The organism is Mariniphaga anaerophila, assembly GCF_900129025.1.
Taxonomy (GTDB): domain Bacteria; phylum Bacteroidota; class Bacteroidia; order Bacteroidales; family Prolixibacteraceae; genus Mariniphaga; species Mariniphaga anaerophila.
In genome coordinates this window covers 115,344-173,014 of sequence record NZ_FQUM01000006.1, presented here as the reverse complement: position 1 = coordinate 173,014, position 57,671 = coordinate 115,344, and the positions used below count along the sequence as shown (strand labels likewise).

Genomic DNA, 57,671 nt, shown 5'->3' with positions numbered 1-57,671 from the left:
CGGGGAGGATGTTCGAAGTAGCGAGTCTTTTTACCAAAACGGCGCTCGAAGTTTGCGAAGGACAGCAGTACGACATGGATTTCGAACACAGGCTGGATGTAACTGAAGCAGAGTATCTGGAGATGATTAAGCTGAAAACGGCCGTGCTGCTTGGCTGCAGTTTGCAGGCGGGAGCATTGTTGGCAAATGCCGAAGACGAAACCGCACAGCAATTGTACGATTTTGGGATTAATCTTGGAATGGCCTTCCAGCTTCAGGACGACTGGCTTGATACTTTTGGCGATCAAAAGAAGTTTGGGAAAAAAATTGGTGGCGATATTGTAACCAACAAAAAAACATACCTGCTTATAACTGCTCTTGAAAAAGCATCCGAAGAGAATAAAAAAATATTGGATAATTGGCTGAACTCCACTGATTTTGATGCGGTGGAGAAGGTTGCTTCTGTTACTGGTATTTATAATCAGTTGGGAATTAAAGAATTGGTTGAATCAAAAATCGAATCTTATTTTTCTGAGGCAGAAAAAATACTTGCCCACTTGCCCGTAAATGAACTTAATAAAAAGTTTCTTATCGAATTGATGGAGAGTATGTTGGGGCGTAGGTCGTGACAAATAAAGCTTTAAAAGTATTTTTTTGTTGAATGAACTTAAACCTTTTGTAACTTTGTGGCGCTAAAAAAGAAGCGGTACCTTTTATCGCTATTCAAATGAATAAAAACAGATGAATCAAAGCAAAGGAAAAATTATTCAGGTAATCGGTCCTGTAGTTGACATTAGTTTTGAGAAAGAAGGCGGAGAATTGCCAACCATTTACGATGCCCTTGAGGTTGTCAGAGAAGGAAAAGATAACCTTGTGGTTGAGTGTCAGCAGCACATTGGTGAAGATACCATCCGTTGTATTGCAATGGATTCAACCGACGGGCTAAAACGTGGCATGGATGTTATTCCCACCGGCAAACCTATTATTATGCCACAGGGAAAAGAAGCCCTGGGTAGGTTGCTGAACGTGACGGGCGATGCCGTTGACGGGTTGGAGCAACTTCCTAAAGACGGGTTTACGATTCATAACGAACCGCCGAAATACGAAGATTTGCTTACCGAAACAGAAGTTTTGTACACCGGAATCAAGGTTATTGACCTGATTGAACCTTATGCAAAAGGTGGAAAAATCGGATTGTTTGGTGGGGCTGGAGTAGGAAAAACCGTGTTGATTCAGGAGTTGATTAATAATATCGCTTTGGCTCATAGTGGTTTGTCTGTTTTTGCCGGTGTTGGCGAACGAACACGTGAAGGGAACGACCTGTTGCGTGAGATGATTGAAGCAGGTATTGTTGATTACGGAGATGCATTCCGCGAATCCATGGAAATGGGCGGTTGGGATCTTTCTAAAGTAGATGAGGAGAGCCTGAAAAAATCGAAGCTGGCCATGGTGTTCGGACAGATGAATGAACCACCGGGAGCACGTGCGCGTGTTGCCCTGTCGGGGCTTGCCATTGCCGAAAATCTTCGCGATAGCGGAACCGAAACCGGAGCCGGACGGGATATCCTGTTTTTTATTGACAATGTTTTCCGGTTTACCCAGGCAGGTTCCGAAGTATCTGCGCTTTTGGGGAGGATGCCTTCCGCAGTGGGGTATCAGCCTACTTTAGCAACGGAAATGGGAATTATGCAGGAACGTATTACTTCTACAAAACACGGGTCAATTACATCTGTTCAGGCCGTTTATGTGCCGGCTGATGACCTTACCGACCCGGCGCCTGCAACAACTTTTGCTCACCTGGATGCTACAACAGTGCTTAGTCGTAAAATTGTGGAGCTGGGTATTTATCCTGCGGTAGATCCGTTGGATTCCTCGTCGCGTATTCTTACTCCTGAAATTGTGGGAGATGAACATTATGATTGCGCACAGAAAGTAATTAATTTGTTGCAGCGCTATAAAGAATTGCAGGACATTATTGCAATTTTGGGAATGGATGAACTTTCCGAAGAAGACAAATTGGTCGTGCACCGTGCACGTCGTGCGCAGCGTTTCCTGTCTCAGCCATTCTTTGTGGCGTCTCAGTTTACCGGGCTCGAAGGAAAGCTGGTGTCCATAGAAGATACGGTGAAAGGTTTTAATATGATTTTGAACGGCGAAGTCGACAAATATCCTGAAAGCGCTTTTAACCTGGTGGGAACCATTGAGGAAGCCATCGAAAAAGGAGAACGTTTGCTGGCTGGCAAGTAATTAAAAATCAGAGCATGTTTCTTGAAATCATCACACCCGACAAAAAAATATTCCAGGGAGAAGTAAAGCGAGTCAGGCTGCCCGGAAGCAAAGGGTTATTCGAAATTTTGAATAGCCACGCGCCTATTATTTCTACTCTGGGTAGAGGTGAAGTCAGGGTTATCGATAACGATGACCAAAAGCTTACCTGGGAAATTGAAGGGGGAATTGTGGAGAATAAAGACAACAAAATAATTGTTTTACTGGAATCAGTTTGAAAATCAAATTCCTGGTCATACGACTAAGCTCCATCGGAGATATTGTGCTTACATCGCCTGTGGTGCGTTGTTTAAAAAAGCAGGTTGAAGGCGCAGAGGTGCATTTTGTGACCAAGAAAAAGTACGAATCCCTGGTCTCGCCAAATCCATACATCGATAGAGTTCACACTTTTTCAGATAGTTTATCCGGGTTAATTCATCAACTGCGGCAAGAAAAATTCGATTATATAATTGATCTGCATCAAAATTTAAGGAGCAACCGGATAAAAAGCAGCCTGGGCGTTCCTTCGTTTTCATTTCAGAAACTTAATATTCAGAAATTTTTGCTGGTTGGTTTAAAAATCAATTTGCTTCCTGAAAATCATATCGTTGACAGAAATCTGGAAACTCTTTCTGCTTTTGATGTGAAGAATGATGAGGATGGGTTGGACTTTTTTATTCCTGAAAATGAAAAGTTTAATGTTGCCGAGCTTCCGGAGAAGCATCAGAAAGGTTACGTTGCTTTTGTGATTGGAGGAACCTGGGCAACCAAAAAACTACCTGTTGAAAAGGTGATTGAAATTTGCAATGGAATTTCGTTCCCGGTTGTTCTATTGGGTGGTCCTGACGAAACGGGGGAAGCTGAAGTCATTGTGAGGGAGACCGGCAATAATGTTTTCAACCTGACCGGAAAAATAAGTCTTCATCAGTCGGCCAGTTTGTTGCCTGGTGCTCGGGTGGTGTTGGCCAACGATACTGGGTTGATGCATATTGCTGCTGCTTTTAAAAAGAAAATCCTTTCGTTCTGGGGAAATACTGTCCCTGCATTTGGAATGTATCCTTACCAGGCAGACCCGGCATCAGAAATGCTTGAGGTAAGTGGAGTGAAATGTCGTCCCTGTTCGAAGCTGGGGTACCGCAAATGTCCCCGAAAACATTTTCGGTGCATGAAAGAACAAGATGCAGCAAAGGCAATAGCCTGGATTGAGAAGAATTTTGGTGATTAAATTTTTTCCTGCTTTTATGTCGTTTCGAGTGTGTAGGGGGCGAAACAAATAGCGGTTAATTGTTAAAAGCCTTTGCCAGTCGCTCCAACCCTTCTTTTAGAACGCTTTGCGGGCATCCGATATTTAGTCGCAGCCAACCATCGCCGCCGGTTCCAAAACGTCCGCCGTTATTCAGTCCTACTCTAGCTTTTTCTATAGTAAATTTCATTAGTTCTTCGTCGTTCATTCCAAATTTCCTGAAGTCCAGCCAAACCAAATAGGTGGCTTCCGGTTTCATAACTTTTACTTTCGGCAGGTGTTTCTTTATAAAGTTTTCGAGGAAAATGTAATTGTTCCAAAGGTAATCCAGCAGTTGGTCGAGCCAGTTGTCGCCGTTGCTGTATGCGGCCTCCAAAGCAACCGAGCCAAAAATATTTCCCATGCCCAGGTGTCCGACGCTTAATGCTCGTTCGTAACGCGCCATTTTTATTTTGCTGGGAATAATAATGAGAGAAGACGCAAGTCCTGCAACATTAAATGTTTTACTGGGAGCCATGCAAACAATTGAATTATTTGCCGCTTGTTCAGAAAGGGAAGCAAAAGGAATGTGGTGATTTTGATGGTAGGTCAAATCGGAGTGAATTTCATCTGAGATTACCATTATATCGTTTTCAAAACAAATGCTTGCCAGTTCCTCCAGCTCTTCTCTGGTCCACACCATTCCTCCGGGGTTTTGCGGGTTGCAAAGCAATAGCAGTTTTGTGTTTTTGTCGATTTTGGATTTCAAATCATCGAAATCGAATGTATAACGTCCGTTTTGAAGTTTCAACGGATTTTCAATCATTTTGCGTTTTGTGCCTTTTACGCTGTCGAAGAAAGGGAAGTAAACAGGAGGCTGAACAACAACCCCGTCTCCGGGTTTGGAGAATGTTTCTATGGCCAGGGTGAGGCCGGCAACAACGCCCGGACTAAAAGAGATCCATTCCTTTTTTATTTCCCAGTTGTGGCGGCGTTTCATCCAGCCAATAACAGCTTCGAAATAAGATTCGGGTTTAAAAGTGTAGCCGAAAATTTCGTGTTCAGCCCTTTTTCTTATGGCTTCGGTAATAAAATCGGGAGTTCTGAAATCGGTGTCGGCCACCCAAAGAGGCAGCACGTCGTTGGTTTTAAAAATCCATTCCCGGCCATCGTATTTAATACAGTTGGTTCCTTCTCTGGGAACTATTTCGTCGAAGTTATATTTTTTTGTCATTTTGTTGTTTGTTGCTTTAGTGGTTTGTTTGCGGCAAAACTGTTATTTTATTAAGGTAACTGTAGTTGTTTTCGTGTTCGACTTTGAGTACAAAGTTAAATTTGTTTAGCTCAAGGCAAAGGTTGAAATCTTCTTTAGGAGCCCATTCTTGTTTTTCAGGTTCGAAAAAACGTTTTCCGGATCCTTCCCATATGGTTTTTTTCATGTTATCGAAATTGTTGGGCTGCCCGAGTAAAGCGTTTCTTATGTATTCTGCGCAAAGGGTGTCTTCGTCGGTCGGAAATTCGCAGGCATAACCCATGCAAACCAGCGATACGTTTTTCGGGTTTTTGGATTTTATATAATTAATAATAGCGCCTGCGTTTACAAAACTTCCGGTAATAATTTCGGAAGCGCCTTTGGCACCAGCGATGCCCTGTGTGCCAGAGCTGGTTGTGTGAACAATTGTTTTTCCTTTTAAGTCAGTATTTTGCAATTGTGTGGGTGAGTTGCCGTAGTCGAACCGTGGTGGTTTCTTTTCATTCCTTTCGCCCATCAATATAAAATCGGGGTGTTTCTCTTTTAAAGAGTAGGCTTTTTCGATGTCTCCTACCGGAATAATTTTTTCAGCTCCTTTTTCTGTAACGTAGCAGGCGGTAGAAAATGCTCTGAATACGTCAATTACTACAGTGAGGCCTGTAGCTGCTCTTGCTCCTTCGAGCAATTGTAGTATCTGAATGTTCATTTTTTTGTTCTTTTTGCGAAAATAAGTAAAAATAACTTAACATATCATTTTAAAAATAGGCATGATAATTGTAATGCAAACGTTTGATTTTTGTAAAAATCTTATAATTAGCAAGATAAATTCAATATTACATTTAGTTAACGCAGACTTTATTAAGTTTACATTTATTTGACAAACTTTTAACGCATGTTTTACAGCATAATATTCAAAAACGTCCTATGTTTGCATCGTCATTCTTGGTAAAAGGAATGAGAAAGTCGAAAGAATTAAAAAGCAGCCGAAAGTGGCTGGACATAGAAAAGACTTGAAAACAATTAAACAATTAAAATTGAAAGACATGAAAACAATTAAATTAGCACTTACTGTAGCAGCGTTGGCATTTGCGACAATAACAAATGCAGTTGAGAAGCCAAAAATGAATGTAATACCCCTTAATTCAGAAAGGGCAATCGTTGCTGTAACAAACGAGAATCCGGCAATTTTTGAGGTAAGCATTGAAACAGAAAACGGCGAATTGGTATACTACAAACAAACCAATGAAGCTGTTACCGATTTTAAACAGGTGTATGATTTTAAAGACTTGGCCGCCGGGAATTACGTATTAAACATGAAAGTTAATGACACAAAGTTGATTAACGACTTTGAAGTTTCAGGCAACGGAATTGAAGTTGGCGAATCAAAAGTGCGTTTCGCTCCTTACTTCGATTATGAAAATGGTGAGTTGAAGCTTTCTTACCTGAACTTCGACAAAGAAAACTTGAAATTGTATTTCTACAACAACGAAGGGTTGGTTTACCAAACAAGGTTGGGACGCGAGTTTAACATTACTACCGGATACGATTTGTCTAAACTTGACAAAGGATCTTACCGTGTGGTTTTGGCTTCAAACGACGAAGAATTTACTTACAATTTGGTGAAATAGATTGGTTAATGGATGAAAAGGGAGAGGGTCCTGCTTAGCAGGGCCTTTTTTTTGCTTTATGCCAAATGGCTTTGTACGCAGCATACTTTTTCGATGTATGTTGCGTTTTTGTTTGTGGTTCAGGAGTTAACAGAGGCTTAATGTAAATGTTAAAATTTATGCTGTAAAACATGTTTGAAAAATAATTCATACTTTTGCAGCAGACATGTTAGTCTTTTTTTTAATGAAAATTGAAAACTATGGAAACAAAAGTGAATCAAAATCAGATAGTTATTACAACAGGATCTGGTGATGTGAAACAAAAACTGCCGGTGAATCTTATCTTGACCCTGGCAGCAGGAGCAATTGCGGGAGTTGCAATTATTTTCGGTATTTTTTGGGGTGCCGATATGCTTTTCAGCCTTTGATGTAAGGTAGAATCTATTATTAAGACGATATAAAGCGGCTCTGTCAGATTTGGCAGGGCCGCTTTTTTTGCATGCAGAAGTGGTTTGAAGGCGGGTTCTTCCAAATAACTCTTAAAAATTGACGGCTTTTTTCGTGATTTTTCGCATTTTTGCGCTCGGAAAAATTTGAAGCTAATTGGCTTTCTTAAAAAGCCGTTGAGATGTAAAATTTCTTTTCATCCTTTCGTTGGCTGTTCAGCGTATATTTAATTTATTAAGAAAATGGAAATAAGAGTTTTGGGCAACAACCATTCTGTGTTCGACCAGTACCTGGCGGAAATTAGAGACGTGTCCATTCAAAAAGACCCATTGCGGTTTCGTGAAAATCTTTATCGTCTTGGCGAATTGTTCGCATACGAAATCAGCAAAAACCTGAAGTACGAAGTAACCGATGTAACCACTCCGTTGGGAATTGCCAAAGTACCATTGTTGGAAAAGCAACCGGTGCTTGCAACTATTTTGAGAGCCGGGCTTGCCATGCACAATGGCTTGCTGAAAATATTGGACAGGGCAGAAAACTGTTTTATCTCTGCATTCAGGAAATACAACGAAAGTGGTGATTTTGAGATTGAGTTTGAATACATGGCGTCGCCCTCGCTGGATGATAAAGTGGTAATTCTTTCAGACCCGATGCTTGCATCTGGCCGTTCCATGGAAATTGGTTACCATGCACTCTTCAGCAAAGGAACTCCGAAACATGTGCATTTGGTTTCAATTATTGCCAGCCAGCAGGGGGTTGATTACATTACCGAAACCATTAAGGCCGAAAATGTAACGCTTTGGCTTGGCGCAATTGATCCGGAAATGACGCCGAAATCGTACATCGTTCCCGGACTTGGAGATGCCGGAGACCTTGCTTACGGAGAAAAAATTGATTCAAAATAGAGAAAATTACCTGCTTGACCTAGAACAAAAAGTTCTGCCATTTTTCGGTAATTTTCTGCGGATTGTTTATCAGAAATACACTTCGACGTTTACATCATCGCGGCTGAACCCTTTTTCCTTCAGGATTTCCATGGCGTCAAAAATCATGTCGCTGTTGCCACATAAATAGAAACACGAATTTTTATCGAATTCAGCTTCTTTTAAATAGGCGGTTAATCTTCCGTGGAAATCGCTGTCGGTGTCGCGAGACGTGCATAAAAAGTATTTGCCGTTTTCATATTCCTCCCGCTCATAGGCTTCGTTGGTGTGTCTTACGCCGTGAATAACCTGGTAGTCGAGGCCGGGATTGCTTTTTACCATACTGTGGAAAGGCGCAATTCCTGTTCCGCTGGCTATGAAAATGTGTTTGTGTGAATCGCGTTTTTGCGCGTCGAGTGAAAAGCGGCCGAAAGGCCCGTGCACTTCAACCATATCACCTTCTTTAAGGTGTTTCAGTTTAGGCGAAAAATACCCCCCATCCACTTCTTTTACCAACACTTCAAGGTGCTCGTCATCTTCAGCACTGTAAATTGAGTATTCCCGACTTTGATAATCGCCCGAAATGGAGAGCGAAATATGTTGTCCTGATTCAAACTTGAACCTGCTTTTCGGGAGTTGTAAAACAAAAGTACTCTCTGTTAAATTTTTAATGTTTTGTACTTTGTAGTAATTCGTATTAAGTTGAACTTCTGGTTTCATTTCTATTGTCATTGCTAATCTAAAATTATAAGGAATTGCAAAAATAGTATCAAAAATAAATAAAAGACTTTTTGGTATTTTATTTCACCGATTAATTTAGAGAATTAACCGATTATTAACACAATTGTTCGAAAGGAATTGGATAATTTTCAAACAAATTCCAGGGAAACAAAATTTTTTAAAGCCAGAAAAAAACAATAAAACATGAAAACATTAATCGTTTATGCTACGAATCATGGCTGTACCGAAAAAATAGCGGAACAGATGAAAGATTATCTCGGAGGAGATGTTACACTGAAAAATTTGAAAAAGGAATCTGTGCCTTCTCCAGAGTTGTACAGCCGCGTAATTGTGGGAGGTTCTATTCATGCAGGGCAGGTTCAGAAAAAAGTGAAAGAGTTCTGCCGTGCCAATTCTGCTCTTCTACTGCAAAAAGAACTCGGGTTGTTTATTTGTTGTATGGAAGAGGGAGAAGTTGCGCAAAAACAGTTGGAAAATGCCTACCCGGAAGAGCTGCTGGAAAATGCAAAAGCTTCTGCATTTTTTGGTGGAGCATTTGACTTTGACAGAATGAATTTTTTGGAAAAAATGGTTGTGAAAAAAGTTGCTCAGGTAAGGCAGAGCACGTCAAAAGTCGATTCGGAGGAGGTTCGAAAATTTTCGAAACGGATGGATCGTGTTTTTAATCCTTTCCTTTTTCTGGTTTAGAAATTCAGATAAAAATCGCGGGTCAGCGTTTTGTATTCTTCTGTAAAACCGTTGCTCTTATCAGTGTGAATGTTGAGGGTGGTTACTGCTGTGGTGCATTCCTCCCGAATAAATTCCATCAGATACCGGTTGGTGGGTTTCAGATTGTTGGGGCGCACTTTGGTCAATCGGCACAAACTCAGTCCTTCGGCCTTGCATTTTTTAATAAGTTCTTTTGCCTGAACAACAGGAAGGATAACTGCGAATGTTCCAGTGCGTGATAACAACTTTTCTGCGCCTTCCACAAGATCGGAAAGAGGCAGGAGGTGGTTGTGCTTGGCAATGGCGAGCAGTTTACTTTTCGATTTTTGGCTGTTGGTAAAAAAGGGCGGGTTGGAAACAATCAGGTCGAATTGTTCGGTGCATGTTTCCGAAAAAGCCTGAAAAGTTGTATGCAGGATGGAAATGCGATTGTTCCAAGGCGAGTTTCCGGCATTCTCAGCAGCTTCGTTTGCTGCATTTTCTTCAATTTCTATCCCGATAACCGTGGCGCACGAGCGTTGCGCTGCCATAATTGAAATAACGCCGGTGCCGGCACCAATATCTAAAATAGAACTTGCCTTCGAAACGTTTACCCAGGCCCCCAGCAAAACGCCGTCGGTTCCTACTTTCATGGCAGAATGCTCCTGGGTTATTCTGAACTGCTTAAACTGAAAATAGTTGTTTCGTCCCATGTTAAAATTTCTCGAAAATTCCCAGTCCGAAAAGTGCAAAATCGTATTTCACCGGGTCTGCAGCATCAAATTTACGAAGTGTTGAAGTAACTTCTTCCACCGCTTTCCAGTCGTTTTGTTTCCGGGATAATATATTTAGTTTTCGTGCAACATTTCCGGTGTGCACATCAAGCGGCAGCATAAGGGCCGATGCCGGAATGCCGTTCCACAGCCCGAAATCCACTCCGCGGTTATCGTTACGGACAAGCCATCTTAAAAACATGTTAAGCCGTTTGGCAGAAGCGCCGCGTTCTACGTTGGCAACGTGTTTTCGTGTGCGTTCGCCCGGAATTTCGAAAAATACCCGGAAAAAGTACTGCAATGCTGACTTTACCGAACTCTCTATTTGAAAACCTGTTTCAAACACCTGCTGAAGCCCCCCGTGGTTTTCGTAAATGTTTTTTAAAGAACGTACAAAATAGATTAAATCCTGCCCGTTAAATGTGCGATGAACAAACGGTTCCAGATGTGTCTTGAGTTCATTCGCTGAGGCCTGGGTGATGAATTCGTAAGGGCGGTTGTCCAGCAGTTGCATTAAACGCATGGCATTTTTTATGATTGCCGGCCTGCTTCCCCACGAAATGGTAGCGGCTAAAAAAGCTGCAATTTCTATGTTTTCTTTTTGGCTGAATTGTTTGGGAATTTGAACGGGATCGGTTTCGATAAAAGCCGGGCGGTTATATTTTTCTACCTTCTCGTCTAAAAACGATTTAAGATCAGTTTCTTTCATAACTTCTCTACTCCGGAAATTTGAAATTCATTGGGATTTTTGTTTAGCCCATTGCTTCGTCAATCAGGCCGTCTTTTATGCCAATGATTTTGTCAGAACGTTCTGCAAAATGATCGTCGTGGGTTACAATTACAAACGTTTGTCCGAAGTCGTCGCGAAGCTGAAAAAGCAGGTCGTGAAGGTCGTCGCGGTTTGCCGAGTCGAGGTTCCCTGACGGTTCATCGGCCAGTACTACCGACGGCTTATTGATTAATGCTCTGGCCACGGCAACACGTTGTTTTTCTCCTCCTGAAAGCTCCGATGGTTTATGGTTTACTCTGCCTTTTAATCCCAGGTAATCGAGCAGCCGAAGCGCTTCTTTTTCTGCTTCATTTTTCTGGCGCCGTGCAATAAATGCCGGAATACAAACATTTTCCAGCGCCGTAAATTCAGGCAAAAGATGGTGAAACTGAAAAACAAATCCGATTTCGCTGTTGCGGAAAGCTGCCAAATCTTTTTCCGAAAGTGAAGAAATATTTTTGTCGTTGTAGAAAATTGTGCCGCTGTCGGGTTTGCTCAGCGTTCCGATAATCTGGAGAAGAGTGGTTTTGCCTGCTCCACTGGCTCCTACAATGGAATAAATTTTCCCGAACGGAATTTCGAGATGGATGCCTTTTAATACCTGAAGGGATCCGAACGATTTTTTTATGTTCTCGGCTTTAATCAAACTGTTTGGGCTTTGCTAATCTTCTGGATGATCTTCGATTACTTTTTTTGTTTCCTCGCTTTCGTCAGCAGGATTTGTAGCATCGTCGAAGTCTCTTTTTATCTTTTCAGTTTCGCGGTCAACCGTAGAAGAAACGTCGTCCAGACTGTGTTTAATATTATCTGTTTCCCGGTTGACAGCCGATTTTACTTCGCTTATATCTCTTTTTATATCGGAAGTCTGTTCGTCAAACTCACGTTTTATTTCGTTGGTCGCTTTTCTGAATTCACGCATGCCTTTTCCCAGGGTTTTTGCAATGTCGGGGATGGCTTTTGCTCCAAAAAAGAGCAATGCCAGCAACATAACCAAAACCAGTTCTCCTCCGCTTATGAATAGTATGTAATTCATTCTTGAATAATTTTAGCCACAAATATACAAATTGGCACCATCAAATAAACAGTATATTTCAATAAAAAAGCAATAGCGCTGCAACTTGCAATGCGGTTGACTATCCTGCATTTTAAAACGATATGATTTGTGTTTTGCTGCTGCTTTTCCGGACGGAGGCAACTGAGTTGGAAATCTAATGGAATAAAAAAATCCTGACAGATTTTGAAACCTGTCAGGATTTACTTTTTATTTCGGTTGCCCTATTTTTTTGCGATTTTTTTTGTCAGATTTTTCTGGAACTCGTAAGCAATAGGAGTAGCTACAAAAATAGATGAATAAGTACCTACTACAACCCCTACTAACAGAGCAAATGTAAAGCCCTGGATAGTGGCTCCGCCAAACAGGAAGATAGCGAGCAATACAACAAACGTAGAGAGTGAAGTACTGAAAGTACGACGCAGCGTTCCGTTGATTGCTTCGTCCACGTTTTGTTCGCGTTTCCTTTTCGGGTAAAGTTTCAGGTATTCCCTGATTCTATCGAATACAACCACGGTATCGTTAATGGAATATCCCAACACGGTAAGGATTGCTGCAATAAATGCCTGGTCAATCTCCAAAGAGAATGGAAGGACATTGTAGAGCAGTGAGAAAATTCCAAGTACAATTAACGAGTCGTGCGCCAAAGCAGCAATGGCACCCAGCCCGAATTGCCAGTTTGTAAAACGAACCAATATGTAAAGGAAAATAATAATCAATGCAAAACTGATTGCAATTACAGAGTCTTTACGAATGTCGTCTGAAATAGTCGGCCCTACTTTTTGAGAACTTAGCTGGTAGTCCGAAGTGAACTCTTCGAGAGAAACATCTTTGTCCAACAGGTTAGCGTCTTTAAGACCCTGCATCAGCAGTGCTTCCACTTCGTTGTCCACGTTTTCGCTGTCGTCTTCAATTTTGTAAGTGGTAGTAATACGAACCTGGTTGTTGTCACCAAATGTTTTTACCTCAGGAGCCGAGCCAAATGGTGCTTCCAGCGCCTGCTGAACATCACCAACCTCTACGTCTTTGTCCAAACGAACAACATAAGTACGGCCGCCTCTGAAGTCGATGCCGTAGTTCAATCCGCGGATGGCAAGCGAGCCAATGGACAAAACAATTAAAGTTCCGGAAATAATGTAAGCAATTTTCCTTTTTTCCAGGAATTTGATAGAGGTGTGACGCAGCCAGCCTTCTGTAAGTTTTGAAGAGAACAGGATGTTTTTACTGTGTTTCAGTTTCCATTCAAAAATAAGGCGGGTAATAAATATGGCGCTGAACAGTGAGGTTGCAATACCAATAATTAATGTTGTCGCAAAACCTTTAATCGGGCCAGAACCAAATGCGTAAAGTACAATGCCGGTAAGCAGTGTGGTAACCTGTCCGTCAATAATTGCTGAATATGCGTTTTTATAACCGTCAGAAACAGCAAGTTTCAATCCTTTTCCTGCACGCAGTTCCTCCTGCACCCTTTCGTAAATAAGCACGTTGGCATCAACCGACATACCTATGGTAAGCACAATACCTGCGATACCGGGAAGGGTTAATGTTGCACCCAAAGATGCCAGAATGCCAATAATAAAGAACATGTTGGCAATAAGCGCAACGTTGGCAGAAAGCCCTGCGTTTTTGCTGTAGAAGAAAAGCATGTAAATAAGAACCAGCGCAAATGCAATCAGGAATGAATACATACCGCTGTTGATGGCTTCTTTACCAAGAGAAGGCCCTACAATTTCTTCCTGGATAATGCGTGCAGGAGCAGGCATCTTTCCTGATTTCAGAATGTTTGCAAGGTCTTTTGCTTCTTCAATGCTTTCCAGGCCAGTAATACTGGAACGGCCTCCGGAAATTTCGTTCTGAACGGTTGGGAACGAACGTACATAACCATCGAGCACAATGGCAATAGATTTCCCGATGTTTTCTTTGGTAAGACGCTGCCAGGTTTTTGAACCTTCGCTGTTCATTGTCATTGAAACTTCAGGATTGGAACCTAGTTGGTCGAAATCCTGACGTGCATCAGTAATTACGTCTCCGTCAAGCGGTGCGCGTCCGTCGCGGGTGTTTGCTTTTAATGCAATTAACCGGTAAAAGTTTCCGGCTTTATCTACTGAGTTGGCAGTCCAGCGGAACATCATGTCACGCGGGAAAATGCTTTTTATCTGTTCCCTGTTAAGGAACTCATTTACTTTTGATGTGTCTCTTGATTGTGCAACACCTACCACCGGTCCGGGAAACAACTGTCCTTGTTGGTCGGTGCTTGGATTAAGTACTGCAAAAAGCGGAAATTCTTTGCGGAAGTTTTCCAGGTTGTCGAGCCCGGTTCCTGTAGAGTCACTTCCTGCTTCCAGCTCAGAAAGCAGTGAACTTTCTTCTGTGGTGTCTTTTTCTGTAGTAGCTTCAGCATCTTGTGTTTCAGTTTCCGGAGCTGCTGTTTCAGTTGTTGCGGCGTTGGCAGACTGCATCTCTTTCAGTCTTTCGTTGGCCTGCAACAGGTACGGATAAACTTCCTGGTTTTCGTATGTTTCCCAGAACTCGAGCATGGCAGTTCCCTGCAACAGGTTACGTACCCTGTTTTGGTCCTTCACGCCCGGAAGTTCAACTAAAATACGGCCTTTGGTTTGCAACTGCTGAATGTTTGGCTGGGCAACACCAAAGCGGTCAATACGAGTACGAATGATGTTAAATGCGTTGTCAATAGCAGCATCAGTTTCTTTTCTGATGACGTTGAGCACTTCTGCATTGGTAGTGTTGATGTTGATTTTGTCGCGCAATTCCAACGTCAGAAAAATCGAAGCTAAACGAGCATTCGGGTCAATTTCCTGAAATGCCTGTCCGAATAACGTTACAAAATCTTCCTGGCTTCCGCGCTGCATTTCTTTTGCACGCAGCAGTGCTGAATTAAAGGTTGGGTCGTTGTTGTAATTTGATAACGCCCTGATAAGGTCGTCAACGGCAACCTCGAGAGTTACGTTCATACCGCCTTTAAGGTCAAGACCAAGGTTTATTTCCAGTTCTTTCACTTCTTTGTAAGTGAATTTTTTCAAGCCTAAAAAGTTGTAAACAACCTCTCCTGAAATAGAATCGAGGTAGTTAAACTCCCTGACTGCGTCGCCCTGGGCATATTCCACGGCGTCTTTTTCTATCTGTTTGGCTTTAAATGTAAAAGAAAGCTGGTACAGACAGACTGCAGCAAGCAGGATAGCAAATGTTAAAATTGCACCTTTGTTTTGCATCTGATTTTAATTTTTAAATTGTTATGTTTTGTTCAATAAATTCTTGTGGAATTTCTTCCGAGTTGTCTCTTTCTGAATGGAATAGAGCCATTCAGAGCAATTCTGTCAAACGATTTGTTAAACAGAAAAATTAGGAAATTGCCGGGACTTCGTCGGGATGGGAGAAGTAGTAATGCCTGAAAATTAGGTGATGGTAAGAAAGGAATAACGGCTTTTTTAAAGCGTCGGGTTCCGATTTTAGAATCTGGCAATCACGCAATTGATGGCATTTCTGAAGAAATTTGTTGTGGTGTTGTTCGTATATCTTCCTCTCGTTTATTTTCTGAACGGGTGATTTTGCGTTGAGGTTAACCGATTGTGAAAACAAGCAAATTGTACCGTGGTCTGTGGTTTTGCTTTCGTTTTCAGATTTCAGTTCTTTTAGTGCATCGGGGTGTTCTTCAAAATATTTATCAAAAATAAATGCCACGCCTGTTAATGCTATAAAAAGCAGAAACTGCAAAAGCCTTTTTTTCGATATTTTCAGTTTGAACTTCACCTAGTTACAATTTTTGCGGGGCAAATATACCGAAATAGTTCAGGATTGCAAAGCACGGATTCGGTAAAATCAAGCGTTTGGAGTTTGTAGTACCATAATCTTTTTTTTGTAATCGATAACGGCTTTGTGGTGCATCAGAAAGTCGCCACCCAGCAAGCCGCAAATTTTCAGGCTTGTAACTTTTGAATAGAGTTTGTTGATGTGGCTCAGGTCGAGGAGGGCTGCTTTTAAGTGTTTCACTTTTAGTTTGCCGAGTGAAAACGGGAGCAAATAAGCGATGGTAGTTTCAATGGGTTTGTCGCCTATTCCGGCGGTGTGCAATTGATCCGAACCACTTTCTTCCGATTCGTAAAAGCTGTGGAGGTTTTTGTCGAATACAGTTTTCGACGCGCCGGTATCTACCACCCAGAACCCGCTGGTGCCATCGGCAAAAAACGAATTTACTACCAAATGAAAGTTGTCGTCTTCCAGTTCAACAACCTGTAGTGGAACTTTTATCTTCATGTGCCAAAGTAAAACAAAAAAGCTGATTCCGTAGAACCAGCTCTTTTAACTATAATAATATTTTGGTCTTTTCCTTACTTCAGAATGTTACAAAATGTTCATTCCGTCAAGTACGCCCATTACACTTTTAACAGCGTTTGCCGATTCGTGCAACAGTTTTTTCTCGTCATCATTCAGTGCTACTTCAATAACTTGTTCAACACCGTTTTTTCCGAGTTTTACCGGAGAACCAACGAACATATCGTTCAGTCCGAATTCGCCTTCCAGTTTTACACAACATGGGAAAATACGTTTCTGGTCCATAACAATTGCTTCAACCATTTGAGCAGCAGCTGAACCCGGAGCATACCATGCAGAAGTTCCCATCAGATTAACCAATTCGCCACCGCCTTTTTTTGTGCGTTCTACAATGGCGTTCAGTTTTTCTTCGTCAATAAGTTCAGTAACCGGAATTCCGGAAACAGTTGTATAACGTGGTAGCGGAACCATACTGTCACCGTGTCCACCCATCAGCAATGCCTGAATGTCGCGCGGGGAAACATCGAGGGCTTCTGCCAGAAAAGCGCGGTAGCGGGCAGTGTCCAGAATTCCGGCCATTCCCATTACTTCGTTTTTCGGTTTCTTGGCTGTAACGTAAGCAGCGTAAGTCATTACGTCAAGCGGATTGGAAACAATAATAATTTTTGCTTTTGGGGAATATTTTACCACATTTTCGGTAACGTTTTTTACAATTCCGGCATTAATAGAAATGAGGTCGTCGCGGCTCATTCCGGGTTTACGTGGCACACCCGAAGTAATTACCACAACTTCGGAATCAGCAGTTTTTGAATAATCGTTGGTTGAGCCAACCAAACGTGTGTCGTAATAATTTACCGGGGCAGTTTGCCATAAATCCAGTGCTTTTCCTTCAGAAATTCCTTCTTTAATATCAAGAAGTACCACTTCTTTTACAATGTTTTTCTGGGCAACAATCTGTGCGCAGGTTGCTCCAACATTGCCAGCTCCAACTACAGTAACTTTCATTTTGAATATGAGTTTATTACGTTTATAATAAATACGAATTGTTTTGAGTGGTGCAAATATAGCTGAAATAATTGATGTTGAAAATTTAAACCCGGTCTTGTAAATGGTTTAACGTTTTGATAAAAATGCTTTTAGCTCTGGTTAACATGGAGTTGGAAGTGCCAGAATTTCACATAAAAAATCTATCGGTTTATTTCCCGAAAAACAGAAAAAAAGTGCAGCGTTTTTTTCTTCTTTTTGGGGCAGATACTTTTTTGTAAAATTAGTTTAGCCAGTAGGTGAGTTTCAGAACCAGCGCCCTGTTTCTGGAATTCCAGCTTCCGGGGAGGTAATTGTCGGTGTACACAACGAAAAAGTCGGAAACCGGCGCGTATCTCCATTGTAACCGCATGTTAATGTTCATGTTGTCGATTTGCTCGTTGTATTGCACAAACGTTGTCCAGAACAGTTTGTCGGTAAATGTTACGTCCATTTTAGGACCAACCAACCACATTTTAGTGTGTTCAAAGGGCTGTCCCAATTTCATATCTGTATAGTTGAAATTTACTGACAGATTAACATAGGGTTGGTACCGGTACCCCAGTTCGCCGGTTATGTATTGAATATTTCCGGTGTAGAATGTGCCTTTTGCAATTTCTGCATTCCAGTTAAACAGGGTTTTGCGTGTTGATGTGTAATTGATAAATGCACCTCCGAAGTTGTACTTTGACCCTGCCGGCAAAAAGCTTTCGCTTTTGTGTGTCGGGTCGAAATCCTGTTGCAATTCAACAAAATGATCCTGATACCCAAATACCAGACTGGATCTGTTTTGAAACTCGAACTGGTAGCTGATGTTATTTTCGTGGTCTATCTTATGAAAATCAGGATCGAAATAGTACCTAAAATCCACTACAATACCGTGGCTCACCACCTTTTTGTTGGGAACAAACAGGTAAGTTACCTCCGGGCTAATGTAGTTGTAACCGGTGCGCGGCACGTATCCGGCCTCTGCTCTGTAGTTTTCGCCCACCGAGCGTTGCATAATTTCCAGTTGCAGGTTTTTGGTATTGTATGTCAGTCCAAATCCCTGGGCAAATTGTTTGTCGGGGTTTCCGGGTTGAAACGACTGGTGGTAGAAAAATTTGCCGTTCCAGATGTTGTCTTTACTGGCCAGGTTGTAATCGAATCCGGCTACTCGGTTGTACATCGTTGTATCCGAAGGCTGATCAATGTATTCTTTATTTACCAGAATGAACCCGAAGTTGGAGCGGGCAAATACTTTTTTCTGAATGGAGGCAACGGTAAAATTTCGGGCCAGAAAATCGTTGGTTTCTTTGGTGGCCATGTTCATAAACCCTACTCTCCAGTTGTTGCCTACTTTTCCGCTTAGTCGGGCACCGGCCAGTACCGGTGCATCCAAACCAATCCTCCGCGAAAAGAACGGGTTGATGTTGTTGTCTCCAAAACCTGAAAAGAGATCGCTGTTTTCGAGAAAGAACTGGCGTTTTTCCGGGAAGAACAGTTCAAACCTGTCGATGTTGGTTACCTGCTGGTCGACCTCAACCTGTGCAAAATCCGGATTGTAGGTTAAGTCCAGGTTCATGGAAGAAGAGAAACCAACTTTGGCGTCGAAGCCGAAATCTTTTTTCCATACGTTGCCGGTTCCGTGTTCAAAATCGTTTGAGTAACCTCCAAAAACGTATGGGATGAGCGAAAACATCATTTTTGATTTGGGAAGCGGTTCTTCAAAATTCATTACTCCGGTGTATGCGAGCGAAGCAGTTGGGAACTGCCTCGGAACCGGAGCCCAGCTCGATTTTTCGTTGGCTTTTAAATCCAGCCGGCTAAAATTGGTGTACCATTTTCGGCTGCCCGACGGGTATCTGATGGACTTAAATGGAATCCGCATTTCGGTTACCCAGCGGTCGTCGTAATGTTTGGTTTTCGATTCCCACTTACAATCCCAGTCGAGGTTAACCGCAGAGCCGTCGCTCATGGTTCCGTCCCATTTTGCGCCCGATGCAGAAACGCCAAACGAAAACCCGTTGGTTTGATCGAGAAACGTGTCAAAAAACACCAGCAGGTTGTCGTTGTTGCCAAACGAAAAGTCGCGGCGGTACGATTCCATCACTCTTTTCCCGGGAATGGTATCGTAAAATATCTGCGCCATGTAAAGCGCTTTGTCATCATAAGTGATGAGAATTTCGGAAGGTTGAGTTGCGAATCCCGTGTCAACGGGCAATACTTTGTAAAAGTTGTCTGCTTTTTCTGCTGCCAGCCAGTCGGGTTCATCAATCTGCCCGTCGATGGTAATTTCGGCGTGCATTTTTTTTACGTGGTAAACAAAGTCTTTGTTGAAGGGGGCTGAAATGGTGTCGTTTTTTAATTTTTGAAACGGGAGAGCTACCGCGTTTGTTCCAATGAAGGCAGCTAACAGCAACAGGAAAGTAAGCTTCATCTGTGAAAGGTTTTATCAATTGGTTTAAGTCTGTAAATATATCTAATCTGAGGATAATGAAAGTCCAATTGCAGAGGATTTTTTGTTATTCAACCTTTTTGCTGCGAATTTTTGGTGTCAACCGGATTTTGTTGTTAAAACGAAAAAGATAATTATTGGTGCAATGACGTTTTTTGCGGAAGTCGTAATCAGGTTGATTAATCATTCTCTGCCCGGGTTTTTTAAGGTTTTCTTTCCCTCTTTATTGGATTCGGTTTTGTTTTTCGCAATTTACAAAATCGGCAGAACAATCTGAGTGTTAGTTGAAAAAGCTTGCTGATGTTGTTGAACCATGTTTGGGCAGTACTGTTTAATATTTTACAACAAAACAATGGAATAATGGAAACACAAGAAAAAACAAAATGGGTACTTGACCCTGCGCACAGCGAGATTCTTTTCAAGGTAAAGCATTTGATGATTACCAATGTAAAAGGAGAATTCAGAACGTTTAGTGCTGAAGCCTTTGCCGATGGTACTGACTTTAGCTCAGCTGATGTAAATGTTACCATTGATGCATTGTCGGTTTTTACCAATAACGACGACCGCGATGCCCATTTGCGCAGTGCTGATTTTTTTGATGTGGAGAATAACAAAACAATCACATTCAAATCGCTTGCCCTGAACAGGGTTGACGACGGTGAATTCGAACTTACCGGGCTGCTTACCATCAGAGGAATTGCCAAAAAAGTTACCCTCGATGTTGAGTTTGGCGGAATTAACAAAGATCCGTGGGGCAACAAAAAGGCCGGGTTTTCATTGGAAGGAAAAATTAGCCGCAAAGACTGGAATCTGAACTGGAACGCTGCGCTGGAGGCCGGTGGCGTGCTGGTTGGCGACGAGGTAAAAATCAGTGCCGAAGTACAATTTACGCAGCAGGCCTGAATTTATTCCCTGTAATCCGGGTTGTTTGGAACAATTTCCAAACTTCCCAGAAAATCCATGCACGCCGCTCTGATGTTGTAATTCCTGTCGTCCATTTCGCGAACTTTCCAAATGGTTTCAACAAACGGCTCTTTGTTTTGAATGTAGAGCAAAGCGTAAACTGCCATGAGTGAAACATCCGGATTTTTGCTCGCACAGAATTTTTTGAGATTAATTTCTGCTTTTTTGTTGCCAAACATTTCATGCGCTATTGCCGAAGCAATTACTGCAACCGGCAGGTAGTTATCGTCCATTGCACTTAAAATGTTGGCGGAAAATGGCATCAATGTTTCTGCGCTCTGGCTTCGCAATCCCAGCACGCTCCAGTAGCGGATTACCGGATTCGGGTTGGTGAGCAAATCAACCTGTTTTTTTGCAATTTCTGTTCCCCTGAAACCGGCCAGCGAAGCAGCTTCGTAAATTTTTTCTACCGGGTAATTTTTTTCATTCATTCTAAACTCGTACGCAGTAGTAGTGTCCGAAAGCAGGTTCACCTCGTATTCTGGGAGAAACATTACATCGCGCGATGCAATTACCTCTTTTTTTAGAAGTTCTCTCATTTTTTCGAGCACCGGTTTAAATTCCGGATTATTTGCCAGGTTTTGGGTTTCCCACAGGTCGTTTTCAATGTCGAAAAGGAATTCTGCCGGACGTGGTTCAAACAGGCTTTTTTGCAGCGGGTTCAGCTTATTCTCTGCTAAATCTTTTCGCATTTGCTGTTTGATTTCGCCAATCTCCATGTAACGAATGTAGCGCGCCTCGTTGATGTACGGCATGAAATTCCGGGAATATACAAACCGGCCGTCGGTAACAGTGCGTACCATATCAATACCGTTGTCTGAACGGTCGGAGGAAAGATTCAGGTGAGAAACCGGCTTTTCCCGCTTTTCTCCCAGAAAAGGCCTGCCTTCCAGATGCTCCGGTATTTCTCCTCCGGCAATGCTGATGAGGGTGGGAGCGAGGTCGGTAAAATCAATCAGTTCGTCTGTTGCTACACCTGCAGTTCCCCAGGGCGATAAGTGTTTGTACATTTCGGGGAACCAGACAATAAACGGCACCCGGTAGCCGTAGTTTATTCCGTTTGTTTTTCCGCGCGGCATGCCCTCGCCGTGGTCGGCATAAAAAAATATGATGGTGCTGTCTTTCAGGTTGTCGGCTTCCAGGCGGGCAAGTAATTCCCCAATTTTGTTGTCGGTAAGTTTTATGGAGTTGTAAACCCTTGCAAACTGTTTTCGCATTTCCGGGCTGTCGAGGTAAAAAGGCGGCATTTCGAACTCATTTTCCCCAATCCGCTCTTCCGGGGCAAGTTGTTCCAGCACGTTTTTTTTGTACCAGTCGTAGGTTTCTGTCATGGTTCGCGACTGGTGGGAGTCCACGTAGTTAAACACCGCGAAGAACGGCTGTCCAGGATTCCGGTTCCACCAGCCTGCTTTATTGGAACTTTCGTCCCACGCTTCGGCAATGAATGCCTTTTCCTGAGCTACGTTGTAATCGGTTTTTACATTATTGGAAGTGTAATATCCCTGTTGTTGTAGATAGTAAGGAAATCCTTTAATGAACCCGGGAATCGGGTATTTGCTGCGATGATTGCCGGTGCCGGTTTTATATGTTTTAACCCCGGTAATAATTGCAGTGCGGCTTGGCGAGCAAACTGTTCCGGTGGAAAAAGCGTTGGTAAACCGCACGCCTTCTTCTGCCAGTTTGTCGATAGCCGGAGTTTGTGCCGTTTTATTTCCGTAACACCCGATAAATTGAGGCGAAGTATCTTCGATGGTTATCCAGAGGATGTTTGGTTGCGAAAGCTCATTTTTTTGATGAGGCTGCCCGCACTGAATAAACAGCAGAGGGATAGCAAACAGGCTTAAGATGATTTTTTTTGCTTTCATGAAATGAGCATGGCTAAAATTCCACTGAAATTTTTTTCGAATTTTTTTCTTCGCGCGACTTTACCCCTGAAATTTCTTTTTGGTTGCCGTTTTCTCCGATGGTAATTTTAAAAATGCCTGCATCGTACAGTTTTGGTTGCACTGAGTTTCCTTTTATGCGATAGATTTGCTCCAGCTTACCTGTCTTTTCATCTCGGATTTGAATCAGTTGGTTGGGTTTATTAATCGTTATTTCGGGCAACATATTGTTGGCACCAAAGCCGAGGTTGTCAAACTGAGAGATTTTGAGCGGCCATCCCGGAAACTGGTCGCGCACCGGGTTGGGGTTTTCTACATCGGCTTTAAACCGCCAGGCATCCATCAGAATAGTTCGTTCAGTCTGGTCGAATGTTATCATTCCAAAACCGGAAGAACGGATTTGTGCATGGTTATAACGGCTTTCGCGATCTACTGTGTTTTTGCCCGGGTTGCCAATGGCATAAACAAAATTTTTATTGCCAAAAGCGTCCTGATACATTCCGGTGTTGGGATAGCCGTGCTCCGGGCGTTCAACCACCGGAGTTCCCAGCTCGTCGGGTAAAAACCAGCGCAGGTACATGGTTGCAATGGCCGGAGTGCAAAAACTCCATCCTCCGTCGCGGTAATTTTCCAATCCGTATTGAACCAGCGAAGGCAGGTGCTGATCGCCGTTAATGTTGAGAACCGCACCTTTCCGCATTAAACGGATGAGCTTGTCGCGGCCAGCTTTGGGCCAGCCGCCCGAATCGAGGTCGCCGTACAAATAACCTTCCAGCGCTCCGTGATGTGTTGCCACATTGGCAAAAACCGTTTGCGAAAGCAGAACCTTCATGTCGGTGTTTTTCCAGTCGGTTATCCAGTCGTTCAGAAATTTGGTTTGCCGTTCTCCAATCATTTCCACGCCCGGTTTGTCTAAAAACGATAAATCCTTGCGTGGTTCTTTCATGTGGTCGTGCCTGCCTTCCCAGTCTGAAACAGCCTCCGGGCCTGTTTTGTACACGCGGTCGCTAATGATTGCAAAACTAATTCGTCCGTAATTTACATCGGTGTACCACACGCTCATTTCCTGCTCAATGGGCGTTGGGTCGTAAGGATCGGGAAGCTGCCCGCACTGAGTACGGTTTACAACATTCACCATTTCAACAGACTGAATGAATCCCCGCGTGTCTGAACTCCCGGCTCCTCCCGGCTTGGGAATCCCGCTTTCGCCCCATAAATTCCCGTGAAAAACATCGTGGTCGTCGGGGGTGCAAATGGTAGGAACGTTGCGCATCAAATCGCCGAAAGCCCAGCCAAACATGTAGTATTTTCCGAGGTAGCTCAAAATTGAAGCATCAACCGGGCTCCTCTTGATGGGATATCCTCCGTTGCCTTCGTAAATCTGGTCGCCCGAGAAGTAAAGAATATCAGGAGCGAGTTTGGTTAAATTCTGAACCAGCGGAGTGTATGGAAACCCGAAATGAAACTGGCAGGTCAGGCCGCCAAGTTTTAAGGGGCGGTCAACCGGATCCTTCTTTATTGTCCCTTCAAAATAGTCCGGGGTTGCTGTTCCGTCTTTTCCTTTTTCAATGTATTCAACCCTGTAATTTGCGTCTGCTGTGGAGTCCCAGTTGTTCAGCTTAAAAACTGCTGTGCGCGATTGTGGCTCAATTTGTTCGGTTGCCACGGTTTCCCATTTCCCGTTTTTGTTTAGCTGAAGGCTTACTTCCTGGTTATCCTGTTCACCAACGGGCGGTAGCAACGCCATCAGTTTTACGGTGTTTTTGCTGAGGGTGTGCATGGCCCAGAGCACCGGGCCAAATGCGTTTTCCGGCTGTTTGGCCACTTTCGAACCGGAAAGCGCCAGGTTGTCGAAACTAAAATGAGAATTGCCCGGTTTTTTGTTGTCCCCCAGAACCATGTTGTTGGCAACGGCAATCAATCCCCGGATGCCTTCCACATTGCAGGAAAGCTCTTCGGGGCCGATTCCGTTTTTGTCGGCCACCTTCATTTTTAGCTGGTGGTTGTTTCCGAAAACGGTTAGTGTTACTTCCGAGAAATCGAAATTTTCAGGCAACTCTGCTCTTTCATCTTTTAAGAAGGCAAACCCCTGCAGGCTCACTCCGGCGTTGATTCCTTTTCCAAAATAACAGGCCGCCCTTACGTCGGGGTCTTCCTCATCGTACAACCCAAGAAGCAGTCCGGCCGAACCGGGCACATCGCCTTTTTGGGTAAGGCTTATTTTTACCGAAGCCTTAAAATTTCCGTCGCCGGGTTGCAGTACTTGCGTGAGCAGGTTTACCCTTGAGCGGGGAACGCTGCCTGTGCAATGCAGCTTGCCGTTTTCTACTTTCCAGTCTTCCAGCGGAACAGACCAAAAGTTTTTCCCCACCCAGACGCGGTCGTTGGTATTGTCGAAGTCAGCCAGAAACCCGGGGTGTTTTGTGCAGGAAATGAATGCGAGCAAAAAAAACGAAATCGCCAGAGTTGAAGCCTTCATGGTGTGGTTTTATTTCAGTTCCAGTTGTTCTATTTTTTTATAGCCGTCGCCGCGGAGTTTTTCAAAGAGATCTACCATTTCTTTGAGTTTTTCAGGATTTTCTGCAGCCACGTTTTTTTGCTGGCCTAAATCATCATTCAGATTATACAGTTGGAATTCGGAAGAATTGCCAAGTTCGATGTTGACCATTTTGTTGACAGCCGGGCCATTGTATGGAGGAATCATTGCCCAGTTCCCTTTTCTTAATGCGGTTCGCGAGGTTGCTTCCAGTACTATTTCGTCTCTGCCTTCCTGGCTTTTTCCTAAAAATACATCCAGCAGATCTTCGCTGTCCGGACCTCTTTTATCGCTGTCGACCAATTTTGCAAAAGAAGAAAAAAGGTCTAGCTGTGAAACCATTGCATCCGAAACGGCAGGCTGAATTTTGCCTTTCCAGTAGGTAATAAACGGAACCCTTGTTCCTGCTTCAAAAAGGCTGTATTTACCACCACGCAGCGGACCCCAGGGAGTGTGTTTTCCCAGTTTTTCAACAGAGTCGTCGTAATATCCGTCGTTAACAACCGGGCCGTTATCGCTTGAAAAAATAACCAGTGTATTATCAAGTAACCCTTCCTCCTCGAGTGTTTTTATGAATTCACCAACGCACCAGTCGGCTTCGATAATTACATCGCCACGCGGCCCCATTCCCGAAGTACCGACAAAACGAGCATTCGGTGTTCTTGGTACGTGTGGCTGCTGTAGAGCGTAGTAGAGGAAAAAAGGTTCGTTTTTGTGTTCCTTCACGTAGTTTTTAGCTTTTGTGAGGAAATCGTCGGCCATATCTTCATCAACCCACATGGCAGATTTTCCGCCTTTTTGAAACCCAATGCGTGGAATTCCGTTGTGGATGGAGTTGTTGTGCCCGTTGAACCACCTCATTTTCATGAGTCCAGGGTTGTCAAGTCCTGTCGGTTCACCTTCGAAGTTTTTTTGGTAATTAACATACAACGGGTCATCGGGGCTGAGCCCAACGACGTATCCGTTTTCGAGAAAAACAGTAGGAGTGCGGTCTTGTGTTGCTGCCATAATAAAAGAGTAATCGAATCCGACTTCGTTGGGGCCGGGTGCAACTCTTTCGTTCCAGTTTACATTTCCGGAACCAAGTCCCAGGTGCCACTTGCCAACAATTCCGGTGTGGTAGCCCTGCTCTTTCAGCATTTTTGGGATTGTTATTTTTGCCGTATCGATGATAAGCGGAGCGGATCCGGGTAGAATTTTCGCATTTTGGTTGCGCCACGGATATTCCCCAGTAAGTAGCGCATACCGGCTGGGAGTGCAGGTTGCAGAAGATGCATAGCCTGTTGTAAACCGTACTCCTCCCTCTGCAAGTTTATCGAAATTTGGGGTTTTTATTTCTGTTGCTCCGTAGGCACTCACATCGCCATAACCAAGGTCATCCAGATAAATGACAACGATGTTGGGTTTTTGGGGTTCCTCTTGTTTTTGTTGATTTCCGCATGCTGAAAAAAGCATGAGAAAAGCGGCAAGAATAAAAGTTATTTTGTACATGATTTTTAATTGTTTATAAATGAATTGACCGTCAAAAGTAGTGTCATTATTTTAATCTCCCAATTGTTTTATTTTAAAACGTTGATTTTCTGCGGGTGTGTGTTGCTGATTAAAAATGGCCTCTATTTTTTGAACTGTTTCGGGGTGAAGAGCGGCAACATCGTTTTGTTCCCTGATGTCGTCCTTCAGATTATACAGATGAATTTGCATGCTGTCTTTTAAAATGTTGCTTCTGAGTCCTTTCCAGTCGCCGAAACGTACAGCCTGTTGGCCGCTTGATGAGGGAAACTCCCAATACAGAAACTCGTGTTTTTTCTGATTTTTTTTACCCAACAGCGTGGGCGCAAAAGAAATACCGTCTATGCTGCCTTGCGGCGTAATATTCAGAATTTCTGCAATGGTAGGTAACACATCGTAGTGGGAGGAGATTAATTCCGTTGTTTGTCCCGGTTCTATTTTTCCCGGCCATTGCACAATCATCGGAATTCGTATGCCGCCTTCCCGCAGATTGGCCTTGCCCCAGCCGCGTTCGCTTTTAAACGGACGGGCACTGTCGAACCACGGAGAGTCTGTTCCGCCGTTGAATGTTGGTCCGTTGTCGGAAGAAAACATGATGATGGTATTTTCGTACAGCCCAAGCTCTTTTAATGCGGAAACAATTTCTCCAACCTGTTCATCGAAATAAGAAACCATTGCGGCGTAACATGCCCGCGGGTAGCGTTGTGGAAAGTACCCCTGATCTCCGGTGTACGGTTTTTCGTCGCCAAATTTTTTAACGTAATAATCCACCCAGTTTTTTGGCGCCTGCAAAGGCACATGCGGAATTGGAGTGGCATAATACATGAAGAAAGGGTGGGCTTTATTTTCTTTAATGAATTGGATAACTTCTTTTTGCATGAGGTCAGGCGCGTAATCTGTCAGCCAGAAATCGCTGTAGGAATCCGGATTTTGCGGGTCGGCACCTTGTGAAAGTTTTGTGTGCGGAGCAACCATTTTGTTGTTGAGCTGTACTTTTTCGGTGTTTTTCCACAGGTGTTGCGGAAAATAGGTGTGAGCCTGGCGCTGGCAGTTGTACCCGTAGAAAAAATCGAATCCCTGTTTGTTGGGAATCCCTTCGGTAAGCGGGCCTCCAAGTCCCCACTTTCCCACAACCGCCGTTTTGTACCCTGCCTGCTGCAGCAGTGTTCCGATGGTTTGTGTGCCGGGTTTCAACGGGCGTTGTCCTTCAAGGTTAGGGTCGTTGTTCATGGCTTCAAAATTCCACACATCGCCACGGTCGGCCCACTCGTCGTTACCTCTGATTTGTGCATGCCCCGAGTGCATTCCGGTAAGCAACATGCAGCGCGCAGGAGCGCACACCGGAGAACTGGTGTAGTGTTGTGTGAATTTAATACCACGGGTTGCCAGTGCGTCTATGTTCGGAGTTTCTATTTTGTTTTGCCCGTAACATCCAAGTTCGGCGTATCCTAAATCATCGGCTAAAATGTAAATGATGTTGGGTCTTTTCTGTTCTGCCTGTTTGGGTTGATTTTGGCAGGCCAGGCAAATAGTGCAAGAAAAGGTAGTAAAAAGGTTTTTTTAATCATCGTGTCAGTTTTTATTTTGGTTTTTGATGTACGTAATTTTCATCTTCCTGTCAGCTTGTGCTTCAGGGGTGTTCGTTTTGCATTTTCGGAGGAGTCTGCTGAATTTTGAAACAAGGAAAAATGAACAAGAAAGTTTGTTGTAAAATGAGCTTCCCTCGCCTCTCTTTTGGTTTCAAATATAGCCATTTTTACAGCGAACGAACGAATTTTTGACGACGGAATAATTCTTTCTATCGTAACTTTTTTTCTGTGGATTGGTGGGTTAATTTTTTATTTTCAATGGGTTATAAACTGTGGATAGATGTACCAAAAATGCGAAGTAATTCGTAAGTTTGAATATATTGTTCACCTATAGACTCAACAACATGAGAAAGTTTTTTCTGCTATTCGTAATTACTGCATTGTTTTTTTCCGCCGGAGCACAAAATAAACGTCCGAAAGTGGGTTTGGTTTTGAGCGGAGGAGGAGCAAAAGGAATTGCACATATTGGAGTTTTAAAAGCGATGGAAGAAGCCGGGCTTACACCCGATTATATTACCGGAACCAGCATGGGGAGCATTATCGGGGGCTTGTATTCTATCGGTTATTCGGCCGACGAGCTGAGCGAGTTGGTTACCACTATAAACTGGGATCAGGTTTTAACCAATAAAATACCACTGGATAAAATAACTTTTGAAGAGAAGCCTTACTACGGGCGGTATCTGCTGGATTTTTATCTGGAAAACAAGGAAATCAGGTATCCTTCGGGCGTGATTGAAGGGCAGACGCTTATGGACATTTTTTCTGATTTGACCCGTCCCGTGCATAACATTAATAGCTTCAGTAATTTCCCGATACCGTTTGCTTGTGTTGCCACTAACATTGCCACCGGCGAGGCTGTGGTTTTAAACAAGGGATCGCTGGCAACTGCCATGCGGGCGAGTATGGCTATTCCTACTGTTTTTACCCCAATAACAATTGACGGCAACCTGTTGGTTGATGGTGGGTTGGTTCGTAACATGCCTGTTTCTGAAGTGATTGATATGGGCGCAGATATTATTATCGGTGTTTTTGTGAGCAGCGACCTTGATTCAAAACCTGAATTAAATTCGTTTGTCTCCATTTTGGCACAGTCGGCGTTAATAGGCAGCGTTATCGACTCAAAGGAACAGGTGAAAAAGTGCAATGTGCTTGTTAAGCCCAATCTGGAGGGCTTTTCTACCGGTAGTTTTAATTCGGCCGAAGGAATTTTGGAAAGAGGTATGGAAGCCGGAGAGCAATATGTTGATGTGTTTCGCCACCTGGCTGATTCATTGAAAAAGATAGGACCACTGCATGAAGTAAAAAAGCCGGAGATTAAAACAAATTACGTGTTCCAAAATATTGAAATAGATGGGAATAAATTTGTTACTGATGATTTTATTATCGGGAAAATGGATTTTGAGCCGGGGCAGTTGGTTTCTGTAGATGAAATAAGGAACCATATCAATTTAATGTTTGGTACGCAGTATTTTGAAAAGATACAATACGAAATACTTGGAGATGAGGGAGATTATACGTTAAAAGTTATAGTGGTTGAAAGGCCCCGAACTCATTTTCGCTTCTCCTATTTATACGATTCGGAAAACAAAGGCGGAATTCTGATAAACACAACTTTTAGAAACCTTTTTTTGAAGAGCAGCCGGTTGATGGTTGAAGGTGACTTTTCTGCATACCCGGTGGTGTTGCTCGACTATTTTAAGTATGTGGGGAAAAGGCAAAATGTAGCATTGGGAGTAAGCGGAACCTTTGTAAATTCGGATTTGCCGTTGTACGAAGAGACCGGTGTTGTTAACAGCATTTTTGGAAGTAATTATTCCGATGCGGCATTTAAAATACAGTCGACCGCTCTGAGAAACAGTACGTACGGGTTGAAATTTAACTGGTCGTTAATGAATCTGCATTCGAAGGTAGCCAACGAAAGCCTGCGCGAAATATCTAAAGTAAGTTACAACAGTACGCGTTTCAGCCTGTTTTATGAGTACAACAGCTGGGATGATCACTATTTCCCGAAAAAAGGGTTGACCGGCAGTGTTCAGTTTTCTGCAACCGCAAGTACAAACGGGCAGATTAGAATTTCGGATGTTGATTACGATATAAAAGATTTTGACGGATTGATAGAAACCAATACTATTAAAGCTTTGAGGGCTCAGATAGAACCAATTATTCCGGTTAGTCCGAAGGTAGTGTTGTTAACCAAGGCAAAACTCATGCTTTCGAACGTTCCTGCCAATACGTTAAACCTGAATGAATACGATTTTGTGGGAGGATTTACTCCTGATTTGGTAAATGCCACAGAGTATCCGGGTTCCGGGATAAAAGAATTTGTGCTGGCCAATTATTTTTACGGGCGGATGGGGGCTCAGTACGAACCCATGCGTAATTTGTTTTTGCAGTTGCATGTAAATTACCTTTCTACCAAATTCCCGATTAGCTGGATTTACCCCAATGCAGAAAGCGCACAACTGGGCTTGTGGAACGACAGGTACAGCATTTCGGGTAGAATTGGCTTTAAATCGCCTCTGGGGCCAATTTCGCTGGCGGTTGCAAAAGATAACCATGCGCAAAAGCTGAAAGCTTCGTTGGTGCTTGGGTTTACCTATTAAAGAATGCACCGAGTTGCAGCGGCAGGGTGTCTTTTTGGTCTGTCGAAATGTCTTACAATCTTTTGTTTGTGTGCCAATATATCACTTGTTCGTTCGTGTGCCGAAATGCCATTTTTTTGTAAAATGCACTTGTTTCAGATAATCAATATTTTATAGAATATGCATTCCCGCCCCTCCTTTGTCTGGCATACGGTTTGAAAATAAAGCAGTGAAAATCAAAAATGTCTAATTAAAAGATGGAGGGTTAAATTATGACACTGGCTAGATTATCAAACAGTTGGTTACCTGCATTTCCTTCATGGCTTGACAATTTTTTTGAAGGAAATTTGGCAGACTGGAACAATTCAAATTTTGCAGGAGAAAATTCAACATTACCTGCTGTTAATGTCAAAGAAACCGAAAATGATTTTCAACTCGAGGTTGCTGCCCCAGGTTTGAAAAAAGACGATTTCAAAATTAATTACAACAATGGCAGATTAACTATTTCTTCTGAAAAAGAAGCTAAACACGAAGAAAAGGATGGTAAAGTAAATCGCAGAGAATTTTGTTATCAGTCATTTCAGCGTTCTTTCTACGTGCCCGAAAAGGCAATAGACGCCGATAAAATTGAAGCAAAATACAACGACGGAATACTTCATGTAAAACTTCCTAAAAGAGAAGAGTTAAAACCCAAACCGCCAAAAGAAATTAAAATATCATAAATGTAAAGGGGCAGGAATTGGCTTGCCCCTTTATTTTTTTCTGAGATTCAGGGTGATGAAAGCACCAATTAAATTTCCGCTCTTTTGTAAAATGCATGTCCTTGTCTGGTAAATCCGGATACCACACGCTTGTTTGCAGAAAAAACGAACAGTAATTTGGCGACCCGAATGCTTGGGATGATGAAATTAACATAGAATCGGAAATTCGGTTTGCAAAGAAGAATATCCATCTATTCAATAAAAAAGGAGTGGTGAATTTTCTGATTGAAGTGTAGCAAGAAAGAACGAATGAGGCGCAACAACCTCCCCAAAAAATATAATAGTATGAGATTACCGGTTGAACGTAAAAACACAATAATTGCTCCGGATAACAGGCGTGTAATCGCTCGTTTTTTTTACAATGGCGACGAGCGGGCAAAAAAACTGATTGAGAACCTTCTGGAACTTCCTGAAAGCACAGTTGAGATGCTGGTACACCAAACACTGCGGGAGTTTTCGAAAAGACACCGGAGCATCACTGGAATTTTTAAGCGGAATTTCAGGCATGTTGCCCATATCGTTACAGAAGTCGGAAAAGGAAAGCACATTACGGAATGGAGAAAGCTGCTGATTGGATCGTATTTTACCATGGAATATGCATTGGAATCTGCCGCGCTTTTTAATCCTTCTGTTGTGGAGGATTTCGACCAGAGTGGGTTGCACCGCGGAGAAAAACGAGTAATTATCAGTTTCAGGGCAACCGGCGAAGGACACATCTCTTCGTTGGTTTTCCGGCGTGCCGTTATAGATGAGAACAACCAAATAACAATGCTTGAGTCGGGCGATCAGATTGGAGAAGCCGAACTCATAAAAAACCACAATTATCATAAAGAGTCGTTTTTAAAAGCGTTGCGGCATATGGGAATCGATGCTGATTTTTCTGAAAAGATTCTGTCACATTTTCCCGAGAAATTTACCTACGATCAGGTTCGGGATTGTGTTGATGAATTAAAGAAACAAAACGAGGATTACACTTTTGAACAGAAAAAAGTAATTAACGAAATTCTTTGGCTGGCAGATTCTCACACCGAAATTCGGTTTTCTTTGGACACAGACCTGTCGGAACGTGTTATTTTCCCTATTTCCAAATTCGAAAAAAATGGAGTTGAAGATGCACGGTTTGCCCGGTTCGTAGACGATAACGGGAAAGCAACTTACTATGCCACTTATACTGCCTACGACGGTTATTCCATTTTGCCGAAGCTGATTGAAACCCGGGATTTTCTGTCGTTTAAAATTTTTCCGCTGAACGGGAAATACGCCATTGACAAAAATCTGGCGCTCTTCCCAAAAAAAATAAACGGGAAATATGCCATGATTAGCCGGATTGACGGCATAAACAATTACATCATGTTTTCCGATAATCTGTATCGGTGGAACGACGCGCAGATTTTATCAAAGCCAACGCATCCGTGGGAGTTTGTGCAAATGGGAAACGGCGGCTCTCCCATTGAAACAGAAAAAGGCTGGCTGCTGATTACCCACGGAGTGGGCCCGGTGCGGAAATATTGCCTGGGGGCTTGCTTGCTCGATTTGAATGACCCGACCAAAATTATTGGAAGGTTGAACGAACCGCTTTTGCTGCCCGACGAAAATGAACGCTCCGGATATGTGCCGAATGTAGTGTACACTTGCGGCGCTATTGTGCACAACGACGAGCTGATAATTCCATACGCCATGAGCGACTACGCATCATCTTTTGCAAGTATCAAACTCAACGATTTACTTGCTGAGCTGGAGAAAAATAAATTGTAAACAGATAAATGTCAGATTTGAATTTTTAATTTATCGGAAAATTAAAACTTATACAGATGAAAGGAAATTTCAATTCAATAGTTCAGTCCGGGATGCCGGTGTTGGTCGATTTTTTTGCAGAATGGTGTGGCCCATGCAAAGCTCAGTCGCCCATTTTGGCAGAAGTTGCCCGCGAATTAACCGGAAAACTGAAAGTCATAAAAATTGATGTTGATAAGAATGCCGAAGTGGCCGGCCGGTTTGGCATTCGAAGTGTGCCAACGCTGGCTTTGTTTAAAAACGGGCAAATACTGTGGCGACAATCGGGGGTAGCAGACAAAGCAAATCTGATGCGTATTTTGGCGGGCTATCTGTAGGCGCGTTGCCTTTTTGGTTTTGATTATTGCCCTGTTTGGAAACCGGACAATGATGTAACTAAAAAAGAGAATGGACAGAAACGAATTATTCTGCCCATTCTCTTTTTTTTGCCGGTAAAAATGTTCTGAATGTGGTATGTTTGGAGGCTCCCGATGCTTATTCTGTTTAACTATTGCCCAATATTTTCTGGTACACTTTAATATAATCTTCGGTCATTTTTTCCTTGCTGAAGTTTTGCTCTGCCCAGGTGCGGCAATATTCACGATTAATTTGTGGGATGTCTTTTATGCGTTCAACTGCCTCGTCGATAGAATGCACCAAATAGCCGGTTTTCCCGTTAACAATCAATTCTCTCATCGAACCTTTTTCGAATGCAATTACAGGAGTGCCGCAAAACATGGCTTCTGCAACGCTTAGTCCGAAGGGTTCTTTAAAATTGATGGGGTGCAACAGTGCAAAGGCGTTTTGCAGCAATTCATCTCTTTTTTCCGGGCCCGAGCTTCCAACGTAAATAATGTCGTCGTTATTCAAATAGGGCGAAACCTTTTCGTCAAAGTAGGACTCGTCTTGTATGATGCCTGAAATGATCAGTTTCATTTTGGCTTTTTTGGCAATCTGAATGGCTTCCCAGGTTCCTTTGTCGTGATGAATTCTTCCAAAAAACAGCAGGTAGTCGCCCTTTTTTTTGTTGAGGGTAAACAGGTTTTTGTTAATCCCGTTGTAAACTGTAGCTGTATATTTCAGCTTTTCACTCCGGTCTGCATTACTTATTGATACGTAGTGGTTGTTTGCGTTGTATTCCTGAAAAACAGGAATTATTTTCGGCGATGAAAATCCGTGAATGGTAGTTATCATCGGCGTTTTAATCAGACGCGAATAGCTTAGCGGCAGAAAATCGAAATTGTTGTGAATGATGTCGAACTCAGAGGCATGTTCCATTAAATGAGCGATGTGTAAACATTCCACAGCTTTGGGTTCTACTGATTTGTCTTCTTCGTATCCTTGGTCAATCACCGCTTCGAGCTTGCCGGATGTTAATGAATCTTTTGTGGCAAAAAGGGTAACGTCAAGTCCTTTTTCGACTAACCCTTCTGTAATATTTGATGCTACCTGTTCCCATGGTCCGTAATGCCTTGGCGGGGTACGCCAGGCAACGGGAGATAATACTGCAACTTTCATTGTTATAGTGGTTTTCTTGAATTGTTTAAACATAAATCGATCAAATCGCTGATGTTGGCGGTTCCTGCGCACATTACCGAGTCGGCTCCTCCCCAATACAGTTTTAAAGTACCGTTGTTTTCTGCTACGGCGCCACACGTAAAAACCACATTGTGAACATAGCCTGTAATTTCGTACGGCTCTTCCGGTTGCAGAATCCAGTTGTCGCCAACCCCCAGAATTTTGGACGGGTCATTCAAATCGTGCAAAGCTACGCCCAGCCGATAAACACTGCCATCCATCGTAGGAAATACTCCGTGGTAAATGTTCAGCCAGCCTTTTTCTGTTTTAATGGGAGGCGCTCCCGGCCCGATTTTCATTTCGTCCCAGTGGTAGGTTTCCGGTTTCATAATCAGTTTTGATTTTCCCCAGTATTTCAGGTCGGGAGAGTAACTAATCCACATCGACCAGGGGCTGATTTCGGAATGCGGCCTGTCTAACCGGGCGTACAATCCATTGAATTTTTCCGGGAAAATAACCACATTACGGTAATCGGCTTCGGTAATCAGCGATACTCTTTCAACTGTTTGCCAGTCTTTGGTTTTTGCGAGGCCTATTCGTACGCCATGTTTTGAGTAGGCCGAGTAGGTTATTAAATATTCGCCTTCAATAAATGTTATTCGCGGGTCTTCCACCCCAAAGGCTTCGTACTCTGCAAATTCTCCGCGGGTGGCAGGTTCCAGAAATGGTTTTTCTTCAACTTTAAAATGATACCCGTCGGTACTGCGAGCCAGCCCTAGAATGCTCCGCCCGTTAAGTTTATGCGAGCGGAAAAGCATAATGTATTGGTTATTGTATTTTGTAACGCCGGCATTGTGCACGGTTGCTACTTCATACGGAACATCGTTTTTTGTTAATATGGGATTGTTGGCATATCGTTTTACTAAAGGCATAATTTAACTGATTTTTAGATTGTTCTCTGAAGCGGCAGCAGGTTGTTCGCTCATGTAGATGTGCTCTTTTTCCTGTGCCGACAAAATAGTTACGTGAGATATCCAGTATGCCAGAGTGCTTTCTGCGCCCTGGTTGCGGTTTACTCCGTTGGTTTCCAGCCCGTCGCAACACCCCTGCGTTTCGTGGTCGAAAAGCGGAAGACGCAGTGAATTTTCACCCAAAAACCACAGGTAGCACAGAAACATTTTTTCGATGTAACTGCGTTTTTTGCTCACCAGAAACATCTGGTTGTAAAGCAGAATCATGGCCATTACATCAATGGATTGCTGGTCGAAGTCAGCCGGTTTTTCTCCTTTTTTCAGCCATCCTTTATTTCCGATAGGCCTGAAATAGTCTTTTTTCATTGTTTGTGATTCCAGAAATTCTGCAGCTTCCATAGCTATGGCAAATACTTTTTCGTTGCCGGTTATTTCGTAAGCAGAGAACAAAGCGAGGGGAATAATGGCATTGTCGTAGCTCATTTGTTTTTCAAACCATTTCCAGTCGTCGGTTTTGTTTTGTTCGTAATTTGAAGTAATAATTCCTACCAGCCTGTTCATCTCCTGAACCATTCCTTCGTCGTTCTGAACTTCTTTTAAATAGTAACTTATTCCGATAATGGTATTGGCCGCGCCCCGGATCGATTTAATTTCTTTGAAGTGTTGTGTCGAGTGGAAAAAAATGTCTCTTCCGATTTGCCGGAATGAATCGTTGGGGGCAAAGTGGAGCAAATATCCCAGTGCCCAGATTGTTCTCCCAAAAGAATCTTCGGAGCCGTATTCGTCGAGAAACTGGCGGCTAAAGCTCAGAAAGTTTCTGAAATCGCCATTCTCGCGCTGCATGTAGTGAATAAAGCTGAGGTAAACCGGCATAAGACGAAGTGCATCTTTGTCTTTGTTCTGGCGATAAGCCATAAGCGCCATGAGTAGTGCCCTTGAGTTATCGTCTACACAATAGCCTTCTTTTAAGTTTGGAATACCATATTTGGCGTGTTGTACAATTCCGGTATCGTCGGTTAAGCGCTTAACATGTTCGAGGTTGTAAGCCGGCAGCAAACTAATATCAATCGGTTGCCCGTTTGCATCATCTTCCTGTCGTTTTTCCCAGTTGTCGGAAACGTAATTGGCCAGGTTGAGGTATTGTTTGCCGATTTTGGGCCACCTTATTTTTTTGCCGTAGGTAAATGCATTTTTTCGAAGCAGGGCAAGCTGGTCTTCATCGTCAAGTAAGTGGTTAAGTATTTGCGCCAGTTGTTCAGAGTTTTTAAAATCAAATAGCCGTCCGCGGTCGTCGGCAAGTAATTCCTGGGCGTGCCAGTAAGGTGTTGAAACAACAGCGCAACCGGCACCAACAGCGTAAGACAGCGTGCCACTTGTTATTTGAGCTTCGCTGAGATAGGGAGTCAGGTAAATGTCGCTGGCATTCAGGTATTCAAAAAGTTTGGTTTCGGAAACAAATTCGTTGTTGAAATGGACATTCTTTTCGAGTCCCAGTTTCTTAACCAGCCTTTTCAAATAGTCGCGGTATTCATCTCCTGTTTGTTTTAATACATTGGGATGAGTGGCTCCCAAAACGATGTACAATAAATCGGGGTGTTTTTCAACAACCCGGGGTAAGGCATTAATTGCAGTTTCTATGCCTTTGTTTCTGCTTAGTAATCCGAAAGTGAGCAGTATTTTTCGACCGGTTAATCCGTGTTTTTGTTTGGCCTGTTTGTGCGATATTTTTTCAAACTCCGGAACGCCGTGTTCTATCAGCGCAATTTTTTCTCTCGGAATTTTGTAAATATCTGCCAGAAAGTCGACTGCCCTTTTGCTCATCACAACAATGCGGGCTGCTTTCTTCCCGATTTCTTCAACAATAGAACGCTGTGTGTAAGACGGGGTGCGGAGTACCGTGTGAAAAGTTACAATGAGTGGAACTTCAAGCCGATGAAGCAGCGGAAGGATAAACACGCCGTCATCGCCGCCGAATATGCCAAATTCGTGTTCCAGAACACAAACTTTTGCATCGCTGTAATTGATGAACTTCGCGGCATCAATATAGTCGCGCTGGTGGTTTTGCCGAATAACATGTTTTACTTCGTCGGGGTAATTGTAGTGCTGCCCGTCCTCGTTAATGGCAACTATCATTGCATGCTTCGAAATTTTTTTACTGTCGGTATTGGCAACAACTGCTTTTACAAGATTATTTGTAAAGGTGCCAATACCACATTGACGTGGCGGATAGGTTCCTATAAAAGCTATTTTCATTTTTTTGATGTTTATAATTGTTTGTATAACAGTGCTGATTGTCAGGATGCTCGTTTAAGCGAGTGCCCCGAAAATCAGATTTTAAAAAAAGGCTGCGTTATTTACAGCCCGTAAAATTCAAGTAGTTCGGTTTGAATTTGTTCTGCCTGGTCAGATGTTGTGCCCGATGTCAGAATAATCAGGCTGCAGGCTAATTCAGAAAATTGCCAGTCTTTTCTCATGCCGTTGAAATCGGAGCGGTAAATTCCCGAAATATGCTCATGCACAGGAACTCCGATTAAGCGAAGGATGGTAATTGCTTTTTTCACCGAGTTTTCCATGTTAAAACTTTCAGCGTTTACCAGTTGGTTGAGCAAATTGCTTGCGAAATGACTGGAAATCATTTCGTCCATTCTGCTTATGAGAAGTTCGATAGCTGGTTCTGTATGGTTGTATTGATAATATTTTGCAAGCATTTTCGAAAATTTATTACGGTTATACATTTGCTTTTCTTAATTCTCTCAGCTGTTTAAACAAGTTCAGTTCTTCCTGACTGAGGTTTTTCGGGATGAGTACATTCAGTTGAATGTACAAATCTCCGTAAATACCGGCTTTTCCATAAACCGGCATTCCTTTTCCGCGTAACCGCAGTTTACTCCCGTTTTGCGAACCGGCGCGAACCGGCACATTCAGTTTCCCCGAGAGCGTATTAATTTCCAGTTTTCCTCCTAAAACAGCAGTGTACAAATCAACATCTGCTTTTAGCGCCAGGTCGTTGCCGTCGAGCGTGTGCCTTCCATCGGAAAGAACTCTTATTCTGATGTAAAGATCGCCTCTGCTGCCGCCATTTGCGCCGGCGCCTCCTTTGCCCTTAATTCGAAGTTCGAGTCCTGAATAGGCGCCCGGTTTTGTTTTTACCCGCAGTTTTTCGCCGTCGACATTCAGAATACGGGTTGTTCCGGAAAATGCTTCCGCCAACGAAATGTCCATTTCGGCACGCAAATCGTTTCCATTAAAAACACGTTGGTTTTGCCTGAACCCGGCGCTTCTTTTTCTGCTGCCGCCGCCAAAGTAATTTTTGAAAAAGTCAGAAAATCCTTCGCCCGAATGGCCGAAAATATCTCCTAAATCTCCTTCGTAATAGAATGTTTTTCCGCCTCCGGGGTTCGCATTTCCGAAATTGGAGTAGTTAAATCCTCCTGCGCCCGACCCTGCATTCTGGTATTGATTCCAGTTGGCGCCCAGTTGGTCATATTTTTTTCTTTTCTCCGGGTCTTTTAAAACTTCGTAAGCTTCCCCTATTTCTTTGAATTTTTCTTCAGCCGCTTTGTTTCCGGCATTTTTATCGGGGTGGTATTTTACAGCCAGCTTTCGGTAGGCTTTTTTTATTTCGGCCTGGCCGGCTGATTTGGGAACTCCCAAAACTTTATAGTAGTCTTTGTATTCCATATCAATTAATTGACCTTAATTATTATTTCAATATTTCCATTTCTGAAAATACATCTCAAGAAAATCCGGTTAAGTGTTTATGGAATGTTGGATCTATAAGCGCGTAACAAATAAAGCGTACGGTTGATGTAAAAATCGTTTTCAACATAAACCACAAACTTTAATTTATTTCAAAATCACTTGAGAACGAGATGCGAAATACAATCCAAAAAATGAACCAATGGCAGATGAACGTCAAAATGGCCTGAGTCTGATTTTGTTGTGGTCAAACTGACACTGTTTTTGTTGATGTGGACAATCGCGAAAAGGGATTTATTATGGTGTTTTGAATTCTCCTGCATTGCAATAATGCAGTGCTGCCTGTATCCTTTTTGTAGTGTTTTAAAACGCAATTGTTCTGTCTTACAGAAAAAAGGCGAGGTGAATGCAGATAATTCTTGTCTTTTCGTGTTCGGAACTGAACAGTACACGAACTGAACTTTTGTTGTTTCTCTGAAAATTTGAGTCAATAGTGTTATTTCTTTTTGCTCTTTCTTGTGAGAAATATCTGTCTTTTTGTCGTGATATTATCCTTGTTTCAATCAGGTAGATCCCCTGTAAAAACTGGGGTTCCCGTCTTTTTTGATTTGGACTTTGTTAAATATAAAATAAGAAATTGTTAATTTTTCTTAAACTAAATTATGTATGATTTTGTTTATGAAACGATTACGGCTTTTGTTGAATTGTAAAAACAAATTTTATGAAAAAGAATTACGCTTTAGGCAGAACAGTTTTGTTCTTTTGGATAACGTACTCTTTTGCTTTTCTCTCTAATCTCTCGACCACAGCGCAAACAGAAATAATGTTTGCCTACGATTCATTCACTTCAGGAAATATCGGAACCTGGAGTATAAACAATAACGCTTATCACGATTCAGGAAATTCTATCCTTGTTTTAACTGATGCCACCGGTGGACAGCGGGGGAGTGCATTTGTAACAAAAAGGGTGGTTTTGGACAATCAGCGTCCTTTTATGGCTCAGTTTTGTTTTCAGATGACAACCCCGGGAGGTAACGCCGGAGCAGACGGAATGGCTTTCCTGATTCAAACCGAGTCTAATTCTGCCGGAAGTTCGGGCGGTGGACTTGGATATCAGGGAATATCTCCCAGCCTGGCGGTTGAGTTTGATACTTATAACAATGGAACTTCCGGGTCTTTTTATGATCTTAGTGCCAATCATGTCGGGATTAATGTCGATGGAAATATTGGTAGTATAGCTCAGTTTAACCCTCCTTTTACGATGGATGGAGGAACTATTTTCTACGCCTGGGTAGAATATAACGGATCAACAACAACTTTAGAAGTACGTGTGAGTACCAGTAATATCCGCCCGGCTAATGCTAATTTATCAGAGAATATTGATTTGACTAGTATTTTTGCCGACCCCAACGTTTTTGTTGGATTTACCGCGGCAACTGGCGGATCATATTCAAAACATATGGTTCGGTCGTTTTACTTTTCCACAGAATACGATGCAGGCGGATTAAACCCGGCAACAACCAGTTATGTATCTGCTACTCCTCCTGGTGCTCCTACTACCACCGACGGGTATAATTATGGGCCGGGGCAGGTCGTTTTGCAGGCAGCGGGTGCTCCTGCAGGCGGCAGTTACATGTGGTTTGTTGACAATACCACAGAAAATCCCATTGCCGGCGCAACCGGCTCCCAGTATACTACTCCTGTAATTACTGAAAATACCACTTATTATGTTTCGTCAGTTAGCGAGTTTGGATTGCAAAGCTCAACCCGTACTCCGGCAACGGCTGTTATTGACTACGGAGAAGCCCCTTCAGATATTGAATTATCCAACGATACTGTAAATAATCGTACAGTAGGAGCGCAGGTGGGAACTTTATCTTCTGTTGATGCCGATGAAACAGACACTCATGTCTACAGTCTGGTTAGCGGCACCGGAAGCGACCATAACAGCTATTTTACAATTGATGGAAATTCGCTAAAGGTGAATGGTGACCTTTACGCTCTGGGCTTAAATACGGTGAATATTCGTGTTATGTCAACGGATAACCTTGGAAATGAGTTTGAAAAGACATTTCAGCTGCTGGTTAGTCAGCCGCCCGTTGCAGTAGACGACTCCTATACAATTGGTGCGGGGCAAACACTTTCGGAGAATCTTCTGGATAATGATTCGGATGCCGACGGAGATAATTTGTCTGTTATTGCCCAGCCAACACCGGCGCAAGGTTCTTTTACTTCATTTAATACTTCTACAGGCGAATTCGATTTTCTGGCTCCGGAAGACTATGTTGGAACAATTACTTTTACCTACCGCATTACTGATGGTTTTTCGGTGCCGGATACCGGAACTGTGACTATAAATGTTGAGGACAGGTCATCTCCGGTTGCTGTTGTTCTCTCGCCGGACGACGAAGAAACAGACGTGGATTTGAGCCCGGTAATTTCTATTACTTTCGATGAGCCAATCGATTTAGGCGTAGGTGCAATTGCGTTGTCTGATGGAAACGGGAACACCTGGAGCTACGACCTGACAACCGAATCAGCTTACTATTCTCTTTCGAATGGTGATTCTACGCTTAATCTGCAAATTCCGGATCGACTGAGTGCAAAAGCAACAATAACAGTAAGTGTGCCGGATGGACTAGTAAAAGATAAGGCCGCAGTTCCCAACGCTGTTGAAGCTTTTAGTTGGTCTTTTACCACAATAAAAGATACTCAGAGCATAACATTTAATGCAATTGCTCCCAAAACATACGGCGACGAAAGTTTTACTCTGGGCGATGCCACTACCGATAAAGGACTGGTTATTACTTATACTGCTGATGATCCTACTGTGGTAACCATCAGTGGAAATACGGCGACTGTTTTAAAAGTGGGAACAACAACCATACGCGCCAATCAGGCTGGTAACGATACATTGTTTGCGGCTACTGAAGTTACGCAGGAGTTGTTGGTTAATAAGAAGCCAATTGCTGTAACCGCGGATGCTCAAAATAAAGTTTACGGAGAGTCTGACCCTGAGTTAAGCTACCAGGTAAATCCGGCACTGGTTGGTGAGGATGTTTTTACTGGAGGCCTTGTTCGTGAGCCGGGCGAAGATGTTGGTTATTACATCATCAGTCAGAATGATTTGGATGCGGGAAGTAATTATACCATCACTTATGAGCAGGATTCGTTGTGGATTACTTCGAAACCAATTACAGTCACCGCCGATGCTCAAAGTAAAGTTTACGGAGAGTCTGACCCTGAGTTAAGCTACCAGGTTGTTCCTGCATTGGTTGGAGAGGATGTTTTTTCCGGTGGCCTTGTTCGTGAGTCGGGCGAAGATGTTGGTTATTATATCATCAGTCAGAATGATTTGGATGCAGGAAGTAACTACACCATCACATATGAACAGGATTCGTTGTGGATCACTTCGAAACCAATTACAGTCACCGCAGATGCTCAAAGTAAAGTTTATGGAGAGTCCGACCCTGAGTTAAGCTTCCAGGTCGTACCGGCATTGGTTGGTGAGGATGTTTTTTCCGGTGGCCTTGTTCGTGAGTCGGGCGAAGATATTGGTTATTACATCATCAGTCAAAATGATTTGGATGCTGGAAGTAATTACACCATCACATTTGAACAGGATTCGTTGTGGATTACTTCGAAACCAATTACAGTTACAGCCGATGCTCAAAGTAAAGTTTACGGAGAGTCCGACCCTGTGTTAAGCTACCAGGTCTTACCGGCATTGGTTGGTGAGGATGTTTTTTCCGGCGGCCTTGTTCGTGAGTCGGGCGAAGATATTGGTTATTACATCATCAGTCAGAATGATTTAGATGCGGGAAGTAATTACACCATCACTTATGAGCAGGATTCGTTGTGGATTACTTCGAAACCAATTACAGTCACCGCCGATGCTCAAAGTAAAGTTTATGGAGAGTCCGACCCTGAGTTAAGCTTCCAGGTCGTTCCGGCACTGGTTGGTGAGGATGTTTTTTCCGGTGGCCTTGTTCGTGAGTCGGGCGAAGATATTGGTTATTATATCATCAGTCAGAATGATTTGGATGCAGGAAGTAACTACACCATCACATATGAACAGGATTCGTTGTGGATCACTTCGAAACCAATTACAGTCACCGCCGATGCTCAAAGCAAAGTTTACGGAGAGTCCGACCCTGAGTTAAGCTACCAGGTCGTTCCGGCATTGGTTGGTGAGGATGTTTTTTCCGGCGGCCTTTTACGTGAGTCGGGCGAAGATATTGGTTATTACATCATCAGTCAGAATGATTTGGATGCGGGAAGTAATTACACCATCACATATGAACAGGATTCGTTGTGGATTACTTCGAAACCAATTACAGTAACCGCCGATGCTCAAAGTAAAGTTTACGGAGAGTCCGACCCTGAGTTAAGCTACCAGGTAAATCCGGCACTGGTTGGTGAGGATGTTTTTTCCGGTGGCCTTTTACGTGAGTCGGGCGAAGATATTGGTTATTACATCATCAGTCAGAATGATTTGGATGCGGGAAGTAATTATACCATCACATATGAACAGGATTCGTTGTGGATTACTTCGAAACCAATTACAGTTACAGCCGATGCTCAAAATAAAGTTTACGGAGAGTCCGACCCTGAGTTAAGCTACCAGGTCGTACCGGCATTGGTTGGTGAGGATGTTTTTTCGGGAGAGCTTAACAGGGTAGATGGGGAAACGATTGGTACCTATTTGATAAATCAGAATTCACTGTCGGCCGGGGATAACTATACAATTGATTATGTGTCTGCTGAATTGACAATTATTCAAAAACCAATCACTATAACCGCCGACCCAAAAACAAAAGTTTATGGAGAGTCTGATCCTCAACTGACTTTTTCGCTCAGCACCGAGTTGGTTGAAGGAGACGAGCTTTCCGGGAGCCTGAAAAGAGAAATCGGCGAGAATGCCGGCTCTTACGTAATCGAACAAAATGATTTGTCCATTAATGAAAATTATAATATTAAATATGTACAGGCAGCATTTACCATTGCACCGAGGTGGGTTGTGGTAACTCCGGAGCCCGGGCAGTCTAAAACGGTTGGTGAAACCGACCCTGTTTTTGCTTTTTCTGCCGCTCCTGCATTGCTTAGTGGAGATTCCTTTTCCGGGGAGCTGGGGCGTATTTCCGGGGAACAGATCGGCACCTATCCGTTCGTTTTAGGAATTTTAACTGCCGGGAATAATTATCAGATTGATTTTGCTTCAGAATATTTTACCATTAAAGCGACCAGCAATCCGCAGGTAACAGCTTTTTCTCCGGCTGATGAAGCAACTGAAGTTGCTTTGGTGCCCACACTCTCGATCACTTTTGATGAACCGGTTCGGTTGGGAGCATCGGGAGTATTGTCCATAGAAAGCGAAGGGCATATTCTGAAAACGTATTATCTGAATGTATCCGGAGATCGAAATCAGTTTTCGATCTCTCCTGACGGTAGGACCATTACGGTTGCTCTAACGGACAATCTGCCGTTAGCAAGTATAATTAATGTATCGGTTACCGAAGGTTTTGTAACAGATGTTGAAGGAAATCCTTCGGATGCGATTGATGCATGGAGTTTTACAACAACAGATAACGCGGCGCAAACAATTAATTTCCCGGAAATTACAGAGAAAACGTATGGCGACGATTCTTTTGTTCTTGGCGATGTATTTACCGATCAGGGGTTAACCATTAAATATGAAGCGGAAGACCCCAGTGTTGTCCGTATCGTTGGGAATATTGCAACGGTTTTGCAGGTTGGGAATACCGTTATTACTGCAAGCCAGCCTGGAAATGGAGAAATTCCGGCTGCTACGCCGGTAATGCGTACAATAACTGTTTTGCCGAAACAGATTACGGTAACGGCTGCGAGTCTGCAATGGAAAGTTGTTGGTGCTGATGATCCGGTGTTGATGTACACTGTTGAACCGTCGCTCGAAAGCGGAGATGAGTTTAGTGGTGCGTTGGTTCGTGAATCGGGAGAGGCAATTGGACGTTATCACATTATGCAAGGCGATCTTTCTGCCGGGATTAATTATGTACTCACCTTTGTTCCGGATGAATTTGAAATCAAGTCCGAGAGCAACAGTCCTCAAATTGTGAAGCTGTCCCCTGAAATCGGAGCATATAATGTTGCTTTGCAGCCAACCCTGGCAGTTACTTTCGACAGGCCTGTTAATTTAGGAACGCAGGGAACGATCATGATTTGGGCGGGGAATGATTTACTGGCTTTCTTCGACATCAGTAAATCGGCAGACCGGAATGCTTTGGCGCTGTCAGACGATAAAAGAACGTTGTACATTTATCCGTCGGTTGTTCTCCCCGTTTCAAGCTTAATAACTGTTTCGTTAAGCAATGCACTGGTGAAGGATCCTTTGGGAGATGCTTTTACCGGATTTAGGTCGTGGATTTTTACAACTACGTCAACTAACGAACAGGTGATAAATTTCCCCGAGATTGAAGAAAAAACTTATGGCGACGAGATGTTTGTGTTGGGAGATGCAACGACAGATCAGGGTCTTCTTGTTACATACCAGGCGGATGATGCTGATATTGTGACAATCATCGGGAATCAAGCGATGATTCACAAAACGGGGACAACTGTTATTACTGCAACTCAGGCAGGGGATGAAAATATAGAACCTGCAATTTCGGTTCGTCAGACGCTGGTTGTTTTGCCGAAACCTATAACCGTAACATCTACAGCCGGGTTAACAAAGCTGGTAGGCGAAGAGGATCCTGAACTAACATATTCTGTTGCTCCGGAAATGGTTGAAGGAGATGAGATGACCGGCATACTGGAGCGCACCCCGGGCGAAGCTCCCGGCGCTTATGCCATTGTCCAGGGAACGTTATCTGCCGGTGAAAACTATATTGTTACGTTCATTTCAAATATGTTTAGGATTGAAACTGAGGAAAATGCAGTTCCCAATGTTGTAAGTACATATCCGGAAGATGGATCTACCGACGCCGGATTGCGGACGTTTTTGCAGGTTACTTTCGATGAAGCCGTTTACCTGTCGCACGCCGGGTTTATTACGCTGCAAAGTGGAGGCGTGGATTTAATGCGTTACGATTTATCAAATTCCGGTGATTTGGAGGCTTTTAGTTTCTCGGAAGATCGAAAAACCATTACGCTCTATTTAAAAGAAAGTCTTCCTCCCGGAAGCCTGATTGAGGTTGTAAGCAGCCCGGATATTGTAAAAGACAGTGACGGTAATTCTTTTGAAAGCTCGGCTGTCTGGAGTTTTACAACTATTGGCAGCTACGGGCAGAACATCACTTTTGAAGAAATTAGCGTGAAAACTTATGGAGACGAGAGTTTTGAGCTGGGCGATGCGTTAACCGATCAGGGGCTGACTGTTTCTTACACCGCAGCCGATTCCGAAGTTGTTTTTATCGAAGGTAATGTTGCAACTCCTTTAAAGGTGGGCACAACAATTATTACCGCCAGCCAGCCGGGCGACGATGAGATTCTGGCTGCTGCCAATGTACGGCGTACGCTGGTTGTAGTTCCAAGGGAGGTTGTGGTTACTGTTGATGAGGGGCAGTCAAAAATCTATGGTGAGTCAGATCCTGTATATACCTACTCTGTGGAGCCGCCTCTTGTGGCCGGAGATGCTTTTTCCGGAACATTGAACCGCTCTGCCGGAGAGATGGTGGGTTTTTACGCGATAACACAAGGTACTTTGAATATTAGCAATAATTATCGTCTTCGCTTTGTTTCGAACGACTTTGAAATTATTGACGGCCTGGCGCCAGTGCCTGATGTTGAACTGCTTGAAAATGTTACTGCGTATTGTGAAATTCGGGAATCTGACATGCTGGTACCTACTGCTACCGACGATATTGACGGACAAATTCAGGGGACTACGGTTACTCCTTTCCCGTTGTCGGAACCGGGAGAATCAATAATTACCTGGATATTTGAAGATGCAGCCGGCAATTCCATTACGCAGCAACAAACCGTAATTGTAGAGCCGTCGCCTTTGCAAGCAGTAACTATGGCCGGCGATACGGTAAGTTCCAACGGCGAAGTGCACAGCTTGTCTGTAAGCAACCTGCCAGAAGGTGCCGTGGTAAGTTATTTAAACAATGAACATGCTGAGCCCGGAGTTTATGAAGCGCAGGCAGTTGTTGTGCTGGAGGGAACAAATTGCCCGGAGATAACTCTAACTGCAACTCTGGTAATCGAAAGCAACGATGCAACTATTCATCAGCTGGCTATCGGGGGAATGGTGATAACAAATCCGGAGGAAGAAATTTATTATTTGATGGATTGTGATGACGAATCGCAGTCTGTTCAGGTTGGAATAACCACAGAGGCCAATGCCACAACTTCTACAGAAAGTGCTTTTGAAGTGCAGGCTCCGGTGCCGGGCATTTACAAAAAAGATGTGGTGGTAATTTCTCAGGATAAGGTGGAAACAATGACCTACCATATTACTGTTGAAAAGCCATTTCGGTTCGATGATATTGTTGTTCAGAAATTCAATAATGTTTTGCTGGTTAATAATAATCCGGAAACAAACGGTGGATATCATTTTGTGAGTTTTGAATGGTATAAAGACGGTCAGCCCATTGGAACCGGCCAGTCGTTTTCGGCCGGTGATAATAAAAACGACCTGTTGGATACTGATGCACGCTACAAAGTTAATCTGACCACCGATGAGGGCGACGTTATCAGTACCTGCGAATTCAGCATAGAACACAACTCCCCATTTGCTCTGAAAGTTACTCCCAATCCGGTTCGTTCAGGTTCTACAGTATTTGTGGAAACTAACTTCACCGCAGAGATGCTTTCTGGCCGTACTGTCGAAATCAGAACTATTTATGGGAATATTGTTTATCAGAAGAGTTCTCCGGAGAATTACAGTCCGCTGGTTTTGCCGGGTAATCTTGCACCGGGCACTTATATTGTTACTACAACAGCCGGCGGAGTTAATCTGAGTACAAAAATTGTCGTTCAATAAAAAGATAAAACCATGAATAACAAAAGTATATATTACATCACCATTTGTTTGGCTGCCTTGTGTTTTTTCTGTTTGGTTGAAAACGCTGCGGCCCAGTCTTCGGTGGCGAAAAACGAGCTGTCGGTTTATGTGCAGGGAGGAAGCAGCTTTCTGAACTACTCTTCGGAAATGGGTGGAGAGCGGGAAATGGGTTTTGGTATTGGCGGTGGCATCCAGTACGCTGTTTATCTGGACAGTTCGTGGAGTGTGTCAATTGGCGCAGGACTGCAACAGTATCATTCCAAAAACGGATTTTCCGACTTGGATGTTTCTTACGCAACAACCGACACAGAGGGAGATCCTTTTGAATATATGATAACAATGGAAACGCTCAATGAAGATCAATGGGTTTATATGTTGAATATTCCGGTTCGTATTCAGTATGAAACTTTGGGTGAAAAAACCAGGTTTTTTGGTGCTGCCGGCTTTCAGTGGGGTGTGCCTTTGTCCTCTCGCTTTCAGTCGCGAGCTACCAATCTCGAAACATCCGGGTATTATCCGGAATGGGATGCCGTTCTGGAAAGTCCGCTTTTTGCCGGATTTGGAAACTGGAATGAGTTGTCAGGAGAGAAAGAAGATTTGGAATTAAAGCACAGTTACGGATTGCAATTCGAATTGGGCATTAAACAGATGTTTGGGGAAAACCAGCGGATTTATGCAGGAGTTTATGCTGATTTAGGCCTGAACGATTTAAAGAAAACGGGCATCGAAAAAACCCGGTTGGTGGGTTATAATAATGATGACCCCGGACAACCGAATTTGGGGACGGTTATTTATGCTGCACACGAGAATAGAAATTTTGTAAAAAAAGTAAGTATGCGCGGGTTTGGAATAAGGTTGCGCTACGCTTTTACGTGGTAAAAACTATTTTCAGAAACCGGGGAAAGTGCAGATTGTAACAAAAGTTATGGTTTGCACTTTTTTATTGGTTTTTCAGACTGAATAGTCGGGGGTGAGTTCCCCGTATTTTACGACTATTTCGTCAAGAATTTCAGTTACTTCGTTGTTAGTTTCGGCACGCAGAAGCCTGATTTTTAGCTCGCGAAAATTGGGAAGTCCCGGGAAATATTTGGCAAAATGGCGGCGCATCATCAAAATGGCAGAGCGTTCGTTGTCTTTCCATTCGAGGTTAAGCTGCATTTGTTCTTTTACATTTTCAACAACTTCAGAAATTGTTGGAGCGGGCAGTAGCTCTTCAGTCTGAAGGAAATGTTTGATTTCTCTGAAAATCCACGGGCGACCAATAGCCGGGCGTCCAATCATAAGCGCATCAACCCCAGTCTTTTCGAGAAGGTCTTTTGCTTTTCTGGCTCCGGTAATATCGCCGTTTCCAATAATGGGAATTTCTATTTGAGGATGGTTTTTTACCTCGCCAATTAGTGTCCAGTCAGCTTCGCCGGTGTACAACTGCTCCCGTGTCCGGCCATGTATTGCCAATGCTGCAATGCCCGCGTCCTGTAGCCGCAGAGCAGCTTCCAATACAGGTTTGTCGGTACTGTCCCATCCCAGTCGGGTTTTGGCGGTAACCGGAACTTTTACGGCTTTTACAATTGCCGCAGCCATTTGTTGCATTTTCGGCAAATCGCGCAACATGGCTGCTCCTGCTCCGTGGCGGATAATTTTTTTCATGGGGCACCCAAAATTGATGTCGATAAAATCGGGTTGCAATTCTTCTGCTACCTGCGCTGCACGTACCATGGAATCGATGTTGTGCCCATAAATCTGGATGGCAACCGGGCGGTCAAAATCGAACAGGGTCATTTTTTGTTTCGATTTTTTTACATCGCGTACCAGCGCTTCTGATGAAACAAACTCAGTGTACATCACGTCAGCGCCATATTTTTTGCACATCCACCGAAACGATTTATAGGTGACGTCTTCCATGGGCGCCAAAAAAAGCGGGGTTCCTTCTAGTGTGAGGTTTCCAATTTTCATTTCGGTGCAAAATTAAACAGGAATTTTGTAAAGTAAATATGTGCAACAGGAATTGCGGAAAAACATGTACGAATTTTTAGAGAAATATGTGTTCCAATAAAATTTTAACTCCAATGCCGGTTAAAATAATTCCTCCCAGAATGAGCGATTTTCTGCTTTTTTCTGCAGAAATTTTTTTCCCGAATAACATGCCCAGCATGGAGGCGATAAAAGTTACTGCCCCGATTATGGTTACCGGAAATAAAATGGGAATTTGTAATAGTCCGAAACTTAGTCCCACAACCAGAGCATCGATGCTTGTTGCAACCGAAAGCCCAATAATAACACGCTTTCTGAACGGGTCGAATTTTTGCAGCGCTCCGCACGGCTTAATGCCTTCAATTATCATTTTAATACCCAAAAAAGCCAGAAGCCCAAAGGCAATCCAGTGATCCACCGGACTAATTATATCGTGAATTGATTTTCCGGATAACCAGCCGATAGCCGGAAAAACAGCCTGAAAAAATGCCAGAGAAAAAGCAATAGGCACTGCCTGATTGAAACGAATCTCCTTTTTCATTAACCCACATGATACTGAAACGGCAAATGAATCAAAACTCAGTCCGGCACCAATAAGAAAGAACGTTATAAATTGCGTAAAACTCATATTTTTTGAAAGCTGCAAAAATACCCAAATTCACAGGAACAAGTAGGCTCTCGTATTAATTTTAGTGAAATAATAATTTTACTGTTATAAATTTGAGATGTAATCGTCCTTTAATACAAATGACCGAAACTGAGTTTAAAAATAGCATTTTGCCATATTCCCGGAAATTGTATCCGATGCTGAAACGAATTCTGAAAGATGAGGAAGAAACCAGGGATGCTTTGCAGGATCTGATGGCAAGATTTTGGTCTAAAAGGATGGAGCTGAAAAAGTGTCGTAACCAACAGGCTTATGTTATTACCATAGCAAAAAATTACAGCTTCGATTTATTGAAACGAAAACGCAATATAAGTTTTAGCGAAAATGGAGAAAAGCAGTTCTTTTATGTAAAGGCGGAGGAAATAAACCCGGATTTGAAAGAGAAGTTTGAGCAGGTGCACAAAGTGATTGAGAGGCTTCCTGAAAAGTACAGGGAAGTGATCCGACTGCGCGACATTGACGGGTTTTCTTACCACGAAATAAAGGAGATGACCGGCATGGAGGTCCCTAACATTCGGGTGGTACTTTCCAGGGCTCGAAAAAAAGTGAAAGAAGAGGTGGAAAAAATATACGATTATGAACACAAAAAACAATTTGCTGGAAAAATATTATAACGGTGAGACCACCGAAGAGGAGGAAAGATTGTTGAAATCGGAGATTCTGGCACTGGACTCGGAAACAGCTGAAAAAGATATTTTTGGATATTTCGAAAATGAAGCTGTTCTTCCCGACGATCTTGAAGAATCTGTTTTCAAAAGTATTCAGGCTGGCAACCGCAAAGAGCGAAAACGGAAATACCGTATTTATTCCGTTACATCGGTGGCCGCTTCTGTGCTCGTCATACTTAGTATTTTTCTAAATGTAAAAGAGCAAAAGCATAAAAAAATGGAAGACAATTTTTTGGTGCTTGAGGAAGCGCTGTTTGCAGTATCCAAGAGTATTCAGCCCGAGGAAGAAAAGGATATGCTGGTGCTTTGGGTCGACGATAATGTTGAGATTATTATAAATTAATACACAGGACATGAAAACAATTGTACTAGTTCTAACAATTTTTGCTTGTTCTCTGGGTGGGTGGGCACAGCAGAGCTTGTTTGATGAGTTGACCGAAAAGTACGCCGACAAAGATGGTTTTAGTGCCAGCCAGATTACCAGCGATATGTTCGATTTATACATCAAAAAGCGGAACATTGACGAACGATCGCCGGTGTTCAATGCACTTAAAAATCTTGACGAGATTTTGGTGGTGTCGCAAACCGGAGTATTTAAAAGTGGTATTTCCAAAACTTTGGTCAACGAAGAAGATGGCGTCAATGGAGAAATTCGCCGAACGATTTTGGATTATTACAAAAAGAACAATTTTTTGCTGTTTAAAACTGAAAAGCAGATGGGCGAAGATCTGAAAGTTTTTTTGAAGAAGAAGCAGGACAAAATTGAATCGCTGGCACTGGTAACTCATTCTCACGCTGTAACCAATCTGGTACAACTGCAGGGCGACATTGATCTTTCGACCGTTTCCCAACTCAGCCAGGCACTCAATTTGCGCGGGCTCGAAAACCTCGATAAAATTTATAATCAGAGGCCATCTGCTTTCTATGTCGGGTCTTCCCGTGTGAATTTGTCAGATCAGGAGCATGTTGAAGAAATGATTACCCATCGACAACAATTTTTGGAGAGCCAGCATAACTTAAGTGAAGAACGAATACGTATGATGGAAGAAAGCCAGCAAAACCTGATTGAGATGCAGCAGGAAATGCAGTTGAAATACGGCAGACAAGCCATTTTTTTGACCTCGCCCGGAAATGGAAAAACGCTTTATTATATCAATGGGAAAAAATCCGGTGCCGATGCTGTAAAAAATATTTCCCCCGATAAAATTGAAAGTATTGAGATTTTTAAAGCCAAAGAAGAGGGGCAACAGAATACTGTCAAAATTAAAACGAAATAGAGGAATAGAAAAAATAAAAGGGGCAATTTCGTGAAGAAATTGCCCCTTTTATTTTTATATAAATATTGCTATTTATTGCAAAAATTTCGAATAAGTAATCACCAGTTTTATTCCGGTTGTGCTGTTACTTCCTTTTAGCACCACACGGTTGGCCTCGCTGTTTTTACGAGCCGTGGTCAAAAAGAATCCGTTGTTTACTGCCTTCCCGCTTATTATTTCTTCCAGGTGTTGTGTAATGTTAAACCTGTACGTATAGTCCGAACGGAGAACACCTCCGTAGTAACTGCTACTAAAGGAGTAATCTGCAGGGAGCGTTTCGTTTCCATCTTCGTCGAGAACCGTAAATAATAACTGTGCCGGTGGCGGATATTTATCCACTTCAGAGGCAAGTGTATCTACCTGAAAGACCAACTCAGCTTTGTTAATTCCAATGTTTGTTGAGTCTTTCCATGAACTCAGCCCTTCAATATAAATTTTAGATTCCAGCCCGCCGGTTGACTGCACGTATATTAGAGAGTCGTCGCCCGTTTCCACATTCAGGTTGGCTTCAAAAGCTGTTCCCGAATAATCGTGTTCAATGGAATTTACACGGGCGCTCAATCCGGTAATTATGTATGGATTGTAAAGCAATGTATCCGGTTTTTCTTTGGCTTGGTTTTCGTCGTTATCGTAGTACACAAGCAGTGCCGAACCCTGAAACGAACTTGATGATGCGGCTTCCAGTACAAGAATAGAGCCGCCTACTGCTGTTTTTGCTTCAGCTTCAATAAGCAACCCTTTGAAATACTCCAGAAAAGTATCGTTGTTTATTATTTCTGACGGGTCTGCATTTACCAGTTTTTCTCCCAGTGATTTATCAAGAGGAATTGAAATCAACTGAAATACTGTGTCCTGATAGGTGCTGTCGAGCCTGACAACCGGAGTGTAATCAACTTCGCCCAATAACTGGGTAGATGCCAATTGCTTTAAATCAACATCCTGGTAATACGGATAGTCGTATGAGCCTCCGTTTGTTTCGTTGATGGTGTCGGCAAAAATGGGTTCCATCAACTCGTAAACCCTGAATTTTTGCGAAGTGATTGTGTCACCGTACATCAGTCGGTAATACAAAAAAAGCTTTACCGAGTCAACAACAGTATTGGTTCCATAGTCGATGGCTCCCTGCATCCTGAAATGTGCGGCAAAGTCGATGTTTGTTTTCCCGAAAACAGGATCGTAGAAACTTCCCAAAAGGCTTTTGCTGCCTTCATCGGATCTTATGGGCCCCTCGGTAAAAGTATACGACGAGATGCTGTTCTTGTCTACGAGGTTTTTCACTTCAACCAAGTCTTTTGTAGGCAGCAATTCCATTCCCAAATCATTGGGGTCGTTGCACGCTGATAAAAAAGCCATTGCGGCTATTCCCCAGATAATTAGGTGGTATTTAAAAGTTGTCTTACGTTTCACTGAATACTTGTTTTTAAGTAATTGTTTTCCTGACTACTAAAATAAATCACAAACGTATAAAAAATCGATGATGGTATGGAGTGAATAACTGTAATTTTGATCTTTTTACAAAAAAAATTGATCTTTTAACAACTACCATACTTTTTCGTAAAATTCATCGTAGGCGTCAATGTATGTTTCTTTTGGTTGATATCCCAGGAAAGGCTTACCCGATTCAGGAATGAATTTTTCCAGTTCGGGATTTATTTTTTCTGTTCCCTGAATAACGGCATCCGAGTAATTAATTGCTAATTTGCTCAGGTTCACATAATCCGGGTTTTCAAGCAGCGAAACATCATCGGGCACCATCCCTTCGAGTAAAATTTTGTTCTTAATCTCCGGGTTAAGTGGTTTTTTAAATTCGTCGTTGTAAAGCGAGTATACCACTTTTGATTGTTCGAAAAGCGGGTCGTTGTAATAATATTTTTTGATGAATAACGGAACCATCGAAGTCATCCACCCGTGGCAGTGAATTAAATCCGGAGCCCAGCGTAATTTTATTACGGTCTCCAAAACACCACGGGCAAAAAACAAGGCCCGTTCGTCATTGTCGGCAAACTCTTCTCCTTTTGGACTGACAACCACCTGCTTACGATGGAAGTAGTCTTCGTTATCAATAAAATAGACCTGCATGCGGGCTGCCTGAATAGATGCAACCTTAATAATCAGCGGGTGGTCTGTGTCGTCAATAACAAGGTTCATTCCCGATAACCGGATAACCTCGTGTAACTGGTTTCTGCGCTCGTTAACGCAACCGTAACGAGGCATAAAAGTTCTGATTTCCCTCCCTTTTTCCTGCACACCCTGGGGCAGGTAACGTGCGATTTCTGACATTTCGCTCTCGGGTAAATAGGGGGTGATTTCCTGAGAAATATAAAGGATCTTCTTCTTTTCCATTGAGCTGTAAGCGCGGTTTATAACAGAGTGCAAAGGTAATAAAAATATCGCGAATATTCAATTCCAGCCATTTCCGTTGTGTTAAGCCTCTGTGTTTATATCGGGGCGTGTGGGTTTTTTAAGAAGATTATTTATTTACTTTGCATAGTGAATTTTTTAAGCAATGGTTCTGGTAAAAACAATAGAAGAACTTCAGAAACATTTGAAGGAGCTTTGTAAAAAAGGCAGTGTTGGACTGGTTCCAACCATGGGTGCATTGCACTCCGGCCATTTGTCGCTGGTTGAACGAGCAGTCAGCGAAAATCCCACAGTGGTAGTTAGTGTTTTTGTGAATCCTACCCAGTTTAACGATCCGGATGATTTAAAACGTTATCCGCGTACCCTGGAGGCGGATTTGAAGTTGCTGGAACCAACCGGTTGCACCCTTGTGTTTGCGCCTGAACCCAGTGAAATTTATCCCGAACCTGATACCCGAAAGTTCGATTTTGGACATTTTGAACAGGTTATGGAAGGAAAGCACCGCCCCGGGCATTTTAATGGCGTTGCGCAGGTGGTAAGCAAGCTGTTCGAAATTGTAAAACCCAACAAAGCATATTTCGGACAAAAAGATTTTCAACAGCTGGCCATTATAAACCAAATGGTTAAAATGCTAAAAATGCCGGTTGAAGTTGTCGCCTGTCCTATAATCAGGGAGAAAAGCGGACTTGCAATGAGTTCGCGCAATGCGCTGCTTACGCCGGAAGAACGAAAAAATGCCGTGGTTATATACGAAACACTTAACAAAGCCAGAAACCTGGTTGGCGCGAAATCCGTATGCGACCTTGAAAAATGGGTGGTCGCAAACATCAACAAAAACACATTCCTGGATGTTGAATATTTTGAAGTTGTTGATTTTGAAAGTCTTCAGCACGTATGCAAATGGGATGATGAAGGCCGGAAAATAGGATGCATTGCCGTTTTTTGCGGCAAAGTCAGATTAATTGACAATATTGTTTTGAACTGAAAAAGTGAGTTATGCATATTGAAGTTTGTAAATCGAAAATTCATAAAGTAACTGTAACAGAAGCCAATCTGCAATACGTGGGGAGCATTACCATTGATGAAGATTTGATGGACGCAGCAAACTTGATTGAAAACGAAAAGGTGCAAGTGGTAAATATTAATAATGGAGAACGGCTTGAAACCTACGTTATTAAAGGTGACCGAGGCTCGGGAACCATTTGTTTGAACGGACCGGCTGCCAGAAAAGTAGCTGTTGGCGATGTGGTGATTATCATTTCGTACGCCTCTATGGATTTTGAGGAAGCCAAGTCGTTTAAGCCGTCTATTATTTTCCCGGATATCGAAACGAACAGGTTGATTTAGGTTTAGTTTGCTTTTAATATTGTCGCCCCCCAACTTTTCATAATAATGTCGAATTTTGTCTATTATTAGTTGAACTGCATAATTTGTGGTATCTCCTTTTTTATATTAGCAAAAAGGCACACGCTTTTTTGTGTCGAAGTACTGATCGTTTCTGACAAGAACATGAATCGGAAGTGTTCCTGTTTTTTTCTCTTTTTTGAATGCTTGAAAAAAAGAACAGAGAGCGGTTTTGTTGCTTCATATAAGTTGGTGCTACAATTTTTGCTTCTGAAGCTTCTATTCAGTCCGAATGCTTTCCCCCGGTATTGGCTATTTTTCACCTTGTCGTCCCATCCGAGAAAAAAGTGTCCCATATTGAGCCGATGTATTTCAGATGTTTTTTGTTTATAGCGTAGTAAATCAGTTGTTTGTGTTTTTTGGTATCTGGATTGTTTATGGTCTGGCACGCTTGAAGATTGAATTTACAAACTAAAAATTTAATAAAAAACACAAAATCATGAAGAAGTTATCAGTTATTATCGCAAGTTTTATTTTGGTTTTCGGATTTTCTAACGCTTTGCTGGCACAGGATTCCAGTACCGCAAGGCACGATGTAGGAATAACAGTGCCGTCAATGGCAATCATAGATATTGAAGGAGCAGGAGAAGGTGGAAGTATTAATCTTACAGTTTCTGCCGATGGAATAGAAGCCGGGGATGCTGTTGATTTTAGTACTGCCAGTAACAACGAATTGTGGTTGAATTACACGGCCATAAGCGGAGGAAAAAGTCGTGAGATTTCTGCAAAACTTGAAAACGCTAGTTTGCCGTCAGGAGTATCGTTGATGTTGAAAGTTGAAGGCCAGACTAACGGAGTAGGCGATTTGGGTGAAGTAGTGAACACCGGGTCAACCGCTTTAGGAACTGCCAATTCTTTGAAAGTAGTAAACGGAATAGGAAGTTGCTACACCGGCAATGGAACAGGCAGTGGCCACCAACTGGTTTATTCGCTGGAAATGAGCGATGATGGTTATTCTGAACTGGTTTCAGGATCAAATTACAGCACAACCGTTGTGTACACAATTACAGAGACTAATTAAGAATAGATAGTAAAAGAATAGAAA

Annotated in this window: 46 protein-coding genes (1 of these 46 only partly in view); 21 read left to right on the top strand and 25 right to left on the bottom strand. The window is 42.9% G+C overall.

The features are described 5' to 3' along the window. From BUB08_RS13575 to BUB08_RS13560, 4 genes are all read left to right on the top strand, one after another. A protein-coding gene (locus BUB08_RS13575; protein ID WP_217651620.1) for a polyprenyl synthetase family protein crosses the window boundary here: on the top strand, positions 1-608 show its 3' portion. It extends 385 nt beyond the left edge of the window; only the last 608 of its 993 coding nucleotides appear in the window; the start codon falls outside the window, past its left edge; its stop codon occupies positions 606-608. A gap of 112 nt (positions 609-720) precedes the next feature. After that, positions 721-2,226, top strand: coding sequence for a F0F1 ATP synthase subunit beta (gene atpD / locus BUB08_RS13570; RefSeq protein WP_073002430.1), 1,506 nt, complete (start codon positions 721-723; stop codon positions 2,224-2,226). A 14-nt stretch (positions 2,227-2,240) separates the two neighbouring features. Then, a complete protein-coding gene (atpC, locus tag BUB08_RS13565; RefSeq protein WP_073002429.1) occupies positions 2,241-2,483 on the top strand; it encodes an ATP synthase F1 subunit epsilon in 243 nt (80 codons plus the stop codon). Next, the gene (locus BUB08_RS13560; protein ID WP_139249714.1) at positions 2,480-3,469 is read left to right on the top strand and encodes a glycosyltransferase family 9 protein; all 990 of its coding nucleotides are present in this window, start codon (positions 2,480-2,482) and stop codon (positions 3,467-3,469) included. The genes atpC and BUB08_RS13560 overlap by 4 nt, the downstream gene beginning before the upstream one ends. 55 nt (positions 3,470-3,524) lie before the next feature. Here the strand turns inward: BUB08_RS13560 and BUB08_RS13555 are convergent, their stop codons facing one another. Next, positions 3,525-4,700 (bottom strand): MalY/PatB family protein, encoded by a 1,176-nt coding sequence (locus BUB08_RS13555; RefSeq protein ID WP_073002428.1) that lies wholly within the window; start codon positions 4,698-4,700, stop codon positions 3,525-3,527. 16 nt (positions 4,701-4,716) lie between these two features. Next, positions 4,717-5,424 (bottom strand): 2-phosphosulfolactate phosphatase, encoded by a 708-nt coding sequence (locus tag BUB08_RS13550; RefSeq protein ID WP_073002427.1) that lies wholly within the window; start codon positions 5,422-5,424, stop codon positions 4,717-4,719. Between the two features lie 337 nt (positions 5,425-5,761). On the opposite strand from BUB08_RS13550, the gene BUB08_RS13545 reads away from it, so the two are divergent. From BUB08_RS13545 to upp, 3 genes are all read left to right on the top strand, one after another. Further along, entirely contained in the window at positions 5,762-6,346 is a 585-nt protein-coding gene (locus BUB08_RS13545) for a hypothetical protein (protein WP_139249713.1), read from the top strand. A gap of 239 nt (positions 6,347-6,585) precedes the next feature. Beyond that, positions 6,586-6,753 carry a hypothetical protein gene (locus BUB08_RS20370; RefSeq protein WP_175550010.1) on the top strand — a complete coding sequence of 56 codons (168 nt, stop codon included), beginning with the start codon at positions 6,586-6,588 and terminating at the stop codon, positions 6,751-6,753. Positions 6,754-7,014: 261 nt separating this feature from the next. Next, positions 7,015-7,677 (top strand): uracil phosphoribosyltransferase, encoded by a 663-nt coding sequence (gene upp / locus BUB08_RS13540; RefSeq protein ID WP_073002425.1) that lies wholly within the window; start codon positions 7,015-7,017, stop codon positions 7,675-7,677. A 69-nt stretch (positions 7,678-7,746) separates the two neighbouring features. On the opposite strand, the gene BUB08_RS13535 is transcribed toward upp, so the two are convergent. Continuing rightward, complete coding sequence (locus tag BUB08_RS13535; protein WP_073002612.1) at positions 7,747-8,415, bottom strand: ferredoxin--NADP reductase; 669 nt, start codon at positions 8,413-8,415, stop codon at positions 7,747-7,749. 204 nt (positions 8,416-8,619) lie between these two features. On the opposite strand from BUB08_RS13535, the gene BUB08_RS13530 reads away from it, so the two are divergent. Further along, the gene (locus BUB08_RS13530; RefSeq protein ID WP_073002424.1) at positions 8,620-9,123 is read left to right on the top strand and encodes a flavodoxin domain-containing protein; all 504 of its coding nucleotides are present in this window, start codon (positions 8,620-8,622) and stop codon (positions 9,121-9,123) included. On the opposite strand, the gene BUB08_RS13525 is transcribed toward BUB08_RS13530, so the two are convergent. From BUB08_RS13525 to BUB08_RS13485, 9 genes are all read right to left on the bottom strand, one after another. Next, positions 9,120-9,836 (bottom strand): tRNA1(Val) (adenine(37)-N6)-methyltransferase, encoded by a 717-nt coding sequence (locus BUB08_RS13525; protein WP_073002423.1) that lies wholly within the window; start codon positions 9,834-9,836, stop codon positions 9,120-9,122. The two genes, BUB08_RS13530 and BUB08_RS13525, sit on opposite strands and share 4 nt — an antisense overlap. A 1-nt stretch (position 9,837) precedes the next feature. Beyond that, positions 9,838-10,605: a TIGR02757 family protein gene (locus BUB08_RS13520; protein ID WP_073002422.1), complete on the bottom strand. Its 768-nt coding sequence runs from the start codon at positions 10,603-10,605 to the stop codon at positions 9,838-9,840. Positions 10,606-10,648: 43 nt separating this feature from the next. Then, on the bottom strand, positions 10,649-11,311 hold the full coding sequence (locus BUB08_RS13515) for an ABC transporter ATP-binding protein (RefSeq protein ID WP_073002421.1): 663 nt from the start codon (positions 11,309-11,311) through the stop codon (positions 10,649-10,651). A gap of 15 nt (positions 11,312-11,326) precedes the next feature. Continuing rightward, complete coding sequence (locus BUB08_RS13510) at positions 11,327-11,698, bottom strand: Sec-independent protein translocase subunit TatA/TatB (protein WP_073002420.1); 372 nt, start codon at positions 11,696-11,698, stop codon at positions 11,327-11,329. A 242-nt stretch (positions 11,699-11,940) separates the two neighbouring features. After that, positions 11,941-14,946 (bottom strand): protein translocase subunit SecDF, encoded by a 3,006-nt coding sequence (secDF, locus tag BUB08_RS13505; RefSeq protein WP_073002419.1) that lies wholly within the window; start codon positions 14,944-14,946, stop codon positions 11,941-11,943. A 130-nt stretch (positions 14,947-15,076) separates the two neighbouring features. Next, positions 15,077-15,484 (bottom strand): hypothetical protein, encoded by a 408-nt coding sequence (locus tag BUB08_RS13500; RefSeq protein WP_073002418.1) that lies wholly within the window; start codon positions 15,482-15,484, stop codon positions 15,077-15,079. A 69-nt stretch (positions 15,485-15,553) separates the two neighbouring features. After that, the gene (locus BUB08_RS13495; RefSeq protein ID WP_073002417.1) at positions 15,554-15,988 is read right to left on the bottom strand and encodes an aspartyl protease family protein; all 435 of its coding nucleotides are present in this window, start codon (positions 15,986-15,988) and stop codon (positions 15,554-15,556) included. A gap of 87 nt (positions 15,989-16,075) precedes the next feature. After that, positions 16,076-17,011, bottom strand: a complete 936-nt coding sequence (mdh, locus tag BUB08_RS13490) for a malate dehydrogenase (protein WP_073002416.1) — start codon at positions 17,009-17,011, stop codon at positions 16,076-16,078. A gap of 262 nt (positions 17,012-17,273) precedes the next feature. Next, positions 17,274-19,448 (bottom strand): DUF5916 domain-containing protein, encoded by a 2,175-nt coding sequence (locus BUB08_RS13485; protein WP_073002415.1) that lies wholly within the window; start codon positions 19,446-19,448, stop codon positions 17,274-17,276. Positions 19,449-19,826: 378 nt separating this feature from the next. Here BUB08_RS13485 and BUB08_RS13475 point away from each other — a divergent pair, with 378 nt between their 5' ends. Continuing rightward, on the top strand, positions 19,827-20,369 hold the full coding sequence (locus tag BUB08_RS13475) for a YceI family protein (RefSeq protein WP_073002611.1): 543 nt from the start codon (positions 19,827-19,829) through the stop codon (positions 20,367-20,369). Between the two features lie 2 nt (positions 20,370-20,371). Here BUB08_RS13475 and BUB08_RS13470 read toward each other — a convergent pair whose 3' ends face one another. The 4 genes from BUB08_RS13470 to BUB08_RS13455 are packed head-to-tail and all read right to left on the bottom strand — an operon-like array spanning position 20,372 to position 27,830. Continuing rightward, complete coding sequence (locus BUB08_RS13470) at positions 20,372-22,294, bottom strand: sulfatase family protein (RefSeq protein WP_073002413.1); 1,923 nt, start codon at positions 22,292-22,294, stop codon at positions 20,372-20,374. A gap of 13 nt (positions 22,295-22,307) precedes the next feature. Continuing rightward, complete coding sequence (locus BUB08_RS13465; RefSeq protein ID WP_073002412.1) at positions 22,308-24,791, bottom strand: alkaline phosphatase D family protein; 2,484 nt, start codon at positions 24,789-24,791, stop codon at positions 22,308-22,310. A 9-nt stretch (positions 24,792-24,800) separates the two neighbouring features. After that, complete coding sequence (locus BUB08_RS13460; protein ID WP_073002411.1) at positions 24,801-26,339, bottom strand: sulfatase family protein; 1,539 nt, start codon at positions 26,337-26,339, stop codon at positions 24,801-24,803. A 51-nt stretch (positions 26,340-26,390) separates the two neighbouring features. Then, positions 26,391-27,830 carry an arylsulfatase gene (locus tag BUB08_RS13455; protein ID WP_262493953.1) on the bottom strand — a complete coding sequence of 480 codons (1,440 nt, stop codon included), beginning with the start codon at positions 27,828-27,830 and terminating at the stop codon, positions 26,391-26,393. A 460-nt stretch (positions 27,831-28,290) separates the two neighbouring features. Between BUB08_RS13455 and BUB08_RS13450 the strand changes: the two genes are divergently transcribed. From BUB08_RS13450 to trxA, 4 genes are all read left to right on the top strand, one after another. Next, positions 28,291-30,549 (top strand): patatin-like phospholipase family protein, encoded by a 2,259-nt coding sequence (locus tag BUB08_RS13450; protein ID WP_073002410.1) that lies wholly within the window; start codon positions 28,291-28,293, stop codon positions 30,547-30,549. A 251-nt stretch (positions 30,550-30,800) separates the two neighbouring features. Continuing rightward, positions 30,801-31,250 carry an Hsp20/alpha crystallin family protein gene (locus BUB08_RS13445; RefSeq protein WP_073002409.1) on the top strand — a complete coding sequence of 150 codons (450 nt, stop codon included), beginning with the start codon at positions 30,801-30,803 and terminating at the stop codon, positions 31,248-31,250. A 324-nt stretch (positions 31,251-31,574) separates the two neighbouring features. Then, positions 31,575-33,044 carry a glycoside hydrolase family 130 protein gene (locus BUB08_RS13435; protein ID WP_073002610.1) on the top strand — a complete coding sequence of 490 codons (1,470 nt, stop codon included), beginning with the start codon at positions 31,575-31,577 and terminating at the stop codon, positions 33,042-33,044. A gap of 56 nt (positions 33,045-33,100) precedes the next feature. Further along, a complete protein-coding gene (gene trxA, locus BUB08_RS13430) occupies positions 33,101-33,400 on the top strand; it encodes a thioredoxin (RefSeq protein ID WP_073002407.1) in 300 nt (99 codons plus the stop codon). Positions 33,401-33,566: 166 nt separating this feature from the next. Here the strand turns inward: trxA and BUB08_RS13425 are convergent, their stop codons facing one another. The 5 genes from BUB08_RS13425 to BUB08_RS13405 all read right to left on the bottom strand — a co-directional run bounded on the left by BUB08_RS13425 (position 33,567) and on the right by BUB08_RS13405 (position 39,232). Further along, positions 33,567-34,580, bottom strand: coding sequence for a glycosyltransferase family 4 protein (locus BUB08_RS13425; RefSeq protein WP_073002609.1), 1,014 nt, complete (start codon positions 34,578-34,580; stop codon positions 33,567-33,569). A gap of 2 nt (positions 34,581-34,582) precedes the next feature. Continuing rightward, complete coding sequence (locus BUB08_RS13420) at positions 34,583-35,512, bottom strand: glycoside hydrolase family 130 protein (protein ID WP_073002406.1); 930 nt, start codon at positions 35,510-35,512, stop codon at positions 34,583-34,585. Between the two features lie 3 nt (positions 35,513-35,515). Beyond that, entirely contained in the window at positions 35,516-37,804 is a 2,289-nt protein-coding gene (locus BUB08_RS13415; RefSeq protein ID WP_073002405.1) for a glycosyltransferase family 4 protein, read from the bottom strand. Positions 37,805-37,905: 101 nt separating this feature from the next. Beyond that, entirely contained in the window at positions 37,906-38,259 is a 354-nt protein-coding gene (locus BUB08_RS13410) for a hypothetical protein (protein ID WP_139249711.1), read from the bottom strand. Positions 38,260-38,278: 19 nt separating this feature from the next. Then, positions 38,279-39,232, bottom strand: a complete 954-nt coding sequence (locus tag BUB08_RS13405) for a DnaJ C-terminal domain-containing protein (RefSeq protein WP_073002403.1) — start codon at positions 39,230-39,232, stop codon at positions 38,279-38,281. 739 nt (positions 39,233-39,971) lie between these two features. Between BUB08_RS13405 and BUB08_RS13400 the strand changes: the two genes are divergently transcribed. Both BUB08_RS13400 and BUB08_RS13395 read left to right on the top strand, forming a co-directional pair. Beyond that, positions 39,972-48,218, top strand: a complete 8,247-nt coding sequence (locus tag BUB08_RS13400; RefSeq protein ID WP_073002402.1) for an MBG domain-containing protein — start codon at positions 39,972-39,974, stop codon at positions 48,216-48,218. Between the two features lie 12 nt (positions 48,219-48,230). Beyond that, a complete protein-coding gene (locus tag BUB08_RS13395; protein ID WP_073002401.1) occupies positions 48,231-49,118 on the top strand; it encodes an outer membrane beta-barrel protein in 888 nt (295 codons plus the stop codon). A 72-nt stretch (positions 49,119-49,190) separates the two neighbouring features. Here the strand turns inward: BUB08_RS13395 and dusB are convergent, their stop codons facing one another. Both dusB and BUB08_RS13385 read right to left on the bottom strand, forming a co-directional pair. Continuing rightward, on the bottom strand, positions 49,191-50,192 hold the full coding sequence (gene dusB, locus BUB08_RS13390) for a tRNA dihydrouridine synthase DusB (RefSeq protein ID WP_073002400.1): 1,002 nt from the start codon (positions 50,190-50,192) through the stop codon (positions 49,191-49,193). 76 nt (positions 50,193-50,268) lie between these two features. Beyond that, positions 50,269-50,838: a manganese efflux pump MntP gene (locus BUB08_RS13385; RefSeq protein ID WP_073002399.1), complete on the bottom strand. Its 570-nt coding sequence runs from the start codon at positions 50,836-50,838 to the stop codon at positions 50,269-50,271. Positions 50,839-50,957: 119 nt separating this feature from the next. Here BUB08_RS13385 and BUB08_RS13380 point away from each other — a divergent pair, with 119 nt between their 5' ends. Genes BUB08_RS13380 through BUB08_RS13370 form a run of 3 tightly spaced genes read left to right on the top strand, consistent with a single transcriptional unit; the run spans position 50,958 to position 52,822 of the window. After that, positions 50,958-51,491 carry an RNA polymerase sigma factor gene (locus BUB08_RS13380; RefSeq protein WP_073002398.1) on the top strand — a complete coding sequence of 178 codons (534 nt, stop codon included), beginning with the start codon at positions 50,958-50,960 and terminating at the stop codon, positions 51,489-51,491. Continuing rightward, on the top strand, positions 51,454-51,888 hold the full coding sequence (locus BUB08_RS13375) for a hypothetical protein (protein ID WP_073002397.1): 435 nt from the start codon (positions 51,454-51,456) through the stop codon (positions 51,886-51,888). Before BUB08_RS13380 ends, BUB08_RS13375 begins: the two co-directional genes overlap by 38 nt. A 10-nt stretch (positions 51,889-51,898) precedes the next feature. After that, positions 51,899-52,822: a DUF4252 domain-containing protein gene (locus BUB08_RS13370; RefSeq protein ID WP_073002396.1), complete on the top strand. Its 924-nt coding sequence runs from the start codon at positions 51,899-51,901 to the stop codon at positions 52,820-52,822. Positions 52,823-52,894: 72 nt separating this feature from the next. On the opposite strand, the gene BUB08_RS13365 is transcribed toward BUB08_RS13370, so the two are convergent. After that, on the bottom strand, positions 52,895-54,268 hold the full coding sequence (locus BUB08_RS13365) for a DUF4270 domain-containing protein (protein ID WP_139249710.1): 1,374 nt from the start codon (positions 54,266-54,268) through the stop codon (positions 52,895-52,897). Between the two features lie 132 nt (positions 54,269-54,400). After that, positions 54,401-55,204 carry a glycogen/starch synthase gene (locus tag BUB08_RS13360; RefSeq protein WP_073002394.1) on the bottom strand — a complete coding sequence of 268 codons (804 nt, stop codon included), beginning with the start codon at positions 55,202-55,204 and terminating at the stop codon, positions 54,401-54,403. A gap of 163 nt (positions 55,205-55,367) precedes the next feature. Between BUB08_RS13360 and panC the strand changes: the two genes are divergently transcribed. The 3 genes from panC to BUB08_RS13340 all read left to right on the top strand — a co-directional run bounded on the left by panC (position 55,368) and on the right by BUB08_RS13340 (position 57,647). Continuing rightward, a complete protein-coding gene (panC, locus tag BUB08_RS13355) occupies positions 55,368-56,207 on the top strand; it encodes a pantoate--beta-alanine ligase (protein ID WP_073002393.1) in 840 nt (279 codons plus the stop codon). A gap of 11 nt (positions 56,208-56,218) precedes the next feature. Then, positions 56,219-56,569, top strand: a complete 351-nt coding sequence (gene panD, locus BUB08_RS13350; RefSeq protein ID WP_073002392.1) for an aspartate 1-decarboxylase — start codon at positions 56,219-56,221, stop codon at positions 56,567-56,569. A 496-nt stretch (positions 56,570-57,065) separates the two neighbouring features. Beyond that, complete coding sequence (locus BUB08_RS13340) at positions 57,066-57,647, top strand: type 2 periplasmic-binding domain-containing protein (RefSeq protein ID WP_073002390.1); 582 nt, start codon at positions 57,066-57,068, stop codon at positions 57,645-57,647. Positions 57,648-57,671: the final 24 nt, after the last annotated feature.

Excerpts from the sequence above, each read along its gene's own strand:
- atpD (WP_073002430.1), top strand. The coding sequence starts at position 721 with ATGAATCAAAGCAAAGGAAAAATTATTCAGGTAATCGGTCCTGTAGTT.
- atpC (WP_073002429.1), top strand. The coding sequence starts at position 2,241 with ATGTTTCTTGAAATCATCACACCCGACAAAAAAATATTCCAGGGAGAA.
- BUB08_RS13555 (WP_073002428.1), bottom strand. The coding sequence starts at position 4,700 with ATGACAAAAAAATATAACTTCGACGAAATAGTTCCCAGAGAAGGAACC.
- BUB08_RS13550 (WP_073002427.1), bottom strand. The coding sequence starts at position 5,424 with ATGAACATTCAGATACTACAATTGCTCGAAGGAGCAAGAGCAGCTACA.
- BUB08_RS13545 (WP_139249713.1), top strand. The coding sequence starts at position 5,762 with ATGAAAACAATTAAATTAGCACTTACTGTAGCAGCGTTGGCATTTGCG.
- BUB08_RS20370 (WP_175550010.1), top strand. The coding sequence starts at position 6,586 with ATGGAAACAAAAGTGAATCAAAATCAGATAGTTATTACAACAGGATCT.
- upp (WP_073002425.1), top strand. The coding sequence starts at position 7,015 with ATGGAAATAAGAGTTTTGGGCAACAACCATTCTGTGTTCGACCAGTAC.
- BUB08_RS13535 (WP_073002612.1), bottom strand. The coding sequence starts at position 8,415 with ATGAAACCAGAAGTTCAACTTAATACGAATTACTACAAAGTACAAAAC.
- BUB08_RS13530 (WP_073002424.1), top strand. The coding sequence starts at position 8,620 with ATGAAAACATTAATCGTTTATGCTACGAATCATGGCTGTACCGAAAAA.
- BUB08_RS13525 (WP_073002423.1), bottom strand. The coding sequence starts at position 9,836 with ATGGGACGAAACAACTATTTTCAGTTTAAGCAGTTCAGAATAACCCAG.
- BUB08_RS13520 (WP_073002422.1), bottom strand. The coding sequence starts at position 10,605 with ATGAAAGAAACTGATCTTAAATCGTTTTTAGACGAGAAGGTAGAAAAA.
- BUB08_RS13510 (WP_073002420.1), bottom strand. The coding sequence starts at position 11,698 with ATGAATTACATACTATTCATAAGCGGAGGAGAACTGGTTTTGGTTATG.
- secDF (WP_073002419.1), bottom strand. The coding sequence starts at position 14,946 with ATGCAAAACAAAGGTGCAATTTTAACATTTGCTATCCTGCTTGCTGCA.
- BUB08_RS13495 (WP_073002417.1), bottom strand. The coding sequence starts at position 15,988 with ATGAAGATAAAAGTTCCACTACAGGTTGTTGAACTGGAAGACGACAAC.
- mdh (WP_073002416.1), bottom strand. The coding sequence starts at position 17,011 with ATGAAAGTTACTGTAGTTGGAGCTGGCAATGTTGGAGCAACCTGCGCA.
- BUB08_RS13485 (WP_073002415.1), bottom strand. The coding sequence starts at position 19,448 with ATGAAGCTTACTTTCCTGTTGCTGTTAGCTGCCTTCATTGGAACAAAC.
- BUB08_RS13475 (WP_073002611.1), top strand. The coding sequence starts at position 19,827 with ATGGAAACACAAGAAAAAACAAAATGGGTACTTGACCCTGCGCACAGC.
- BUB08_RS13470 (WP_073002413.1), bottom strand. The coding sequence starts at position 22,294 with ATGAAAGCAAAAAAAATCATCTTAAGCCTGTTTGCTATCCCTCTGCTG.
- BUB08_RS13465 (WP_073002412.1), bottom strand. The coding sequence starts at position 24,791 with ATGAAGGCTTCAACTCTGGCGATTTCGTTTTTTTTGCTCGCATTCATT.
- BUB08_RS13460 (WP_073002411.1), bottom strand. The coding sequence starts at position 26,339 with ATGTACAAAATAACTTTTATTCTTGCCGCTTTTCTCATGCTTTTTTCA.
- BUB08_RS13450 (WP_073002410.1), top strand. The coding sequence starts at position 28,291 with ATGAGAAAGTTTTTTCTGCTATTCGTAATTACTGCATTGTTTTTTTCC.
- BUB08_RS13445 (WP_073002409.1), top strand. The coding sequence starts at position 30,801 with ATGACACTGGCTAGATTATCAAACAGTTGGTTACCTGCATTTCCTTCA.
- BUB08_RS13435 (WP_073002610.1), top strand. The coding sequence starts at position 31,575 with ATGAGATTACCGGTTGAACGTAAAAACACAATAATTGCTCCGGATAAC.
- trxA (WP_073002407.1), top strand. The coding sequence starts at position 33,101 with ATGAAAGGAAATTTCAATTCAATAGTTCAGTCCGGGATGCCGGTGTTG.
- BUB08_RS13425 (WP_073002609.1), bottom strand. The coding sequence starts at position 34,580 with ATGAAAGTTGCAGTATTATCTCCCGTTGCCTGGCGTACCCCGCCAAGG.
- BUB08_RS13420 (WP_073002406.1), bottom strand. The coding sequence starts at position 35,512 with ATGCCTTTAGTAAAACGATATGCCAACAATCCCATATTAACAAAAAAC.
- BUB08_RS13415 (WP_073002405.1), bottom strand. The coding sequence starts at position 37,804 with ATGAAAATAGCTTTTATAGGAACCTATCCGCCACGTCAATGTGGTATT.
- BUB08_RS13410 (WP_139249711.1), bottom strand. The coding sequence starts at position 38,259 with ATGCTTGCAAAATATTATCAATACAACCATACAGAACCAGCTATCGAA.
- BUB08_RS13405 (WP_073002403.1), bottom strand. The coding sequence starts at position 39,232 with ATGGAATACAAAGACTACTATAAAGTTTTGGGAGTTCCCAAATCAGCC.
- BUB08_RS13400 (WP_073002402.1), top strand. The coding sequence starts at position 39,972 with ATGAAAAAGAATTACGCTTTAGGCAGAACAGTTTTGTTCTTTTGGATA.
- BUB08_RS13395 (WP_073002401.1), top strand. The coding sequence starts at position 48,231 with ATGAATAACAAAAGTATATATTACATCACCATTTGTTTGGCTGCCTTG.
- dusB (WP_073002400.1), bottom strand. The coding sequence starts at position 50,192 with ATGAAAATTGGAAACCTCACACTAGAAGGAACCCCGCTTTTTTTGGCG.
- BUB08_RS13385 (WP_073002399.1), bottom strand. The coding sequence starts at position 50,838 with ATGAGTTTTACGCAATTTATAACGTTCTTTCTTATTGGTGCCGGACTG.
- BUB08_RS13380 (WP_073002398.1), top strand. The coding sequence starts at position 50,958 with ATGACCGAAACTGAGTTTAAAAATAGCATTTTGCCATATTCCCGGAAA.
- BUB08_RS13375 (WP_073002397.1), top strand. The coding sequence starts at position 51,454 with ATGAACACAAAAAACAATTTGCTGGAAAAATATTATAACGGTGAGACC.
- BUB08_RS13370 (WP_073002396.1), top strand. The coding sequence starts at position 51,899 with ATGAAAACAATTGTACTAGTTCTAACAATTTTTGCTTGTTCTCTGGGT.
- BUB08_RS13360 (WP_073002394.1), bottom strand. The coding sequence starts at position 55,204 with ATGGAAAAGAAGAAGATCCTTTATATTTCTCAGGAAATCACCCCCTAT.
- panC (WP_073002393.1), top strand. The coding sequence starts at position 55,368 with ATGGTTCTGGTAAAAACAATAGAAGAACTTCAGAAACATTTGAAGGAG.
- panD (WP_073002392.1), top strand. The coding sequence starts at position 56,219 with ATGCATATTGAAGTTTGTAAATCGAAAATTCATAAAGTAACTGTAACA.
- BUB08_RS13340 (WP_073002390.1), top strand. The coding sequence starts at position 57,066 with ATGAAGAAGTTATCAGTTATTATCGCAAGTTTTATTTTGGTTTTCGGA.